This window comes from Mesorhizobium sp. LNHC252B00, assembly GCF_000502955.1.
Classification (GTDB): Bacteria; Pseudomonadota; Alphaproteobacteria; order Rhizobiales; family Rhizobiaceae; genus Mesorhizobium.
On sequence record NZ_AYWO01000009.1, the window covers coordinates 1 to 57,492 of the forward strand.

Genomic DNA, 57,492 nt, shown 5'->3' on the forward strand with positions numbered 1-57,492 from the left:
CCCCAGCACCGCGGTGCTCAGGTGCTCATGGCCGCCGGATACGCACGTCTGCGGTCTTCACCGGATGCGTACGCAGCTTTGGTTCTGTTTAAGGATCAGATTTTGCGATGGGTACGGGACTTCTTGTTTGATGTCGGAGACTTTTTTTCCCTTGGGACGCTAACGCGGGGCTACATCGCTCGACACTTTCTGATCGGACCAATGAGGGTTCTTGACGACATCGATGGATTAAAGCTGCACTTAGTTAGCAGCCGCCCCCTGATATCGGGGCCGTATCTGGACGAGACCGAGGCATTCCAAAACATGGTGGCGCGACAGATTGACGTATGGCCATATCTGCAGACTGCGATTGATGGCTTTTGGAGAGAGTTCCCAACGAATACGCACTACTGGCGTAACCTGAGAGGCAGATGCTAGAACCGTCGACCAAGGCGGGTTGACTGCCTTCAGAGCGCAGAAGCTGCTCGACTGGTCCGAGAGGACGGCAAGTCATCTAGTCGGTTTTGAGTCAACTATTTCACCGTTAAAAATCCCGCTTTTTGGTGTGTGCCCATTAGTGAATCATTTGGGTTCAAAATCAAAGGCATAGAGGGCCGAAAAATAGCCGGCCTCGTGGCATTGAGTTGCAAAACCGAGGCTACTTCTGTGGGACTTGAGGGACGAAGGTGCGCACCGTTTGAACGATATCGGTGACCAATATCGCTACTCGAAGAGCACCGACTATTCGACAATGTATTGCCGCTACACCCGGGCATGAAATTGCTGCTCCCGATCAGTGGAACGGACGCCGCCGAGATCGAGCACCGGAAAGCTAAATTGGACGCCATTATGGCAGATGTCGAGCAGGTCAGCCGCCGTTTGGCCTGGGATGCTCTTTTGAGGAGATCCTGCCATTGGCCTTCTGGCCCCGAATTGTGTTGATGATTGGGGCATTGATCCTGGGGTGGGTCGGAGCCGGCTTTCGCAAGCAGTAGCCCGCCACCAGAGGCAGCGGGCCAGTTCCGGCAAATTTGCCTGATATCAGTTCGCCTTCTCGCGAACCAGCCGGGAGATGTAGGAACGAAAATCCGCGCCCAAATCAGGCGAGCGGCGGAACGAATCGCCCGCCGCTGGCGTCTTCGGTCCGATACACCAAGATCAAATCCCCGTTCGCCGGGTCGACCGTCGGGATAATGTAGACGAGACGTTCTGCATGCCATTTTGTCTTTCATTGCCCGACGCGATGATCGTCAACTGGTCGGGATCGCGGCCCGTACGGCATCAACCATTGTGGCGAAGTCACGATAAAAGCTAGCAGTGGGACTTAGTATGATCTGAGAGGATCGGCGGTAATATGGACCGCCATAGAACCATCCGCATCAGTCGGATGAACGGAAGCCCGTGCCTCTTGCGGAAGCACGGGCCTCATAGGAGTTTAAATGTGCTCGCGCACCCCCAAGAAACTTTCAATCAATTAGGGTAAGAAAGCAGTCTGCATTGTATTGATTCCACGACAGAAGACCGAAACCCGGATCTCCGTCTCCTTTGTCAGCCCATGCCTCGAATTTTCCATCAGTGAAATAGCACGACCATGACTGGTTTACATGATGGGTAACATTGTCAGTATCAGTTCCCGCAGTATCTCCTAACGACGCGCGCCAAACATGATTTCGGGTGTTGTAGAAAAATAAGAATTCCCTTGACGCAACGCGGCCGGTGTCGTCCCAGTTGTGCATTCCAATTCGCACACTACAGCCGTCCATATCTCCGCATAGCTTCGCTACATCCTCGACAGGAATCTTTGTAGTTGTTCCGCGCTGGGTTTTTAAAGCGTAGTAGGTAGATCTGCCCGGCTTTGTTGGATGCGGATAGTCATCAATGCTATTGGCGGACGCGTCCTTCGTTTTATCCGCCGGCGTTGTCTGGAACATGGCGCTGTCGTTGGGATTAGTGTCGGAAGCTGCTACTGGCCCCAAAGTCGACAAGAGAACAATTGACACAGCAAGAGGCTTCATTTTATTCCTCCCCATTTTCGTAAGAAAATTCTTACTGTGGAAATTTGACCCTACCGCCTCTTTATGTAAAGTTGCAACGGATTTGCAAGTTGATACAGATACTTAGCCTTTGTCATATTTCGAGTTTTTCTTGGATTTCGCTCTATGGGGGGAGCGGCTGTGCAATCTGGTTTCGCAAGGGCCACCAGGAGCGGCGACTTCGTGCCTCGCGCGCTGCCTGCGCTTTGCAGGACGCGTCGTGGCAAAGTTGCGCCGGATCGGCTAGAATTTACCAACAGGTTGGGCGGGGTGAATAATGAAGGCCTTTTCAATAGTCATAGTCGGTTTCTTTTTTTTGGCTTTCACGTTCGGCTGTTTGGCGAATGAGTTGACAATTGATGGGACGACCAAGGAAACGTTTGCAGCAAGCACAAAGGCAATTGCAGACAGCTTATCACCAGAGGAAAAGCCAATATTCCAAGCTGGGCTCCTGAACCTCATCGTTACGCGATATCCGCCCGCGTCCGGCGCTACTGGATTGGCTCTCCTGGCTTTCATGCCACAGGCAGCCGAAGTCGCGCACATCACGATGAATGGAGTGACGAAATCCGAAATATTGGCGCGAGGGCAAGAGGTGCAATTTGCCCGAGCCCCCCCGTCCCCGAAAGCAAATTTTTCCGCCTTGCGATCGTGCTTGCAGCAACACGTTTTGATCACCAACGCTCGCACTGAACGTGATGGTATCGGCGTGTTGATTAAGGTCGAAGTGACCAATAATCTGGTCTGGCCAATTTCATTCGTCCAAATTGGCTACAAGGTCACGACGCAAGGGAGAAGCGTGCCTTGGGCCAATGATAACTTCGGCATGAATATCAGCGGCGGAATTGAACCCGGTGAAATGCGGGAAATCAGCACTAACGTTTTTGGTATTCCGAGGATTGCCAACGATTTAACGACGAAAGCCGAAATTCTCGACGTGGCAGATGCGGAAGAGCGTCATCTGGTTGGCGAGGTCCATTTTCTTGGAAATTCGGATCAGCCATCGCCACACAGATGTGAATGAACCTATTCAAGATAGAAAACTGCACGTCAATTCCGTGGCAGCTTGTGTATCTCCCGCCTGACTGGCCCTCCCCTGTCAAAAACGGTGCAAAACAACGCACGCTCAACGTTGCTGAAAATCGCTGTCTGGCTTGTTCCTCGGAGCCCTTCCTCACGCGCCAAGGTCAAGCGCCAAAGGCTTAGACAGCAGATCGATTACTTGGCGACCTGGTGAAGGTGTTGCGTTTGTCCTCGGTCAAGGGGGCGCCATAGCCCATGAATCGATACCATCGGGCCACCTCTGGATGCGTGGAGTAGGTAAACGACATCAATGATACCCCAGGCAGCTTATCCATTTTTCGGTCGAGGTATCGCCTGAGATAGAGGGTGGGTTTCCAGTTCGAGCCGAAGAACGCTTCTGTCGCCATGAACGACGTGCTGAGAATTTTGTCAGGAACAGGTGTAAAGATCAGAACCGCAATCGGCTCTGCACGGTCAAGGATCGCCGTGCCGCCGCTTCGATGCCAAAGCGTTATCATAGCATCGGTTACATCATCGAGTGCGTAGCCTCCAGCAGCAACTTCATCGAGTGACACCTTTGACAGGCCCTTCATCACTCGCTTTATGTCCGCCTTCGTGGCGGGTCTGGCTCTCAGCATATCGCGTCCGTTACAACAGGCGGCCTAAGGCAAATCATCGTCATTACGGCAACTTTACTTCCGACGCCTAACCAGCGTTCGCATTGCCGTCTGTGCCCTTTGCTATCTCGTTTTGCATGCGCTGCGCAAACTCTTCTGTCGGCTCGTTTGTCGATTCGTGCCAATCCGCCGGATAGAATTTGAACTTAATAAAAACTATTCCGCCTATCAGAACCGCCCAAAATGCAACCGCCAAAGATAAAGTCGCAATTGCCTTGGCGATCCATCTTGTATCGGACACGATCACATCAACGAAAACGCGTACAATCATAAATGTGGGATAAAGCCACAACGCACCGGCGATGACGAATATCACGACGGAGAGAAAGGCAAATGCTATTGACTGTCCCCGGCCAGACTTCTGGCCAAAAATACGTGGGGTGACGGCGTCTCCCCATAAATTGTGCGCCATCTTGTCGACAAGCAAAAGCGGGAAATTCTGGATATTTATGTGACTGCCGAGTTTGATAAGTATGCGGAATATGATTTGCTCGTCGATCATCGCGAACGTCGTGTTCAGCAATGACCCTGCCGTTAACAGTGCAATGATTGGCGTAAGGTCCCTTGTGATTTGGACGGTTAGCCCGCCATAAGAAAAGCCTCCTGAGATCAGGTCGAAGAAGGCAAGAAGGGTTGCGAAAAGGAAGGTTTGACCGGCGCTCTTACCGACGCGTGCGACGATCTCTAGGCGCCGCGTCGATATTCCGTCTAAGAACTCAGGTTGGTAAAACCGCGCTCCAAAATCTCTACGTAAGAATGATTCAAACGTAAGCGCGGTACGCTCGATGAGTGACATTTTGGAATACAGCTTGTCAGCCATTTGAAGGCGTCCCCGGATTAGTGCGTTTGCATGTCGATAACAGCTTTTTCACGGGCGATTTGACAGGCGCCCGATAATAGGCCCGCAAGTTTGCGGTCGGCCGGCGGAATCGGTTGGTTGCTCTTTGTTCGACATAGAAGGCGAAATCAGACATATGGTCGTGGTTAAAGACAGTGCAGTAAAGCACTTGACCAGTAACCAGAAGCACTTCATTCTCTAAGAATGAACCACTTACGAATTCGCGGATTAACAGCTCGTTCTTAGCGTTTAGTATAACGGTGAGTTCTTCGCCCGCGCCGATGGCAGTCCAGAGTTTCCAGGGCTGGGATATGAGGCTGTCGACGTCGATCGATTTCTCGATTGATCCTCGAACACATTTTGTCAAGCTTCCTCGCACGCCAAAGTGGGTGGCAGGTGTCTGACCAGTATTCTTGCAGGATATTATTAGCTGTTCCTTGCCGAATTCAGCCTTGCTAGCGTGAATATAGGCTTGTGTCTGATGCTCACCGAGTTCACGGCTATCTCGAATAGCTCGCCTTGTTTGAGATAGCGACCAAAACAGCCCAAGGAGGCCCGCGACACTGAGCGCTGCGCTGGCAAAGGCCGCCCAAGTCGTCATCCTCGTCCAATAGACCATATCCTGCTGGGCCTGCAGGTCGAGAAGGTCTTTCGTTGCTGGCAGATTTTCTGTAAACTTTTGCAGCGCTTGAAGAAGCCTATCCATCGCTTGCGATCTCCCCAACCTCGAAATAACTTGTGCGATGTTGCCGGCACACGCAAGCGCCGCTCCCGTGTACGGCTTGGGGATTCGACCTCACAAGCCCTCACGCTGCAAAAATTGTCGAGACAAAGCCTTCAGCGCCCAGCTCGGCGGACGAATGAAAAGGGATCTCGAAAGTGCTTTTTGCGGACATGATGGATGCTCACGACAGGCGGGTCGAGAAGCTAATCGCGAAATTGGATGACCCCAACGGATATCCCGATGTGGCGCATGAGCTACGAACCGTTCCACTGGTTGCGAACTACAACCTTGTAGGTATTAGACGACGTCTGAATAATATCGAGGTCGGGGTCTGGGCAATCGTCGGACTGCTTGCCCTAAACACATATCATCATTGGTGAAAGACTCTTGCCTAGCCGACTCTGCGGAGACTTGGCTAATCTGACTTTGCGCGTCCCCTTCGACTGCGCAATCAATCTGACTGGAGGTGGCATATCTATCACGTGCCCAGACAGAAATATTATTCACAGACGATCATCCGGCCGGAATTTGGCGAGCGCTGGTTTTGCTCTGAGGCAGAAGCTCTGGCGGCAGGTTGGCGTCGAGCAAGGCGATAAAGTCCTCTAGCACTGGAAATCCAAATGACAGGAAAATGGATCGATGGATTCAGGGGGCTCGGCAAGTTCGCTCTTCCTACACAGATAGATGTCTATGGGGAATTGGCGTTGAATGGTTATGATTCAAAACTAACTCTTCATGACGTTGAGTACCCATCATACCAATATTCAATCAACCCGACTATCCATGGCACTATGGATCGCACAGTAAAAATTTCCCTTTTTGATTGCATATTGTTGAGCAGTGATCCCAGTGCGGATGACAAAAGCAACGTGTCGGACTGCCGTGTTGAGATATTTCCTCATCATATTCTCTTCGGAGGCATGCACGTCGCCGACGAACACGCGATATTTAATAGCATACTGTTCACGCTTACAGACGCTAAAAGTCTGTTCTACGATTTCGACACTTTTGGGATTGCTTTTGAACCTGCGTTAGTCGAGCCAATTCTGGCCGCCAAATCAGAGCGACGCGGCCGTAAGATCGGCCTAGGTGAGCATCCGGCAATCGCATACTTCACAGGCAAACACTCGATCATTCAGGTGCCAACCGATCTTGGAACAATCTCTGCGCAAAACCTCCCGAGGATATCTTTGGGAGGACCACAGGGCAGCGGGTTCGTTAACACAATATGGGTCGAAATCGAGTTTAAGTCGGCGCGAACTTTCAACGATGCCCTTGAAGCCGCTCTAACTCTTGAGCCCTTCTTTTCCATGGTCGCCGGAAGGCCGCAACGGCTTGAAGAAATGCGGCTAGTGGCGTGCTCAACCGATGAGCCTCAGCCCAGCAGCCCTAAGACGTTTGAGGTGTATAGCAGTATGAAAGGGCATCTCAGGTTCCCCCTTGGCAGAGCGCCGCAACCGCCCGATTTGCCGATTGATCCGGTGAGAAGGCCATATGAATATTCAAACGTCTTGGCAGATTGGGTGAGACGTAGCCATGAGTGGCGCGATGCCCGCGAGCGATTTTCGGGTTGCCTCCGCAAGCAGGACCTGTTCGACATCGACCGGCTAGTTGGGGCGGCAAACATGTTTGATATCCTCCCAAGCTCGGCTGTGCCGAAAGACACAGAGTTGTCTCAGGAACTGATAGTCGCCCGCGATCAGAGCAGGGAACTCTTTTATGATCTGCCCAATAGTCCGGAACGCAGTAGTATTCTCAACGCACTTGGACGCCTAGGAAAGAGCGCCCTAAAAAACAAAGTACGCTGGCGTGCTGCGCCGATAGTCGCGGCAGTCGGGGATAAATTTCCGGACCTGATCTGGGTCCTGGACGAAGCTGTAAACTGTCGAAACCATTATGTTCATGGGACGACGCCAGCCAAAGTCGACTATGCTGCCAATTTTCGTGATCTGGCGGGGTTCTTTACAAAGTCGCTAGAATTCGTGTTTGCGGCCTCTGATCTGGTCGAAGCCGGATGGGACATCAAAGCATGGGCATCACGCAGCTCGACGCTGTCGCACCCGTTTTACGAATACAAGGATAGCTATCAACCCCATCTTGCAGCAGCCAAGGCGCTATTCGGCAAGTCATGAATTCTGCACTGATAAGGTAGAGGGGGCGGAGAGGGCAAAAGGGCCCAGCCGTCAACTAAACGGCAAGGCGCGTTTAAACGAGCAATAACAATCATATACATCGCTACTTGAATTTATGTTTTCATCTAATTATTTGCGCGAAATCGTCCTCTTGATATGAATTGCCCTGGCAAAAGAAGCCGGCCGGCAAAAGTCGCGCGACGATGCAAGGAGATCTCTTATGAAAATCGTTCTTGATGGGGTACAGCTGCCTGCTATTGTGCAGCGCACCATTCTTGGCTGATGGCCCTCCAAGCGGGTAACGCCCGCACGCCAAAAATTGAAACTTCCGGCAACCATTTCTTGACTGCGCCTATGGTGGCAGAGCGCTACTCTGTGAGCGACATGACGCTTTGGCGCTGGCTTCGCAGTGACATCGGTTTTCCCCAACCAATGTACATCGGGAGAAACCGCTACTGGAGCATTGTCGAACTCACAGAATGGGAAAATTCACGGCCGCGCGGAAGGAGGATCCAATGAGATCGCCTTTCGAAAATCACGGGCGCCGCGAAGTGCCCGACTGGGCTGGACTCAGGCTGGAACAGGCCCTCTCGCGACGCCCCGAATATCAGGACTTTGCCGATGACGTCGAAGAAGCGTTGCGCAAACGTTTTGGCGAATTTGGTCATGCCCCCTCCCCAGAGCATTGGGAGGGACTTCGGGCTATCATTCAGACAATTGAGGCAATGGCGCTCGGGGTAGCACGACAAAAATATCTTCTATCCTCGCTCCCGACAGGGATGGGCAAAACATCAACTTTAGTCGAGGCCACAAGGGAACTAGTTCGACTTGGTGAGCGAACCGGCGAACCAGTTGGCATCATCATCCTGACCAACACACTTGACCAAATACCCATACTGATCCGCGAGATGAAATTAGAGGATCACCAATATGCCGTCCGAGTTGGCAAAAATAACGCGGAACTCAATGCGATGGGCGTGGGGGAGAATGTGGGCCGGCATCAAGACGCTCAGGTCCTCTTCACCACCCAACAGAAGCTCATGGCGCTTACGAGCAAGGGGTTAAACCTTCGAACAATGAAAGGGCTGACCTTTCGCAATAAACCTCGCCCAGTGCGGATTTGGGACGAAGCGATCATGCCAGCGGACGCGATTGTGCTATCTGCTGATGATATTGACCGATTGAAATCTCCCTTGGCCAAAGCCGGCTACAAAGCGCAACGAGATGCCATCGAAGAGTTCGTAGCCAAGATGAAGGTGCGACAAGCCGACACTCAAATTACAGTTCCCGATCTACATCTTCCGGACCCGGAAGAGAACTCCGCCCTATACGATGACAAAGACGAGGGAATTGCCATTTCGCTCATGCGCATGGCGGAGGCGCGGGCACATATACGACACGATCGCAGCGTCGGGGCTGTAGCGCTCCATTACGTGGAAATCCTCCCACGAGACTTTCCGCCGCTGCTTATCCTAGATGCCAGCGGCTCGCTGAGACTAAGCTATTCGATGTGGCGCGAAGGTCGGGGCAATCTTGAACGGCTTCCATCGCCCAGCAAGACCTACAAGAACCTCACCATTAGACACTGGGATCATGCCGCTGGAAAGACAGCGAATGTTCGAAACCGGGTACGAGCGGAGTTGGCTGATGGGGTGGCTGAAGCCGTGGCCGAGGCTGACCCTAATCAACCAATATTGATTATCGTGCGAAAGCCCAGCAAGCCGTACCAAAACATGGAGAACGAAATAAGGTCGGCAGTTGCACAGCGCTTTGTCGGCGAAAAACGCGCCCCGCCCGAACTCCACTTTCTAACGTGGGGAAGACATGTGGCCACGAATGCATATGCGAACGTCCGACATGTCATTGTCGTAGGGTTGTTTCAATACCCCACGTCTGTGGCTGCCGCCATGGCGCGTGGCTCTGCCGGCTTGGGCCCTGGCGAATATCTTAGCGAGATCGCAATCGATGATTTTCACAAGAGCGAGATAGCCCATCATGTCTTCCAGGCCGTGGGGCGTGGGGCGGTGCGGAAAGCGATTGGCGGAGACGTTCCCGAAGGCTGCCGACTTGATGTCGTTTTCTCAACTAGAGGAAACGGTGCTTCCGTTCCAATAGGTCGGGATATTTTACGCAAAGCTTTCCCAAAAGCTCAGATACTCGATTGGCATCCCCTGCCGATTGTTCTGAGCAGCAACGAACTCGCGCTGGTAAAGGAGCTGCGAAAAATTGCTGCGAGTCCGCTTGGCGGAAAGGCGCCCTACAAGGAGCTTGCAAGAGCCGTGGGCATAGCGGCCGTCAACATTTGGAAAACCTTAGAACGTCCGCATGTCAGGTTGGAACTTGCCAAAGCCGGAATTGCGATCAGCCAGCGGCAGGGCCGACCGATGTGGGTTTCAAGGATCGCCCAGCCTCACGCCAGGCCGAAGGCTAGGCGCAGCTCCCCGAGCGGAGAAGGAAAGGTCAAACTACCTAATGGCCTACGCTGTGCACGAGTGAGGAAATCAGGAACGCCTAAACGATAGGGCCATTGCAGCACCTACTACGGCGTCATGTATTGCCTCTAATATGAGGTCGTAGCAGGTTGTTCGCTTCGATCTCCTAGTGGGGAGGGATTCAACACCGGCATCATTGTCTCCGCAAATGTGGCACTCTCTGTCGGACAATTTGTCATTCTTGCATCCTTGGTTTTCTACCCCTTAAATGCCATATGTCGACTCTCCCTTAAGCCTTTGATATCATTATAATAAGGCAAGAATGACAAAAGGACGATTAGAAGAGCAGGTTTTTGTAAGAATGACAGAATGACAGAATGCCGGTGTGTCAGGCTTTGTTGTTCTCGCTAAAGTTAAGCCCACCCAAGGCGGCGATGCCTCTGGGGTGCGTTTTTCAAATTGTAAAATCTGGGCAACATTATCCTGGTGCCCATAACCCCTACCCTAGCACCACCCACAGTTGCCGGGGGGTCGGCGGCGCGGCATGGGGGAAAGGCCCCCGGCGGGGTAGTGTCGTCATCAAGATCAGGCTTTGTAGTCAGTGGAGCGCGGGTACTCCCGACCCATAAATGTTCCCCAGTTAGTTCCCCCGCCTTGGCGCTCTCGGTGCAAATAACTGTTAACATACGGTATTTTCTGCACCAACCACTGATTGGTAGTCAGATGCTCGCGTGTGGCCTTCTGAATTAGACTGTTGTACCGAAATCGGGCAACGCGAATGGATACCCCGCATTGACCGACCTCAACACGCGATTTCTTACACCAGCTGGCATGCAATCTGCCTACGACTTCCTGACAAGGAAGCACTCCTGGTATCTGCACGCCAGCGATCCCGCAAACTTCGAAGATATCAAAGCCGGTGGGCTTGAAACCAGATTCCCAGGCGGAAGCGTGCCTGACATCGTTAAAGATCGATTTGGCACGACGGCAAAACAGGTGTTGTGCCTGCGACCAATCGGAACCGAAGACCCGACTGGTTCGCGCTCAAGTGAGAGATTTCTCCTGGCAGTCGAAAGGAATTTCCTGCCGCTGTCGATCGGCCTAGACTGGTCTTTTGTCGGAACTTGGACACTTCCGGACATCCTCAGAGCGGATGACCCGAAAATGACTGACGATGAGATATTCTATGAGGTGGTAAGACGAAGAGGCTCCGTGCTGAGCTACGACGGAATACCGGCTTCCAATATTCGCGTCTGGTGCAAGGGATCTGGGTGCGACGCTCCCTCAACGTGGCCCAGACTAGTCGCCTCGACCATTTCAGATATCGTGCGAATATAACGCATCCCTCGCGTGAACCTCCGTGAAAGAGGGTGCATGCTTGAGAAAGGCGGACAATCGAGAATGCCAAATGGCATTCTGGCATTCTTACGATAGAGGAGCCGGTGAACCCGTCTCTGCTTGGAAGGTGCAAAGCATGACGAAACCTAGCGAGGCTGAGTGGGGATTTTGTGAAATCGCGCGCGACGATCCAAACCGAGCCAGAGCATTGGCATCCTACAGTCCAGCCGAGGCATTGATTGAGACACTCGGCAACGCGCTAGGTGCCGCACTTGTCCAAGACGTACGGATCGGTTTCGACGGTATCAACAATGACTTTGACGCGCCTCGCGTCATGTTTCAGTTTCCGGTTTCTCCGGCGCTCTACGATTGGTTTTTCAACTCACGCACAGGCTACCGTGCTCAGTATTGGGCAAGTCCCAAGATCGGGAACGCTTACAACAGCCGGTTGCTTGCCCATCTGAAATCCATAGTCGGAACTTGGGCTCCTGCTTCTGGAGTTGCGGGCAGGGCTTTGTCTGTTCAGCACCACAACGGACATCGTCAGGACATCGATCTAGGCCGCCGGACAGAAAGCCGGGCCACTGTCTTGGCCTCGCTCGATCCGCTATTGTCCAAGATCTGGATTTGCGAACGCCTTTTAAAGGATGACGGCAATTCGCCAGCGTGGATCGCGGCATTGAGCACCAGCGGTCCAAAATTGCACGTCCCTCAATGGATAGAGCATGGCGCAGAGTATGGTTTGGTTCCGCAGTTCCCAGACAAGAGAAGCGCCTGGCTTGACATCAAAGGAGGGTATGTTCTTCCAAACGGCAATGTCGTCCAGCCCAACAAGCGCCCAAAACTCAGAGCTAGGCAAATCCACGATACTGGGTGGAGCTGACCTCGGCTAAGCGCGAAGCGGCACCACGTTGGATTGTTTGTTAGAAACCAAGCCTGTCACGAACCGTCCCCACCCCTGCAAAGCCGCCGCCTTCTCCTCGGCATAGTCGTGGACCTGATAAACGCCAACGATACCGGCAAAGCTGCCGGACGTGTGGTTGAGCACCTTCTCGGTCACGGGCAGGCTGATGCCCAACCGTTGCAAGCCCGCTGCAACTGTGCGCCTCAGATCGTGGAGCCGCCAATCGGCAATGGAAACTGGCTCATCGCGGCTTTCCTGGGCCGCCTCAAGCAAGAGCCGGTCAAGCCGCAGTTTCATGCGGCTGTATCCGCTGACAGGGGTCTTGCCGCTTGTCGTGAACACGTACCCTGCTTTGCCTTCAATGCGAGGTAACTTCTCGATGATCGAAAGCGCCGCATCGGACAGCGGGACCATATGCGGCTTCCCGTTCTTCGTGCGCGGACCCGGAATGGTCCACTGGCGTTTATCCAAATCGATCTCGTTCCAAGTCATATCGCCCACCTCAGAGCGCCGTTGACCGGTGAGAACAAGCAACTGGGTCAACGGTCCAAACGGGTAGCCCTCGACTTCGCAGGCCCGCCATAGCCACCGCAATTCGTCGTCAGCAGAGTCAGGCACGGTTGCTACGCGCATCAGGGTGCGATCGCGGCGCCGGGCTGCTTCGTCCTGCATGTCGGTCGGCGGCGCCATGCCCGCCACGGGGGATGTAGTGAGGATGTCCTTGCTGACAGCCCAATTGAAGAACTTGCGGAGTTCAGCGAATTTCCTGTTAGCGCCAAACTTCGCGTTTGGAACCATCCTGTCCAAATGCTCCTTAATGTCACGCCGGCCCACGTCCTGGATAAGGCGATCTTTCCACGCCTCGGCAGGCCCACCCTTAATGAGTTCCCAGTTAGCGCCACTAACACGGTCGGGTTTCATGCCAAGCAGTCGAGCCTTTTCCAGGAAGCCTTTCCTCTTCGATGCGTACTCCCGCAAATACCGCTCAGCCACCAAACGAAACAGGTCGGGGTCTTGGGCGCCGGCACGCTGCGCCTTGCGTCTGGTCTCCTTCTGCAGCGCTCTTGGGTCCTGGGGAGACACACCTCCAAGCATCCGAAAAGCTTTGCCCGCTTCTTCGCGGGCTTGCTTCAAAGAGAATGTTGGATAGGCGCCGATTGTCAGCTTAAGAAGCCTCCCACCAAACCGATACCGGACAGCCCAAGACTTCTTTCCGTTGGTCTGGACGATCAGATAGAGACCCCTCACCTTCGCGTCCGCAACCTCTTGGCGCTTGTCAGTTGGGGTCCAATTTTTGACCGACAAATCCGTGAGTTCTGTTGCCATCGTTCCCTCCCAAGGGTATTATCAGGGGAACACAATGAGCTGATACCCTTCGTTTCCCCACGTTATGGAAAGTGAACTTATATCACCATAACATATGGAAATAAATTGGTTTTTCTAGCGTCGATGTTCGGATTTGTGCTCTCGTGAAGGCGACTGATAGCGGTTTTGTAAACCGAAGGTCGGCGGTTCGATTCCGTCCGGGGGCACCATCCCACACGAGCCTCGACGACGTTCGGGAACAGTTCGGTCGGTTACCGCTAACCGCAATTCGATCGGTAAGCTCTGCTCACTGCTCAAGCGCTTCGATATTCGCGAGGACGCGCTGGAGCAGCGACACGAGTGTGTCAACCTCCTCCGGCGACAGACCTTTCATGATATCGGCATTGCCCTGCCGCAGTATCGCGCGGCCAGCCGGCAATCGCGCAAGCGCTTCGTCCGTCAGCGATATCAGGCTCGAGCGCCCGTCGCGCGGATCGGGCTCACGCTTGACGATGCCATCGCGCTCCATCCGGGCGAGCATCTGAGCCATGGTCGGCTGCTCCACCTTCGCCCAACGCGCGAGTTCCGTCTGTGACAGTCGTTCTCCATCCTTGAGTGCCACCAGTACGGGCAACTGCGCCGTGGCGAAGCCGAGGTCGCGCAGCCGCGCGTCGCCGATACGGCTCAGTTCGCGTGCGATACGGCTGAAGTAATGGCCAGGATGGCGAAGCGGCTCCCAATCATCATCGGTATTGGGCATTGCATAGGCTCCTATGTTCATTTACATAGGCTCCTATGTACATGGAGGTTGATGATATGGCAATGGATCGGATCGCGATCATCGGCGGCGGCCCCGGCGGGCTGTTGCTGGCGAGACTGCTGCAATTGGGCGGTCTCTCCCCCGTCGTGTTCGAGCGGGATGCGCATGCCGGGGAGCGGCCGCAAGGCGGATCGCTCGACCTGCATGACGAAACTGGCCAACGCGCGATGCGGCTGGCGGGCCTAGAATCCGAGTTCACCACTGCGGCCCGCCCCGAGGATCAGGGGGACCGGCTTTATGACGTTGACGGCACCCTGCTGTTCGACCGCAACGGGCCCGCTGACGATCGGCCCGAAATCGATCGGACGATCCTGCGTCAGATCCTTCTGGATGCGCTCACGCCCGGCACGGTGCGCTGGGGACATCGCGTCCTCGAAATCACGCCTGCCGACGATGGCCATGCGCTGATCGGCGATAGGTGGTGCGAGCGCTTCGATGTGGTGGTCGGCGCAGATGGCGCATGGTCGCGCGTTCGACCGCTGCTCAGCCATGCCGTGCCAGCCTATGAAGGCGTGACATTGGTCGAACTGGGCTTCGACGTGGAACGGCATCCCGCCATCGACGCACTGACAGGCAGTGGCAAGATGTTTGCGGTCGGCAACAATCGCGTCCTGATCACCCAGCGAAACGGGCTCGGCCATATTCGCGGATATGCCGGCCTGCGCCTGGACGAGGCGACCGCGCGGAACTGGCAGGCGGTGTCGCCCGAAAGGGTGCGCGCAGAGTTGCGTGAGCCCTTCGCCGAATGGGCTCCCGCGTTGAAGGAAATCATCGAGACCGGGGATTTCATCGCGGTCCGTCCACTCTATGCGCTGCCTGTCGGGCATCGCTGGACCAGTCGTTCGGGGCTGACTCTCCTGGGCGATGCGGCGCACCTGATGTCTCCCTTCTCGGGTGAAGGGGTGAATCTCGCGCTCGCCGATGCGGTTGATCTCGCCGAGGCATTGACCTCGGGCCACGGCTGGCAGGCCGTCAACGGATATGAAGAGGCAATGGCGGGACGGGCTGCCATCGCGGCGGAAGGGGCTGCTCAGGGCCTGAGCGGCGCCTTCTCGTCCGAGGGAGCTAGTCCGGTTCTGCAACATTACTTGTCACGGGTGAATGAACATTGACAGCCGACAAGGTGGTTGGACCCCGGTGGCACCCAGTTCACTGGCGGTAACTTGGTTACTGGCAGTCACAAGAGGCACCGATAACTTTGCAGCTTGATGAGCTTTCGTGCCCTTCTTCACCGGGCACTCGAGGTCGACTTTATGGATGTCGCGCTGTCCTACGTCGCCTTGTTCTATCTCGGCTGGATCGCGAGCGCCGGTCCAACATAAACGATGCAGCTAGCTTAGTAGGTCCGCCATTTCAAACCCCAATCGCCGCCACCAATATCCGGTTCTGCCTCCGTATCGCCGCGCGCAGTTCCGGTATCTTCGCCGCGTCGCGCCTCGCAAACTCAATGAACATCATGTTCATGTTGTTGAAGACCAGTTCGCCGAGCGCTGTCCCGTCGATGCCGCACCAGGCCGAGCGCCTGCAGCCGGGCGATGAGCGCGCGGATCTGCTTGGTGAGCGCGCGGTCGAGCGCGGCGTAGGCTTGGCCGAACGGGCCCGGTTCCATCTAGCTCTGCGAAAACAGGACGGGTATCCTGTTATTAGGCGACATCATCTCTGTCGGCCCGCTGATCGATCGACTTCTATCACTCGGACATCCCCGACTTCATGGCGACGCTCACGCGCCTGCGCGACCTTGGTGTCCGTCCGCCCCGATATCTTTATGAGGCGCTCGCAATTTGGGCAGACGCGTTCGCCCTCGTGAACGTATTCCTCACCCTCACTGACTTATAGACATAAGCGGTCCAGATGCCGGTCCCTACAAACGACGCTATGGCTGCCAGCAACGCATCACCTGCGAGCACCTTGTTCACCGGAACGCCCAGAATTGACGCGATCCAGATGGTGTCCAGGATGAATACGACCGGAATTGCAAGCCACTGGAACAGAAACAACCGCGGGAAGCGGTGGCTTCGCCGCAGCATCGAAACGAGCACGACCAGCTGAAGCGCCAGAAATGCCAGATTGAGAGCAAGCTCGCCATAGGCCGCCATGACCCCGTTCGGGAGAGCCATGAGTTGCTGGTAGCCTTCGGCCGAAATAGCCAAGTTGGCGAGTGTGCGCAGCGGTGACAATGCCTGGCCGATCGCCAGCAGCATCAGCCAGCCGCCGATGCCTACAAGAGCCGCAGGATTCTGTGACGGCTTCGTGGCTGATCGAACAGCAAAGAAAACAGGCACGCCGATCAACAGCAGCATGATCGCCCAATGCCAGATGGAAAACGCCCCCATTTACCCCTCCCCTATTTATGCCCCTATAAGTTGTACCAGATTTCAAATTCAACTCAAGAGTCGAGCCTCGTCTGAAACCAAGTCTTATGCCGAGCGGCGATTTCTCCTGTCTGCTCCTGACTCCTCACACCCCGATCGCCGCTACCAATAGCCGGTTCTGCCTGTGTATCGCGGCGCGTACCTCCGTGGTCCTTGCCTCGTCGCGCTTCGCGATGAACATCGTGTCATGTTGCCGTAATCAGTTCGCGGAATGCTGCCCCGTCGGTATCCCAGCCGCATAAGGCCAAGCGCCTACGGCCGGGCGACCAGAGGGCAAATCCGCGCGGTGAGCGAGCGATCGGGCCCGGTACAGGCCTGGCCGAACGGGCTGTCGGGCAGTTGTGTCGAGATCGCCATCGCCTGCCGCCACATCTCCTTGCTCGGATAGCGTAGCGAGGTGTTCGACAGGGATGTCGATCATCCTCCGATTTCTTGACACATTTTGTGATTTGCACGCTACCGCTAACGGGGCTCTGGTAGGCATAGGCCTTTCCGGCTTCAGGCACTTGGCGGAAAGGGCGGGGCGGGTGTGAAAGGTGGCCAACCATGGCCGAGGCAAGCACCATTGTCTTAAGCGGCGACTATGGGTACACCCAGTATAAGGTATCCGGCCTGGCCGCCGACACCACCATCGATGCCACCGACGCCTCGTGGATCGTCGCCAATCAGGGAAGCCCCACCAACCTCTATCCCTTCGCGGTCGTCAACCCCGGCGCCAACCTCCTGGCATTTGGCGGCACGATCAACGGCACGGTCTCACAAACCGGCGACTGGGAGGACATTTACGTCAACTCCGCCGCAGTCCGTATAAATTCAGCCCACAACTTTGTCATCGACGATTGGACGGTTACCCAGCCCTGGGACGGCATCCGTGTCGGCGGCACGGGCACCTTCGTCATCGAAGATAGCTATGTCGGCTACTCCCGCGACGACGCGGTCGAGGACGATGACGTCATCGGCGGCACGATCAAGGATTCCCTGTTCGACCACGTGTTTTCCGGAGTGAGCCTTGGCGACGGTGACGTTGATGGGTCTGACAACACAGTCATCATGGATGGCATGCTTCTGGGCATGGGAGAGTACCTTCGCAAAGGCGAGATGACCCACGGTTCGCCGTTTAAACTCGACAAGGGGACAGGCTCTAACGATATCGTGCCCAGCCTGCACTTTATCGATTGTGTGGTGGCGATCACCGACGTGAACCACAACGGCATGGAGCGGCTGCAGCGGGCCTGGGACAAGACGGTCGAGTCGCACGGCAACTACTATCTCAACCTCTCTGACACGCCGCTGCCGTCCAGTTATCCAATGCCGCCCGACGGTTGGACGGTCCTTCAAGGCCAGGCGGCGCGCGACTACTGGGCCAACGCCAAGGCGGTCTGGCATGCAGCCCATGACGGGACTGACCAGCCACCGTCACCGCCGACCCCGCCTACCGACCCGACCACGGGAACTACCGGGGACGACACTTTTTTCGGCACTGCCGCGGCCGATACCTATGATGCTTTGGCTGGCAACGACATACTGTGGGGCCGGGGTGGCAACGACGTGCTCAACGGTGGCGCCGGCAAGGACACCTTCGTGTTTGACACGGCCTTTGGCCCGGACAATGTCGCTACGCTCCCCGACTTCCACGCAGCGGACGACGCGCTCTATCTCGACAACGCCGTCTTCACCAGCCTCGGCCCCGGATCGTTGTCCAGCCCGACGCAGGTGAACTCGTCCTATTTCGAGTTGCGCCAGCACGCCACCAGCCATAACGATTACCTGCTCTACAACCAGACCACAGGCATTCTGTACTATGACCCCGATGGCTCGAAATCGGCCGCTCAGGTGGAAATCGCCCACCTACAGGCCGGGGCGGTCCTGACCTTCCACGACGTGTACGTCATTTGATCGCCGATGCGATCGCACACGGCACTACGAAGCGCGGGCGTGAGGTCCGACGAGCTACGCCGGATTCTGTGAAGGCTTATTGGCGGATCGGACTGCAAAGATCCCTCCCCTAGAGATGCCGCTATGGGTTGCACTTCAGGTTCGACTCAAGAGGGCTGGGCACCGTCGCCTTCCAACGATCGATACTGCCGCCCGTTCTTGACAATCACACCCCGATCGCCGCCACCAGTATCCGGTTCTGCCTGCGTATCGCCGCGCGCAGTTCCGGGATCTTCGCCTTGTCGCGTTTAACGAACTCGATGAACATCATGTTCATGTTGTTGAAGATCAATTCGCCGAGCGCCGCCCCGTCGATGTCCTGCCGCACAAGGCCGAGCGCCTGCAGCCGGGCGATCAGCGCGCGGATCTGTTCGGTCAGCGCGCGGTCAAGCGCGGTGTAGGCCTGGCCGAACGGGCTGTCGGGCAGTTGCGTCGAGATCGCCATCGCCTGCCGCCACATCTCCTTGCTGAGATAGTGCAGCGAGTGCTCGATATAGATGCCGACCAGCGTGTCCAGCGCATCGCCGACATTGGCCGGCGGCCTGGCGACGACGCCCTGCCCGGCATTGAGCACCTCGTTGACCTCCAGCGAGACGATGGCGCCGAGGATGTCGCCCTTGTTCTGATAGTAATTGTAGATGGTGCCGATCGAGACTTCGGCCTGGGCAGCGATAGCCTCGATCTTGGCACCCTCATAACCGGCGTCGCGGAAAAGCTCCGCGGCCGCCTCGATGATGCGGCGGTGCCGATCCGCCTTTTGCCTTGCCCGCAATCCGCTCATCTTAGCCTCTTGCCATAAAAACAGAATTGACTCAATTTTAGAATTGGTTCAATTTTTTGCAAGAAGCCACAAAGGCAAGGGAGAACACTCGATGTCCGATAAACCTGCATCCAGGAATCCGCTTTCTGTTCTGAGGAGCCGTCTGCATGCGGCGTGTGCCGCCACCGCGCTGCTGCTTGGAGCAGGCAGCGCTGCCCAGGCCGCCGACCTCAATGCGCTGATCTGGTGCGATCATGCCGATCCGGCGCTGCTGCAGCCGTTCGAGGAGGCCAATGGCGTCAAGGTCAACGTCAAGGAATTCGAGGGCACCGGCGCTGGGCTCGCCATCGTCGAGCAGTCGCAGCCGGGCGACTGGGACGTGATGGTGATCGACAGCATCGACGTGCCGCGCGGTGTCGAGAAGGGCCTGTTCGAGCCGCTGCCGGAAGACAGACTGCCACTGGCTGACCTGTTCCCGCAGGTGAAGATGGACGGCTCCACCGTGGTCGGCGGCAAGCGCTACGGCATCACTGAAAAGTTCGGCTACAACACGATCGGCTACAACAAGACCAAGGTCGACCCGGCCGACATGCAGTCGATGGCTGCGCTGACCGGCGACAAGTACAAGGGCAAGGTCGCCATCTACGACTACTATCTGCCGGTCATCGGCATGGCCGCGCTGGCCATCGGCAAGAAGACGGCCGAGCTGACCGAAGCCGACCTGCCCGCCCTCAAGGATGAGCTTCTCAAGATGAAGGCGAACGCCAAGCTGGTCGGCGAAGTGACCGCCAGCCAGACGGCGCTGGCGACCGGCGAGGTCGACATACTTGTTGGTGGCGGCGAATGGGTGACGGCGGGGCTGGCCAAGGAAAACCCGGCGCTGGACTTCTCTATTCCCAGAGAAGGTGCAGTTCTGTGGTCGCAGTCGCTGGCCATGTTCAAGGATTCCAAAAATAAGGACATGGCGCTGAAATTCATCCAGTACATCATGAGCCCGGAAGGCCAGGCGCGGCTTGCCACCTCGTCCTGCTACTGGGGCATGCCGGCGAACACCAAGGCGACGCTGACCGACGAGCAGAAAAAGATCCTGCGTTTCGACGAGCAGCCGGGCTTCCTCGCCCGCGCCCAGTCCTATCCGGCGCCGAACGCCGATCTCGACAAGAAGATGCAGGATATGTGGACCGAAATACTGCAGGCAAAATGAGCGATTGCGGCTGATGAAGTCAATTGGAAGCAACGGGCGTGCCTTGCCCTGGGCGCTGGTGACGCCAGCGCTCAGCTGGACGCTTTTGTTCTTCGTGCTGCCCTTCATCGCCATGGGGCTGTCCAGCCTGACGGCGCATGAGGGCGGCGGCTTCACGGCGTCCAACTACAGCCAGTTCTTCACCAACCCCTCCTACTGGCAAGCGATGGTGAACTCGCTTGAGGTGACGGCGATCGTCACCGTCGTCTCCGTGCTGCTCGCCTACCCGTTTGCCTGGATCCTGGCGGAACAGGTGCCGGAACGCTGGCAACGGCTGGCGCTGATGCTGGCCGTGCTGCCGTTCTGGACCTCCTATGTCGTGCGCTCCTATTCCTGGCTGCTGGTGCTGGCACAGAACGGCGTGGTCAACCGGGCGCTGACCGGCACCGGCCTGTTCAGCGAGCCGCTGCAACTCGCCAATACACGGTTCGCCACCGTCACCGGCTTCGTGCATTTCTTCATCATGCTTTTGACGCTGACGATCTTCGCCAACCTCAAGCAGCTCAGCCCGAGCTACCGCAAGGCCGCCGCCGATCTCGGCGCCGGGCCGGTGCGCACCTTCCTGCATGTCGTCCTGCCGCTGACTTTGCCCGGCATCATGGTCGGCGCCTTCCTCACTTTCGTGCTGTGTATCGGCGACTACATCACGCCGCAGATCCTGGGCGGCAACAACGAACTCCTGATGCCGCAGCTGGTGATGATGCAGATCGGCCGGCGCGGTGACTTTCCGCTGGCCTCGGCGCTGTCGATCATCCTGATGGCGGTGGTCACCATTGCCTATCTCGGCTGCGCGCGCTGGCTGAAGATCGAGCGAGCCTGAGATGGCCAGGATCGTCCGCATCGCCTCGTGGCTCTACGCCGTCCTGATCTACGGCTTCATCTTCCTGCCGGTGATCGTGCTGGTGCTGTTTTCGTTGCAGGCGACGTCGTTTCCGATCCCGCCCTTCACCGGCCCGTCGCTGCGCTGGTACGATGCGGTTCTCTCCGACCCGCGGCTGACCTCGGCGCTGGTCAATTCGCTGCTGGTGGCGTCCATCTCGTCGTTTGCGGCCGTCACGCTCGGCTTCCTCTCCGCCTGGGGCTTTGCCCGTTTCGTCCTGCCCGGCTCCGGTCTGCTGCGCGGGCTGATCACGCTGCCACTGACCGTCAGCTACCTCATCATCGGCATGGGACTGCTGGTGCTGTTCAACTGGGCCGGGGTGCCGAAATCGCTGCTCGCCGCCGGCATCGGCCATGTCGTGATCAACCTGCCGCTGTGCTTTGCCATCATCTACAGCCAGATGGGCGACCACCAGATCAACATCGAACGCGCCGCGCGCGATCTCGGCGCGCCGGAATGGAAAGTGCTGCTGTTGATCACCGTGCCGGTCATGGCGCCGGCAATCTTCGCCGGCTTCTTCCTGTCGATGACCTTCTCGTGGGACGAGTTCGTCATCTCTTTCCTTTTGACCCGTTTCGACACGACCTTGCCGGTGGAAATCTGGAACCTGCTGCGCTCCGGCCTCAACCCGAAAACCAATGCCGTCGGCTCGCTGGTCTTCGCCGTCTCGATCGTGCTGGTCGTGCTGTTCGAACTGACATTGCTGCGCAGGAGAAGAGCATGACTGCACCCCTGGTCGACATAAGTTCCGTATCGCATCGCTTTGGCCAGCAAATCGTGCTGAAGAATGTCTCGCTCAAGATCGAGCCGGGCAGCTACACGATCCTGCTCGGACCCTCAGGCTCCGGCAAGACGACGCTGCTGTCCATTCTGGGCGGCTTCGTCACGCCCAGCGAAGGCAAAGTGTTCATCCGCGGCGAGGACTGCACCTCGGTGCCGCCGGCCAAGCGCCCGACGACGACGGTGTTCCAGGACTACGCGCTGTTCCCGCATATGAGCGTCGGCGGCAATGTCGGTTTTGGGCTGCGCATGCAGGGCGTCGACGGCGCGACCCGGGCTGCAAAGGCACGCGAGGCGCTGGCGCTGGTTGGGCTGGCCTCCGCTTTCGACAAGAAGCCGCATCAGCTCTCCGGCGGCCAGCGGCAGCGCGTGGCTCTGGCGCGGGCGCTGGTGATCGAACCGGCGGTGCTTTTGCTCGACGAGCCGCTCGGCGCGCTCGACCTCAAACTGCGCCGGCAAATGCAGGACGAGTTGAAGGCAATCCAGAAGCGCGTCGGCACAGCCTTCATCCATGTCACCCACGACCAGGAAGAAGCGATGGCGCTGGCCGACCATTGCGTGGTGATGAATGACGGGCGCATCGAGGACGAAGGCCCGCCCGAGCGCGTCTATGCGCGGCCGGCGACGCGCTTCTCCGCGACCTTCATGGGCGAAAGCACGATCCTCGCCGGCAAGGTTGCGGAGGCCAAGGACAGGACCAGCACGGTCGCGACGCCCGTCGGGCCGATTTCACTGCCCGGCGCGTTGCCGGTCGGCTCGGCCGTCGGGCTCGCCATACGGCCGGAGCATCTCGTCTTCGGCGTGGCCAGCGGCGATGTCGGGCTTGGCACGGCCGAGGTGAGCGACATCGTCTTCCAGGGCAGCTTCAAGCGCGTGCTCGCCGTTTCCGTCGAAGATCCGTCGCTACACTTCATCGCCAGGCTGCCGCCTACCTCCACCGTCCAGCCTGGCGACACGGTCGCGATTTCGTGCGATATCGGCGCGATCATCCTTTTGACGGATTGAACATGGGCACGCTTCCGCTCATCGACGCTCCAGACTGGTACGAGACCATCCGCATGGGCGATGGCGTGACGCTGATCCACGAGCCGTGGATCAAGCCATTCTTCCGCTGCAACATGTGGCATGTGCGCGGCCGCGACCGCGATCTCCTGTTCGATACCGGGCTTGGCCATTTCAGCCTCAGGCGTCATGTGCCGCTCGTGAGCGAGCGACAACTGACCTGCGTCGCCAGCCACACGCATTTCGATCACATCGGCTGCCACCATGAATTTCCCGATCGCTGGGTGCATGCAGCCGAGGCTCAAATCCTCGCCGATCCGCGCAACGAATGGACCGCCGCCAGCACCTACGCGACGGACGAGATGTTCGAGGGCATGCCGCAAGGCTGGGACACGGCACGCTACGGCATTCTACCCGCACCCGCCGGTCGTCTGCTCGCACATGGCGATGTCGTCGATCTCGGCGACCGCGCCTTCGAGGTGATCCATACGCCCGGCCACTCGCCCGGCGGCATCGCGCTCTACGAAAACAGGACGGGCATCCTGTTATCCGGAGACATCATCTATGACGGCCCGCTGATCGACGATGTCTACCACTCCGTGGTCGATGACTATGTCGCCACCTTGCTGCGCCTGCGCGACCTCGACGTCTCGGTCGTGCATGGCGGCCATTTCCCGAGCTTCGGAAAAGTGCGCTATCGCCAGCTTGTCGACGAGTACTTGGCGCAGAAGCGGCAAGCCGGCTGCCATCTGCGGCAGCGTTCATAGCTGAGTTGAGCGTGATTTCGGCGATCAGCGCCGGCTGACGATCCGTTGGCGAAACCACTCGAACACCACTCAATACCTTCTTGGTAGCCGGTTTGCGCAGCAGCTTTGGCGCACGCTATCGACGCGGCGGCCGACCGGATCTGCTGAGGAGAACTTCGTGACTACAGCGCCCTTTGTGGGCATGGCGCCCCGGCGGCATCACCACAGCGCGACGCCGTGGGTTGAGGCCGGAAGCTCGTCTCTTCGGACTGGCGCACCAGTTCGGCAAAGAGCAGCGCGAAGCTTCCCAGCATCAGAAAGACGATGATCAGGCGTGTTACCGGCAATATGACGGCCTCGACTGGCTAGCCCCACGCCACCCATCCGATGCCCGGCTAACATGACGGGTCCGGCTTTACGAGAGCTTAAGCCCGGTCTTAACCATCACATTCGCGCAGCCTCTGACATGACGCGCGAACGGCACGTCCGCAACCCGCCGTTCTGCCGTCGCCTTGCCATCCGGGATAGCCACGGCATCCGGGATAGCCATGGCATCCAGGATAGCCACGGCATCCGGGATAATGCCTCTCTTTGCAGACCTGGCCCGCCCATGCTACCCCGGCGCTGGCGCGGCCCAGCAACAGCGTGCTGCCAACCGGTCGTCGTCGGGGAACCATGAGCAAAACCGCCAGCCGCATCGCCTTCGTCTCGTCCGACACCGCCGACGCCAAGACGGCGCTGGAAGGCCTGTCGGCGCGCTATGGCCAGTCCTCCGTCGAGGATGCCGAGATCGTCGTCGCGCTTGGCGGTGACGGCTTCCTGCTGCAGACGCTGCGCGAGACGATGGGGACCGGCAAGAAGGTCTACGGCATGAACCGTGGCACCATCGGTTTCCTGATGAACGAGTACCGGTCCGGCGGGCTCACCGAGCGGATCGCGGCCGCGGTCGCAGAAACGATCCGCCCGCTGGAGATGCTGGCCGAGACCTCGGCAGGCGAAACGCTTTCGGCGCTGGCGATCAACGAAGTCGCGCTGTGGCGGCAATCCTATCAGACGGCCAAAATCCGCATCACCGTCGACGAGCAAATACGGCTCGAGGAACTGAGCTGCGACGGTGTGATGATCGCGACGCCGGCCGGGTCCACCGCCTACAATCTTTCCGCGCACGGGCCGATCCTGCCGCTCGACGCGCCCCTGCTGGCGCTGACCCCGGTCAGCCCGTTTCGCCCGCGCCGCTGGCGCGGCGCGCTGCTCTCCAACAAGGCGACCGTGCGCTTCGACATTCTCGAGCCGGAAAAGCGGCCTGTGAACGCCGCCGCCGACCATACGGAAGTCAAGGCGGTGACCTCGGTCACGGTCAGGGAATCGCCCACTGCGACGGCGACGTTGCTGTTTGATCCCAACCATTCCTGGAACGAACGCATTCTCGCCGAACAGTTCCGCTATTGAGCCGGCGCCGCGACCGACACCTCGATTAAGCATCCCGATTAAGGTTACAACTTCACAATCGCGCCAATCACGGCCGTTTCTGTTGACAAATCGAGGGCTTGCTCCTAATTGCAATACCAATCTTGCAGGCGCGTGGCGCTTGCCGCGATAGACGCCGTTAGACGCCGTTGCGCTTCCCCGAACCAGCCAAAGACAGCAACAATTGTCCTCAGACACCACGACCGCTCCAGAAGCGTTGACCTTTTCAGACCTAGGCCTGTCGCCGAAGGTTCTTTCCGCAGTCACCGACGCCGGCTACACGCAGCCGACGCCGATACAGTCTGGTGCCATTCCGCACGCGCTTCTCGGCAAGGACGTGCTGGGCATTGCCCAGACCGGCACCGGCAAGACGGCATCCTTCGTGCTGCCGATGCTCACAAGACTGGAAAAGGGCCGCGCCCGTGCCCGCATGCCGCGCACGCTCATTCTCGAGCCGACACGTGAGCTTGCCGCGCAGGTCGAGGAAAACTTCGTCAAATACGGCAAGAACCACAAGCTCAACATTGCGCTCTTGATTGGCGGCGTGTCGTTCGACGAACAGGACAAGAAGCTGGAGCGCGGCGCCGACGTGCTGATCGCGACGCCCGGCCGCCTGCTCGATCACCGTGAGCGTGGCAAGCTGTTGCTCAATGGCGTCGAGATCCTTGTTATCGACGAAGCGGACCGCATGCTCGACATGGGCTTCATCCCCGACATCGAGCGCATTTGCGAGATGATCCCGTTCACCAGGCAGACGCTGTTCTTCTCGGCGACGATGCCGCCGGAGATCACCAAACTCACCGAAAAATTCCTGCACGCGCCGGTGCGCGTCGAGGTTTCGAAGGCCGCGTCCGCAGCGACCAACATCATCCAGCGCCTGGTCAAGTCCGGCTCCAAGCCATGGGACAAGCGCGAGACCTTGCGCAATTTGATCAAGGCAGAGGATGCGGAACTGAAGAACGCCATCATCTTTTGCAACCGCAAGGTGGAAGTGTCGGAACTGTTCCGCTCGCTGCTGAAGTATGATTTCGACGCCGGCGCGCTGCATGGCGACATGGACCAGCGCGCGCGCATGCAGATGCTGGCTAATTTCCGCGATGGCAAGCTGCGCTACCTGGTCGCCTCCGACGTCGCCGCGCGCGGTCTCGACATCCCCGATGTCAGCCACGTCTTCAATTACGACGTGCCGATCCATGCCGAGGACTACGTTCACCGCATCGGCCGCACCGGACGCGCCGGGCGCTCTGGAAAATCCTTCACCATCGCGACCAAGTCGGACACCAAGTACATCGACGCCATCGAGCGGCTGATCGGCAACAAGATCGAGTGGCATGATGGCGACCTGTCGACAGTGGTCGCCAGCGAAGGCGAGGACGATGCTCCGCGCCGCGGCAAAGGCGCGCCGCGCCGTGCCGGCCGCAAGGACGACGAACGCAAGGACAGGGGCGACCGCAAACCACGCGAACGCCACGCCAGGCACAGTGAAGAACCGGCACCGGAAACGGTCCGCGAGGATCAGCCCGATGTGGCCGAGGGCGCGGTCGCCGACATCGGCGAACGCCGCTCGCGCAAGGACGCGATCCGGTCGGAAAACACCGAGCGCAAATCATCCGATCGCAACGAGCAGCGCGCACCGGAACGCGGCGACACCAGGCCGCAGCGCGACAGCAACCGCCCTGCCCGCCAACGCCACCAGGAAGACAACGACTCCACCGTCGGCTTCGGCGATGACATGCCAGCCTTCATGAAGATCGTCGCCAAGGTCTGATACGACAGCGCTGCGCGTCCTCTTGGACGCGCAAAAGCAGCCGTTTGCGCTGGAATCGGCAATTTGCCGATTCGTATCGCCAGATCGGCACCGAGATCGACAAATCCATCGGAAAGCTGGAGGTCAACCTCGACCCGAGGATAGGTCCGCATGTAATCCGCGATGACCCGTACGAGGAAATCCGGACCGAACAGAACTGGTGCGCTCACGCGCAGGATGCCTGACGGCTCCGATCGCTGGTTGCGGATTGCAGTGCTCGCCAGACAGCAGCAATCAATTGTCGGGAAGCGGCAGCGGTGTGTCACTCAAGGTCCGCAGGTAAGCGATGAGGTCAGCTCGCTGCTTCTCGTCCTGCAGACCCGGGAAAATCATATCTGTTCCGGGCAAAGCGAATGCCGGATTTGAGATAAAAGAATTGAGGTCCTCAAAGGTCCAAGTGCCGCCGGCTTCCTTTATAGCTGACGAATACGGGACATCGCTTTGTGAGGCCTTCGGCCGCCCTACGACGCCCCACAGATTAACCCGTTTGGGAATCTTAAGGTTCGGCGATGCAAGATGACAAGCCCCGCACGTTCCGTCGAAAATTTCCTTGCCTGATTCAGCGCTTGCCGATGCAAGTCGAGCCGAAATCGGCGCAACGGCCGGTCGTCCGGCGCCATGACTGCGCAAGTAGGCCACGATGTCATCGTGACCCCTGAGCTTAGCCAAATGTATGGGCGGATTTCCATTCGATGTCAGTGCGTTGACCTCTGCCCCGGCGTCCACAAGATGAATGACGCATTGAAGGCAGCCATTTTCGGCAGCCACGTGCAGCGGCGTCTGCGCTTTCGCCACCTGATTTGGATCGGCCCCATTGTCGAGCAACAGCTTCACGATCTCGGCGTGCCCAGCCTTGTTGGCGGCGTAGAGTGGCGTTCTTTGCCAGCTGACGGGCAGGTTGACGTCCGCGCCACGATTGATCAGAAGTTTGGCTAACTCGACATTTCCGCCTTCGCAGGCGATGTAGAGCGCCGTAACGCCGTCAATTTCGTTGACAGCGGCGCCTTTGTCCAAGGCGGAAGCCACCGCCGCGACGTCGCCATTCCTGACAAGATCACCTAAGTTGCTCGCGTGGGCGGGCAGTGTAAAAAGGCAAAGGACGCATGAAGCTCTTGTCACCCACATGCGTCCTCGCTTGATCATTGTATCCTCCCTGAAGAGAGTTCCATGACGGGTTGATCTAGAACAAGAGCTTGCTGGTGGTGACACGGCTAGCCGAGAATGGCCGCTTTCGCCTCGGAAGCAGACATGTTGATCCAACCATGCCCGTTTATGAATTCACGCCCTAAAGCGTGTCGCGTCCGAACGGATCCAGGCGACCCGCTTTAGGTCTTTGTGTCATGCATGTCGTTGTCCCATAACCGAGGTTTGGGCGACATGCTCTAGCCAGCCTGGCTCGCCCGTTACATCGGTCCAGGCATCATCTTGGTCGGCTTCTCCAGCATCGGAAATTCGGCCTTACTGCATTTCACGTTCGGGTTCGTCGGACTGAACATCCCGTTCGGGTTGTCCGTCAGCCAGGCGTGAAGATCATAGTGCACAAACTCCCGCGGGATGAGCGGATAGTGCCCCTCCATCGGTCCCATGAAGGTTTGGCCGAAAAGCTTCGGAGGTTCCTTGATGTCTGGCGTCAGAGGCACCAGCCATTCCGCACCCACCAGGCGCAAACCCTTCTTGGTCGGTTCGTAAATGAGCACATTGGGGTGCATCGGGTCGAGTTTTTGGCCGACACTCGGGACGTTGACGAAATGGATACCCATGGCGCCTTTCGGGTAATCCATCGCACCCGCTATCTTTTCGCCGCTGTAGTAGACGCAGCCGACTGTCGACAGATAAAGGTCGCGGACGGCTGCGGTGTAGTCTTCATATTTGGCGAGCGACTTTTTCAAGGCATCGATGTCGGCCTTGTTGGCGTCCTCGGCCCGCGCCGTAGCGACGCCCAACCATGCGCTCATCAGGCCTGTTAAAGCAAGGACGCCGCAGCGCCCAAGACTGGCTGTTCTTGGCATGCATTCCTCCCAGATTTTCTCATCTGGCCGTGCAAGACCCGAGGCGGAAAAAAATGCTGAGTGCGCGGCCAGTTGCACCGCCTCATCCCCTACGGAACGGCAATTACGCTATTCCTTTCCGTGGTTGCGGGAAAGTTTTTATTTAGCATAAACTAATGTTCTGGCGCTGATCCGAAGAGCGCCCTTAACAGCCCAAACAAAAACGGCCCCAACGCGGGGCCGCTTCGCATTCCTCGCCGAACAGATCAGGTAAGCGGCGACAGCTGGATTTCGACGCGGCGGTTCTGAGCGCGCCCTTCGGCCGTAGCGTTCGATGCGACCGGACGCGTCTTGCCGAAACCGGTGACGGCGAAGCGGCGCTGATCGACGCCCTGGCCGTACAAATAGTTGGCGACCGCCAGGGCGCGGCGCTGGGACAGGTCGAAATTGTGCTGATCCCCACCAGTCGAATCGGTGTGGCCGAACACATCGACCGTGGTCTGCTTGAACTTCTTCAGCACCAGCGCGACCGAATTCAGCACCTGGTAGAAGCCGGGCTTCACTGCGTCCTGATCCGTATTGAAGGTGATATCGGAGGGCATGTTGAGGATGATCTGGTCGCCGCTACGGGTGACGCTGACGCCGGTACCCTCGAGTTGCCGGCGCAGTTCGGCTTCGTTCTGGTCCATTGTGGCGCCGATGGCACCACCGGCAAGCGCACCGATGCCCGCGCCGATCAGCGCGTTGCGGCGGTCATTGCCGCCGGCAAGCAGGCCAAGGCTGGCACCCGCCAGGGCGCCAAGGCCAGCACCGGCAGCGGTGTTGGAAATCTTCTGGTCGCCTGTATACGGATCAGTGGTGGTGCAGGCACTCATGAGCACAGCCGTCGCCACGACGACGAGCACAGTCTTTTTCATAGGATGGTCCCTCTCCAAGTCACGCCTTGCGGTGGCGCCAAATCAGCCCTTCCGGCGACTTGTACCATGAATTGCGGCGAAAAACGGAACGGCAAAAACGCCGCCCACGGCTTTTCCGGGGATCACACCCCGGCGACGGCGCCGCATCGCCACGCCGGGGTGGCCTGAATTAGGCTACCAGAGATTCTTGCCATCGATGACCACCACTTCGACCTTGTCCAGATCGAAATCATCGAACAACCGCGAATTGACGCTGATCTTGGGATTCTCGAAATTAGGCTCGCCCGTCGACCAGTCCGGCGTTTCCGTGAAGGTGCCGCAGCCGCAGGTAGCGCAAAACCCATGATTTACCGTTTTCGACCCCCATCGGTAGAAAGAAACGTTCTCCATCGGGCTGGTGAGCTTGAATTGCGATGGAATGTAGTAGGCCCAGAGCGAGCCGCGTTTCGAGCAGAACGAACAGGTGCATTGCGTCACAGTCTGCGGTGCCTGCGAAACCTCAAACGTCGTCGCCTTGCAATGACAGCTTCCCTTGATGGTCATCGACGAATTCCTCTCCATTGCCCGCCACCTATGGGGCAAAGGCAGCATAAAGAAGTGCTCCTGACAACCGTCTGTCATCATGCGTCCACCGAACCACGAATGCCCGGGCTGCCCAGGCATAGACAAGCTCCGGCAAGTCAGTAGCCTGCCCCATTACACGCGGCCGCGGATGTCGTGTCGTCAATAAGAGCGAGGCGGCACGAACAGGCAGATTGTCTTGCCGGCGTCGAGACCGGCCTGATGCGCGCACCAGTGGAACTCACCGTCAGGGCTGTCCTTGACGCGCTTGTCGCTCATGGGAACAACCTCACCCGTGCCGGCGATGACATAGCCCTCGGGTTTTTCCAACACTTCGCCAGTATGAGCCGTACGACAATCATAGTTGGCGCAGCATGCGAATGGGTAACTCCAGCCTAGTGGCTTTGCCGCTGTCGGTGTGGCGTCATGCGCAAAGGCAGGTGCCGTCAGCATTGCGATTGCGGCAATTGCGAACAGGGAAAACAAGAGTCGGCCGGCCGGTTCAGCGGCATGGGCCGATCTGGAAGTGGCAGCAGACATGGAAGCGTTCCTTTCAAACGAGCATCAAGCAGTTCGCTTGCCCGTTCCCGGAACGTGTCTTCCCAGCGGCCAGATCGTCAGCTTGCAGATATGCCGCGCCCGGCCATAAATGCTTTTTGTCTCCCCTCAATGCCGTGATGGTGAGCGCAAATGTGAGTCGGCGCAAGAAATTGCTGCGTTCACGAGTACCGCGGCGCATGCCAACCAATCATCCGCTACCGACCGCTGAAATCAACTTCCCGGCAAACAGGTGTCGAATAAACGGGATCGGTGCCGTGTGGTTCCAGCCTATGGCTGGTTGGCGATCACATGCTCTTGATATTGAGGCAGGCCGTCGGCATTCTCTCCTCGTCCTGGGGCGCAGGGTTCGGGTCCATCAGCACCGGCAGCGCATGAGCCGCCGTTTGCAGGCCGGCCTCACCTGAATATGAGCATACCCTTAGTCCAGGTCCGCCACTGCTTCGCCGGCACCGCCTTCGATGCGCTGCGACAATGAGGCCTCCATGAAATCGTCGAGGTCGCCATCGAGCACGCTCGACGGGCTGGTGCTCTCGACGCCGGTGCGAAGATCCTTCACCAACTGATAGGGCTGCAGCACATAGGAGCGTATCTGGTGACCCCAGCCAATATCACTCTTCGAGGCTTCGGTGGCGTTTGCAACCGCCTCGCGCTTCTTCAGCTCCTCCTCATAGAGACGCGAGCGCAGCATTTCCCAGGCCTTGGCCTTGTTCTTATGTTGCGAACGTTCGGCCTGGCAGGCGACAGCGATGCCGGTCGCAAGGTGGGTGATGCGCACCGCGGAGTCGGTGGTGTTGACGTGCTGGCCGCCGGAGCCGGACGAGCGATAGGTATCAATGCGAACATCGGATTCGGAAACGTCGATCTCGATCGTGTCGTCGATGACCGGATAGACCCAGACGCTGGCGAAGGACGTATGCCGACGTGCGTTGCTGTCATAGGGCGAAATACGCACTAACCGATGCACACCGGATTCGGTCTTCATCCAGCCATAGGCGTTGTGGCCCTTGATCATCAACGTGGCGGACTTGATGCCGGCCTCTTCGCCGTCATGCACCTCCAGGACCTCGACCTTGAAGCGGCGCCGCTCGGCCCAGCGCGTGTACATGCGCAGCAGCATCGACGCCCAATCCTGGCTTTCGGTGCCGCCGGCGCCGGCATGGATTTCGAGATAAGTGTCGTTGGCGTCGGCTTCACCCGACAGCAGCGTCTCAACCTGGCGGGCCTTCGCTTCGCCCTGCATCGAACGGAGCGCGGCTTCGGCTTCGGCGATCACGCCCTCGTCGCCCTCTTCCTCGCCGAGTTCGATCAGGCCGATATTGTCTTCCAGCGCCTGCGTCAGCCCTCTCACCGAGGCGATGCCTTCTTCGAGGCTCTGACGTTCGCGCATCAGTTTCTGCGCTTCCAGCGGTTCGTTCCAGAGACTGGCGTCCTCGGCGCGCACATTGAGGTATTCAAGCCGTTTTATGGCCTGATCCCAGTCAAAGATGCCTCCTCAGCAGGGTGATCGCCTGCCTGATCTCGTCGACAATATTCTGCGTTTCCGCGCGCATGGCTGGCTGTTCTGTCCTGTGTTTGCTGAAATCGGTCGGCGCGATACATAGGGAGGCCGCCGCCGGCTGTAAAGCAAAATGGGCTGGCGCAAGGCCAGCCCACCCGCCCATGAAAGTCGTCAGTAGAGGCCGCCGCCGCCGGACTGGATGGCTTGATTGGCCTGTGGCGACAGCGCGCCACCTGTGGCATTTGAGCCGTCGGCGCCCATGCCGATCACCCAATAGCTGTCAGCAGGACCGGTACCCGGCTTGAAGGCTTCCGTGATGGTGCCGGGATCACCCGCTGCGGCGCGCATGCCGGTCTTGCGATTGATGGCGACCAGACTCATGCCGTCCGGAACCTTGAAGTCGACATTGGGCGTGCCATCCAGCGCCACCCGCATGAAGTCCTTGAAGATAGGTGCTGCAAGACCACCGCCGGTGGCGCCATGACCAAGGCCGCGCGGCGTGTCGTAGCCCATGTAGAGACCGACGACGAGATTGGGCGTGTAACCGATGAACCAGGCGTCCTTCTCGTCGTTGGTCGTTCCGGTCTTGCCGGCGATGTGGCGGCCGAGTTCGCCGATGGTGGCGCCGGTGCCACGCTGCACGACGCCTTCCATCATCGAGGTGATCTGGTAGGCGGTCATCGGATCGAGCACCTGCTCGGAGTTGTCGACCAGTTCCGGCTCGGGCTGGTTCTGCCATTCGGTCGCATTGCACCCCTGGCAGCCACGTTCGTCCTGCTTGAACACCGTCTTGCCGTAGCGGTCCTGGATGCGGTCGATGAGCGACGGTTTGATCGACTTGCCGCCATTGGCCATGATCGAATAGGCCGACACCATACGCATCACGGTCGTTTCGCCGGAGCCTAGCGCCATCGGCAGATAGGGGGCCAGATGGTCGTAGACACCAAAGCGCTCGGCATATTCGACGACCAGCTTCATGCCCATGTCATTGGCAAGCCGCACCGTCATGAGGTTGCGCGACTTCTCGATGCCGGAGCGCAGGGTCGCCGGGCCCGCGACGGTGCCGTCGTAGTTCTTCGGCGTCCAGGTCGTGTTGCCGCTCTGGATGGTGATCGGTCCGTCCATGATCACCGAGGCCGGCGTATAGCCATTGTCGAGAGCCGCCGAATAGACGATCGGCTTGAAGGAGGAGCCCGGCTGGCGCATGGCTTGCGTCGCGCGGTTGAATTCGGACTGAGCGTAGGAGAAGCCGCCGACCATGGCCAGCACCCGGCCGGTATGCGGATCCATGGCGATCAGGCCGCCTTCCACTTCGGGGACCTGGCGCAGGCTGTAGGCGCTATCGGAGCCATCGTTCTTCTGCACGAAGATGACGTCGCCCGGTTTCAACACCTCTGCCGGCGACTTGGCCTTGACGGTCTTGCCGTCGACCACATGGCGCATGGCAAAACCCATGTCCTCCTTGCTGACGGTGCCTTCGACGCGTTCCTTGGCGATCTCGCCCGACGCCTGGCGCGCTGGCTGAAGGCCGATCGACAGACCGGTCGCCGAACTGTCGAGCACGACGGCGAGCGACCATTCCGGAACATCCTCCAGCCCCTTGACGCTGCCCAGCGGCACGCCCCAGTCGCCGGACACGTCGATTGACGTCACCGGCCCGCGATAACCGCGCAGGGTGTCATATTTCATCAACCCGTTCTGCATCGACTTGCGGGCAATGAGCTGGATCTTCGGATCAAGGGTGGTGCGGACGGAAAGGCCGCCCTCGTAGAGCGCATTCTCGCCGTAACGGGCAATGATCTGGCGGCGCACCTCTTCGGTGAAGTACTCGCCGGCAAACAGATAGTTGCCGTTCCGGCGCGGCGTCACGCCCAGCGGCTCGGCCTTGGCCTTGGCACCTTCCTCACGCGTGACATAGCCATTCTCGACCATCTGGTCGATGACCCAGTTGCGGCGCTCCAGCGCGCGATCGGTATGCTTGAAGGGGTGATAATTGTTCGGACCCTTCGGCAGGGATGCCAGATAGGCGGCCTCGGCCACGCTGAGCTCGTTGACCGACTTGTCGAAATAGGTCAGCGCCGCACCGGCGACGCCGTAGGCGCCGAAGCCGAAGAAGATTTCGTTCAGGTAGAGTTCGAGAATACGGTCCTTGGGATAGGCCTGCTCGATGCGGAAGGCGAGGATCATCTCCTTGATCTTGCGCTCGTAGGTCTGGTCCGAGGACAACAGGAAGTTCTTCGCCACCTGCTGGGTGATCGTCGAGGCGCCGACCTGGCGCCTGCCGGAGCCGAAATTCTGCAGGTTGACGATGATGGCCCGGCCGAGACCGGTCACGTCGATGCCGGGATGATTGTAGAAGTTCTTGTCTTCCGCGGACAGGAAGGCCGCCTTGACGCGATCCGGTATGGCCTGGATGGGCAGATACAGGCGCCGTTCGCGGGCATATTCGGCCATCAGCGCACCATCCGACGAATGGATGCGGGTGGTCACCGGCGGCTCGTATTTGGCCAGCACCTCGTAGTCGGGCAGATCCTTCGACAAATGGCCAATGTAGATCGCAACGCCCGCCGCGACCAGAAGGGCCAGCGTCGTGCCGATGCCGAAAAAATAGCCAATAAGACGAATCATACCCGCTCCAGTCCTTGGTTCGGGAATTTCCTAAACGAAGCCGCCTTTCGCGCAAGCATTCGAGCCGGTCCCAATCCGTAATCGAAAACCCTTGTCGCCACCATGTGGGCAAAATACGGCAATGCCGGATTTCGCGGCCCCGAGCCGGAAATAAAAGCACTGGTGTTGTCGTCGCGCCACGCCGGCTCTGGTTGCAGAGCCGCCGGACATGTCAGCCTCCGGCCCTTGCTCCGGCTTTGGCTGAAGCGAAAAGCGCAACGGCGTTGGTTATGCTCTGGGCCGCCTTGCCGCGCCAGTCGGGGTTGAGCAGCTGGGCCTCGTCCTTGGCGTTCGAGAGGTAACCGAGTTCAACCAGCACGGACGGCACATCGGGTGCCTTCAGCACCTTGAAGCCCGCCGAACGCTGCGGATTGTTTATGAGCCCGACGCTGGTCGACAGCTGGCCGACCAGCGTGTGAGCGAAACTCATCGAGAAATTGTGCGTTTCGCGGCGGATCAGGTCGATCAGAATGTCGGTGACTTCCTTGCTGTCGTTCTTGATCTCCATGCCGGCGAACTGGTCGGAGAGGTTCTCACGGTCGGCAAGCGCCTGCGCCTCGGGATCGGAAGCCTTGTCGGAGACGGTGTAGACAGTGGCGCCGCGGATACCCTTGACGCTGATTGTGTCGGCATGGATGGAAATGAGCAGGTCGGCCTCGTGCTGGCGGGCAATGCGCACGCGATCGTCCAGACGCAGGAATTCGTCGGTGTCGCGCGTCATGAACACATCGTAATTGCCGACGGCGGCGAGTTTGTCGCGCAACTCCGTGGCAAAGGCCAGCGTTACGTTTTTCTCGATGGTGCCGTTCAGGCCCTCGGCGCCGCCGTCGATGCCGCCATGACCTGGGTCGATGACGACGGTGAAGCGATGGCCCGGATTGGAGACCGGTCCAGTGCCGACCCGCTCGCCCTTGTCGGTCGAAACCGTCGATCCGGTGGTCAGCGCCTGATTGGCAAGTGCGGCATCGAATTCGCGCTCGGAAGCCGCCGACATGTCGATGGCAATGCGGTAGCCGGTTCCGTCCTCGTTCTTGAGCACATCGAGCTTGTCGACGGCGAAGGGCCCCTTGCCGGTGAGGATCAGCCGCGAAACGCCCTCGCCGAGATCGCCCAGGCGTACGCCCTTGACCAGGCCGCGTGCCTTCAAATCCTTGGCGTCAATGGCGAACCTCGTATTCGCTAGGTCGATGACAAGGCGGTTGGGGCCGCGCAGCAGGAACCATTTGATATCGGGCTCACGGTCGAAATCCATGACGATCCGCATCTTGGTGGCGTTGCCCGCCATCTTGTAGCCTTTTGCCACGGCCGGAGCGTCGTCGGCTTGGGCAATCGAGGAAAAGGCAGACGAGATCGTCAGCAACAACAAGAAGCAGAAAGTGGCCAGAATCCGACTGCCGACACGACATCCCTTGTCTGTGAAGTCTGCCGGTCCCATCTTTCGTCCAGTCGCTCCCGGTTTGGCGCCAGGCGCCTGGTCGATTCGTCGAAGTGCCGGTTAGGCCGCGAACTCGATTAACGATTGGTATCCAGAGAAGGTTAACCAAGCCTTTTCATGCAAGGGTCGAACCAGACTTACGCAACGGAACTGCTTTTTGCCGGCATCGGAAATCGGGGTTGCCTTCCACCCCGCCAAATCATAAAAGCGATGGTGGATCACTGCAATCCTGGAACCGCCCTCCTCCGCAGCTTCCTGCTACAGGGTCAGATGAAAAAGGCGGCTCCTTTCGCTTCACGCGAAAAGGCTCCAGGTGATCGCGACGAATTTCGCAGGTGTGCGCCCGTGGCGGGGGAATCGCCTGCGTGAGGAAAACGGCCGGGTTTGTTCCCGTGCCGGCTCTGTATGAGCAAACAAGCTGGTCCGGTTCGTCCGGGCTTTGGTTCAAAAGGTTCTGCTGGTGACGATGGCTTCAAGCGCAATCATGGAAAGGTCCGCATCAAACCGCGCCAGTATGGCTGCGGGCGGCACCGCCATGGCGCTCAAGCGGCGGCCGGCGGACGTTAAGATATCCGGCACCCACACTCCAGAAACGCAGCAGCAGGCATTGCCTCGCAAGCTGCGGCTGACGGCTGCCGGGGGGAAACGAAATAATGCCCAACAAAATGCTGATAGACGCCTCCCACCCGGAGGAAACACGCGTTGTCGTCGTTCGCGGTAACCGTATTGAAGAATTCGACTTTGAATCCCAGGACAAGAAGCAGCTTAAAGGAAACATCTACCTAGCCCGCGTAACGCGCGTAGAGCCCTCCCTTCAGGCAGCCTTTGTCGAATATGGCGGGAACCGTCACGGTTTTCTCGCCTTTAGTGAAATTCACCCCGATTACTACCAGATTCCGGTCGCCGATCGTCAGGCACTGCTGCGCGCGGAAGCGCAGGAGGCCGAGGACGAGGAGAATGAGGACGGCGATGGCGAAGATCGCCAGAGCCGCGATCGTGGACGGCGCGGCCGTCGGCGCGGCGGCAAGACACGCGACCGTGGTGAGCACAAGCGCGATGCAGCCGAATCCGGCGAGGCAAGCGAAGCTGCCGGGGCAAGCGAAGATAACGACAATGGCGCCGACGCTGTTGTCGAGGACATCTCCCACACCTCCGAGATCATCGAACATGCGGCCGATACGTCGGAACATGCCGATGCGTCCGGACATGAAGAAGCTGAGCAGGACGAAGGCGAAACCCGCGAAGGCGGTCCGACATCGATCGCAGCCTCCGTCGAAGCCGATGTGATTTCCGAATCCGTCCCGCAGGCCGAACAAAACAGCGAAGCTACGTCAGGCGACAGTGATCGCGGCATGCTGGAAGAAGTGCAGTCCTCGCATCCGGATGATCATGAGATCGAATCGGTCGGTGCCGAGGATGCGCTGGAAGAAGTGCGCAACCGGCGCAAGCCGGTGCGCCGCCAGTACAAGATCCAGGAAGTGATCAAGCGCCGGCAGATCCTGCTGGTGCAAGTCGTCAAGGAAGAGCGCGGCAACAAGGGCGCGGCGCTGACCACCTATCTTTCGCTTGCCGGCCGCTATTCGGTGCTGATGCCGAACACGGCGCGCGGCGGCGGCATTTCGCGCAAGATCACCAGCGCGGTCGACCGCAAGCGCCTCAAGGAGGTCGTTGCCGATCTCGAAGTGCCGCAGGGCATGGGCGTCATCCTGCGCACCGCCGGCGAGAGCCGCACCAAGGCGGAGATCAAGCGCGATTACGAATATCTGATGCGGCTTTGGGAAAATGTCCGCAGCCTCACCTTGCAGTCAACGGCGCCTGCCCTGGTCTATGAGGAAGGCAGTCTGATCAAGCGTTCGGTGCGCGACCTCTACAACAAGGATATCGACGAGATTCTTGTCTCCGGCGAGGAAGGCTATCGCGAGGCCAAGGACTTCATGCGCATGCTGATGCCGAGCCACGCCAAGGTGGTTCAGCCTTTCCGCGACACGACGCCGATCTTCGTGCGCAACGGCATCGAGGCGCAACTCGACCGCATGCTGCAGCCGCAGGTGACGCTGAAGAGCGGCGGCTACATCATCATCAACCAGACCGAGGCGCTGGTTGCCATCGACGTCAATTCGGGCCGCTCCACCAAGGAGCACTCGATCGAGGACACCGCGCTCCACACCAATCTGGAGGCCGCCGAGGAAGTCGCACGCCAGCTCAGGCTGCGCGATCTCGCCGGCCTGATCGTCATCGACTTCATCGACATGGAGGAGAACCGCAACAACCGCTCCGTCGAGAAGCGGCTGAAGGATCACCTCAAGAACGATCGCGCGCGCATCCAGGTCGGCCGTATCTCGCATTTCGGTCTGATGGAGATGTCACGCCAGCGCATCCGCGCCAGCGTGCTGGAATCGACCATGAAGCCCTGCCCGCATTGCGGCGGCACCGGCCATGTGCGGTCCGATTCGTCGGTAGCGCTGATGGTGGTGCGGGCAATCGAGGAGTTCCTGCTCAAGGATTCGCGCAGCCACATCACCGTGCGGACACCGGCGGCGACCGCGCTCTACGTGCTCAACCACAAGCGCGGCACGCTTGTGGAACTCGAGAGCCGCTTTGGGCTGACGATCACCATTGAGGCTGACGATTCAGTCGGTGCGCAGCACTATGCGATCTTCCGCGGCGCGCTGGCCGAGAAGCCGGAAGGCTTTGTCGAGGCCCGCAGCTTCCCGGCCTATGTCGAGCCGGAAGAGCCCGAGGACGAGATTGTCGTCGTCGAGGAAGACGATGAGGCGCCGGTGCAGGCCGAACAGCCACGCCCGCAGCCGCAGCAACAACCCCGACCCGCTGCCGGCGGTGAGGAAGGCGAAGGCCGTGACCGCAAGCGTCGCAAGCGCCGCAGACGTCGCGGCGGCAAGGATCGCGACCGCGAACATGGCGCGCCAACGGACGGCGCTGTCATTTCCGCTCCAGCCGGCGAGTTCACAGAATCCGCCGCCAGTGACAGTGACGCGGAAGCGGGCGACAACGCCCCTCTCGGTGTTGCCGAAACGGCTGAAACTTCGGATGAAGGCCAAGGCAAGAAGCGGCGGCGCGGCAAGCGCGGCGGCAAACGCAACCGCCGCGAAGACGGCGAAGGCGAGGCCGAGGCAAGCACTGGCGAAACTGCCGACGCGTCTGAAGGCGAAGTCTCGGTAACCGAGGCCAGCGAACCTCTGGTCGCCGCACCGGTCGAAGAGCCGGCGGCGCTTGCTCCGGCCAATGACGACGCGCCCAGCACCGAGAAGCCGAAGAAGCCACGCCGTGCCGCCAAGCCGAAGAAGGCCGCGGCCGAGGTCGTCGCGGAGGAGCCGGCTGCCGAGGCGGAAGCACCGGTCGAGACGCCGGCCACTGCGTCAGACGAGGCCATTGCCGTCGAGCAGGCACCGAAGGCCCGCCCGTCGCGGCGCAAGCCGGCCGCCGTCAATGCGCCGGTTGTGCCGGTGGTGTCCTCGACCGTAGCCGAAGAAGCGGCGGCGAAAACCGAGGACAAGCCGAAGCGTGCAGGCTGGTGGCAGCGAAAAGGGTTTTTCTAAGCCTTTCAGTCGCTTGAAGTGATTTTCTGACAAATAAATCCCGCGCTGTTTCGAAAGACGGCGCGGGATTTTTGGTAGCGAGGGGCGGCGCCCCTGGTTCCTCGTTGACCTATCTGTTCTTGCCCGGCAGGTCCGACGTGGTCGTCGTTGAGCAGTTATTACAGTCGGTCTCGCCCTGTTTCACCTGACCATGTGGTCCTGAAGTCGTGGTTGTCGTTGTCGTCGTGCCACTGTTGTCCGGGTTGGCGCTGTCATTTGTTTTTCCGCCATTTCCCTGTCCGGATGTGGTTGACGTATCGCTGTCAAATCCATTCTTCACGGCAGACGCGGGAGCGGACGCTGCGAGCGCGAGTGCCAAAGCCGCCGCGAAAGTAAGGAGCGCTTTCATCTCTTCCTCCACTGAGAAGCCTAAAGGCGACGCATCTTTTTTGAGAGGCCGCATTTTTTTCTGAGGCAGAGGCACGTGAGAGGCAGAGGCACGGCCTGATGCCGCAAAGAACTATATGAGACCCTTCCAGCGAAGGGGGCCATTCTCCGTTCGATAGTATTATGGTCAATGGCCCGGAACTGATCGAACGATATATGTCGTTCGGGTTAGACGGTGCCGCGGCAGGCGCTGTGGGCACTCGCCGGCAAATCCAAGATTCTGAACTGACCCACTACCGAATTTTTCACATCTGGCGTTCCGACCCGCCGCGAAATGCTAAAGCGCTTCTTTGATTCTACGTTCTACGCATGCCGTTGTCCCAAAATCGCTGCGCACTTTTGGACGACACGCATCAAGGCGCGAAGATCGACCAGTTCATCATCCTGGCCAACTTTTCCAGCGCGATCGATCCCAGCTTGGAATTGCCGTTGGCGTTGAGGCCGGGCGACCAGACGGCAAGCGACGCCACGCCCGGGACGATGCCCAATATGCCGCCGCCGACGCCGCTCTTGCCGGGGATGCCGACGCGGAAGGCAAAGTCACCGGAGCCGTCATAGTGGCCACAGGTTAGCATCATGGCGCCGATGCGTCGCGCCCGCTCGGCCGACACCACGGAATGCCCGGTCGCCGGATTCTTGCCGCCATTGGCCAGGAAGCGGCCGGCCAGCGCCAGTTGCCGGCAGCTCATGGCGATGGCACAATGATGGAAATAGACGCCCAGCGCCAGCTCCGGCGCATGGTGCAGATTGCCGAAGGATTTCATGTAGTTGGCGAGCGCGAAGTTACGATAGCCGGTGGCGCGCTCGGACGCGGCGACCTCGCGGTCGATGATGATCGTTTCGTCATCGGCGAGGAACTGGACGAAGCGCAGGATTTCGCCGATCGCTTCGCGCGGCTCGTGGCCGGCGAGCAGGATGTCGGAAATGACGATGGCGCCGGCATTGATGAACGGATTGCGCGGAATGCCGTTCTCGTGCTCGAGTTGGACGATCGAGTTGAATGGATTGCCCGAAGGCTCGCGCCCAACCCGCTGCCACAGCGCGTCGCCGACATTGCCGAGCGCCAATGTCAGGGTGAACACTTTCGAGATGCTCTGGATCGAAAAGGCCTGTTCGGCATCGCCCGCCATCAGCATGCGGCCGTCATTGGTGACAGCCGCGATGCCGAACTTCTTCGGATCGACCTTGCCCAGTTGCGGAATATAGGACGCGACGTCGCCACGATCGGTGCGTTCCGCCATTTCAGCGGCGACTTCGGCCAATGCCTGATCAAGTTTCGTAGCCTGTCCGAGCTCCGGCATGGCGCTACCTCAACCAGCGTTCAATGCGCGCCATCGCTTCGACCATGTCGTCGTGGCTGCCGGCATAGGAAAAGCGCATGGTTCGATGTCCCGCCTGGGTATCGAAGTCGCGGCCGGGGGTTGCCGCGACATGCGCCTCAGCCAGCATCTTTCGCGCGAAGGCCATGCTGTCATTGGTATGCCGGGTGACATCGCAAAAGGCATAGAAGGCGCCGTCCATGGGTGCCGCCAGCGGAAAGCCGAGCTCCGGCAGGCGTTTCATCAACAGCTCGCGATTCCAGGCGTAGCGGGCTTTCACCGCTTCCAGCTCCTCGATCGCCTTGAACGCTTCGATCGCTGCTATCTGCGAAAGTTCCGGCGGCGAGATGTAGAGGCTCTGGGCGACACGCTCGACCGGTCGCACCAGATCTTCGGGCAGCACCATCCAACCGATGCGCCAGCCGGTCATGCAGTAGTATTTGGAGAAGGAATTGATCACCGTCACGCTATCCCCATAGGCGAGCGCCGTGGTGTCGGGGGCGGCGTAGGCCAGCCGGTGGTAGATCTCGTCCGAGATCACGGCGATGCCAAGTTCCTCGGCGGTCCGTACCAGCGCCGCCAGGTCATCGGCCGGTATGACCGCGCCGGTCGGATTGGCCGGACTGGCGAAGAGCACGCCTTTCAGCGGCTTTTCATGATGCGCCGTTTCCAGGTGGTCGGCATGCAGGTAGGCGGCGTCGCCGAGTTCGATCTCGATCACCTCGATGCCGAGTGCTGCCATGATGTTGCGATAGGCAGGATAGCCGGGAGCCGCGATGGCGACGCGATCGCCTGGATCGAACATCGCCAGGAAAGCGAGGTTGAAAGCGGCCGACGATCCCGTGGTCACGGCGATCCGGCCGGGCTCGATATCGAGCCCGTAGTGATCGGCATAGTGTTCGGCAATCGCCTTGCGCAAACCTGCCAGTCCCAGCGCGTCGGTGTAGCCGATGCGTCCGTCCTGCAAGGCCTTGGCCGCGGCCGCGCGAACCAGAACCGGTGCGGGATCGGAAGGCTGGCCGACGGCCATCGAAACAACCGGCACGCCTGCTGCCTTCAGCCGGTTTGCCTCGGCCAGAATGTCCATGGCATGGAAGGGCTCGACATTGCCACGGCGTGAGAGCGAAACGACCATTTTATCCCTGTTCCCGACCAAGCGCGCCAAGCCCCTGACGCATACGCCGCACAAATGCCCGATTGATGTGAGGATCACAAGTTGAGGAAGTTTCCGGCGCCGACTTTTCATCTTTCGCCCGCTCGTCTACCAGTGGAGCCATCATGTTGAGCCGACCCAGATCGACGATTGCCCGGACAGCGCGCGTCTTCGCGACGCTTTCGCTTGGCGTTGCGGTCGCAGCGGCAAGTTCGGTCAGCGCCTTCGCCCAGAACGTGCCGGTCGTACGCGACGCCGAGATCGAAGCGCTGGTGCGCGACTACGCGCGGCCGATCTTCAGGGCGGCGGGTCTGGCAAATGACGGCATCGACATCGTGCTGGTCAACGACCAGAGCTTCAACGCCTTCGTCACCGGGCGCCGGCTGTTCATCAACACCGGTGCGCTGATGACGGCCGAGACGCCCAACGAGATCATCGGCGTCATTGCCCACGAAGCCGGCCATATCGCCGGCGGTCACCAGCAGAAACTGCGCGACCAGCTCGAACGCGCCAAGACGATGGCCATCATCGCGACGTTGCTTGGCGCCGGCGCCATGGTCGCCGGTGCGACCACCAACAGCCGCGGCCTTGCCGGCGCCGGCATGGGCGTGGCGGCCGGTGGCGGCGAGATGGCACAGCGCAGCATCCTCGCCTATCAGCGCACCGAGGAGATGACGGCCGATCGCTCGGCGATCACTTATCTCAACGCCACCGGCCAGTCCGGCATGGGCATGCTGAAGACCTTCCGCCGCTTCCAGACGGCGCTGTCGCTTTCGGGAGCGCAGGTCGATCCCTACCGGATCAGCCATCCGATGCCGCAGGACCGCATCTCCAATCTGGACGTGCTGGTGAAACAGAGCCCCAATGTCGATAGGCTGGACCCTCCCGCCCTGCAGCAGCGTCATGACATGATGCGGGTGAAGATCGCCGTCTACATGGATGGCCAGGCGGCTGCGTCGCGGCTGATGCGAAAGATGCAGGGAACACTGGCCGCACAGTATGGCGACGCTCAGTCGACCTACCTGTTCGGCAACATTGCCGCTGCCCTCGCCAAGACCAATGCATTGATCAAGGCGCAGCCGAAGAACGCCTATTTCCAGGAACTGCGCGGCGATATCCTGATGAAGGCGAACAAGCCCAAGGATGCGGCCGAGGCCTATGCGAAGGCAGTCAGCCTCGATCCGGCGCGGTCCGGATTGCTGCCTGTCTCCCTTGGCCAGGCGCTGATGGCCGTCGGCACGCCCGACTCGCTGAAAAAAGCCGTGGTGCAGATCAACAATGGCCTCGAGCGCGACAAGGAAAATTCGGCCGGCTATCGTTATCTGGCGCAAGCCTATGGCGAGCTGGGTGATATTCCGGGCGCCGAACTCGCCACCGCCGAAGGTCACTTCTATTCCGGCAACTACAAGGATGCGAAGATTTTCGCCATGCGGGCGCAGCAAGAGATGAAGCGCGGCGAGCCGCGCTGGCTTCGCGCCCAGGATATCATAAACTACAAGCCATCAACCAAGATCAAGTGAACCTTCCGGCCACGAGCTGCGACACAGCCAGGCCGGGAAACAGGTAGAAGGAACGGAACGATGAAAAAGGCACTGCTGCTGGGCACCACGGGGGTTGCGGTCGCGTTGGCCATGCTGGCTTTCGGATTCGTGGCCGGAAGCCCGCAGATTGCCAAGGCCGGTACGACGCAGCCCGTCGAGACGGTAGCGGCCGACACCAAGATCGACCGCAGCGAGGTGGAAGGCATCATCCGCGACTATCTGCTCAAGAACCCGGAAGTCCTTCTGGAGGTCCAGGACGCACTCGAGGCCAAGCAGAAGGAAGAGCAGCGCATCGCTCATCTCGGCGTGATCAAGAACGCCAAGGACCAGATATTCAACTCCGCTTTCGATGGCGTCGTCGGCAATCCGAACGGCAAGGTCACCATCGTCGAGTTCTACGATTACAATTGCGGCTTCTGCAGACGCGCCATCGAAGACATGAGGGCGCTGACCAAGTCCGATCCGGACCTGCGCTTCGTGCTCAAGGAATTCCCGATCCTCGGACCGGATTCGCAGAAGGCGAGCGTCGTCTCGATGGCCTTTCACCTGATGCACCCGGAAAAATACGGCGAGTTCCACAATGCGCTGCTAGGCGGCCAGGGACGTGCCACCGAGGCGGCGGCCATCAAGGTCGCGCTGTCGCTCGGTGCCGACGAAGCAACGCTGAGCGAGAAAATGAAGGACCCAAGAATCACCGAGGCCTTCTCCAAGACCTACGATCTTGCCAGCAAGCTGGCGATCACCGGAACGCCGTCCTATGTCGTCGGCAACGAGGTGGTATTCGGGGCGCTTGGGCAGGAAGTGCTGGCCGAAAAGATCGAGGCGGCGAAAGCCGCCCTCTGATCTTGCTACCAACCTATTTTTCTCACGGGCACATTTCCGCCTGTTGTGGACAGTGAAAGAACGCACTTGCGCTCTTTCCGCGGGCGGGTATGCCCATTATAGAAGGCCCAGCGCGTCGACTTGATGTCAGCGCCGGAAAAGGTCGGCTTTTTTGAAAACGGTTTTCGTTCTGAACGGTCCCAATCTCAACGCGCTCGGCAAACGCGAGCCTGGCATCTATGGCGGCAAGACGCTTGCCGCCATCGCCGAAGACTGCAAACAGGCCGGCACGGCACTTGGACTCGAAATCGATTTCCGCCAGTCGAATCACGAGGGCGACCTTGTCGACTGGATTCAGGAAGCCGGCGACAAGGCTGTCGGAATCGTCATCAATCCTGGCGCTTACAGCCATACCTCGATCGCCATCCACGACGCCATCCGCGCTATCGCGCCGTTGCCGGTGGCAGAAGTCCATCTTTCCAACATCCATGCGCGGGAACCATTCCGCCACGTCTCCATGGTCGCGCCGGTTGCCGTCGGCATGATCTGTGGCTTTGGGCCGCTCGGCTATACGCTGGCGCTGCAGGCGCTGGCCGCACGCCTATGACCGGCCAACAAACAGAAGGCTCGAAAATGTCGATAAAGAAGAACGGTGTTGACCAGCAGCTGATCCGCGATCTGGCGGGCATACTGAACGACACCAATCTCACGGAGATCGAGGTCGAGCTGGGCGACCTGAAGGTGCGCGTCTCACGCCAGGCGCCCGCCGTTCACGCGATCGCAGCACCGCAGCCGGCCTATGCGCCGGCAACAGCTCAGCCAGCCGCTATGGCCGCCGCCCCGGCGGTGGCCGACGTGTCGAAGAACGCGGTCACCTCGCCCATGGTCGGCACCGCCTATCTGGCACCGTCGCCCGACGCCAAGGCGTTCATCGAAGTCGGCCAGAAGGTCAAGGAAGGCCAGACGCTGCTGATCATCGAGGCGATGAAGACGATGAACCAGATCCCCTCGCCGCGCGCCGGCACGGTGACGGCGATCCTTTTCGAGGATGCGACGCCGGTCGAATACGGCATGCCGCTCGTCGTGATCGAGTAGAGCGGACTGATGTTTCAGAAGATTCTCATCGCCAATCGCGGCGAAATCGCTCTTCGGGTCCTGCGCGCCTGCAAGGAACTCGGCATCCAGACGGTGGTGGTGCATTCGACTGCCGATGCCGACGCCATGCATGTGCGGCTCGCCGACGAGAGCGTCTGCATTGGCCCGCCGCCATCGCGCGACAGCTATCTCAACATCCATCAGATCGTCGCGGCTTGCGAAATCACCGGTGCCGACGCAGTGCATCCGGGCTACGGCTTCCTGTCGGAGAACGCCAAGTTCGCTGACATCCTGGCTGCGCACAACATCACATTCATCGGCCCGACCGGCGACCACATTCGCATCATGGGTGACAAGATCGAGGCCAAGCGAACTGCAAAACGCCTCGGCATTCCGGTGGTGCCCGGTTCGGACGGCGCGGTCACCGATCAAAAGGAGGCCAGGCGCATTGCCGCCGAGATCGGCTATCCCGTGATCATCAAGGCATCCGCAGGCGGTGGTGGGCGCGGAATGAAGGTCGCCCTTACCGAGGCTGAACTTGAGATCGCCTTGCAGACAGCGAGCAGCGAAGCTGGAGCGGCCTTCGGCGACGATGCCGTCTACATCGAAAAGTACCTGGAAAAACCACGCCATATCGAGGTGCAGGTGTTTGGCGACGGCTTTGGCCGCGGCGTGCATTTCGGCGAGCGCGACTGCTCGCTGCAGCGTCGCCACCAGAAGGTCTGGGAGGAGGCTCCCTCACCGGCCCTCAACGCCGAAGAACGGGCTCGTATTGGCGGTATCTGTGCCAAAGCCATCGCTGATCTCGGCTATTCCGGCGCCGGCACGATCGAATTCCTTTATGAGGATGGCGAGTTTTATTTCATAGAGATGAACACGCGCCTGCAGGTCGAGCATCCGGTGACGGAAGCGATCACCGGCATCGATCTCGTGCATGAACAGATCCGCGTTGCGTCCGGCGGCGGCCTCTCGGTGAGGCAGGAGGACATCAAGTTCAACGGCCATGCCATCGAATGCCGCATCAATGCCGAGGACCCGCGTACCTTCACGCCGTCTCCCGGCACGATCACGCACTTCCACACACCGGGCGGCCTGGGCATACGCGTCGATTCCGGCGTCTATTCGGGCTATAAGATCCCGCCCTATTACGATAGCCTGATCGGCAAGCTGATCGTGCATGGGCGCAACCGCGTCGAGTGCATGATGCGCCTGCGCCGCGCGTTGGACGAATTCGTCGTCGACGGTATCAAGACGACGTTGCCGCTGTTTCGCGATCTCGTCGGCAATGCCGACATCGCCAATGGCGAGTATGATATCCATTGGCTGGAAAAATATCTGGCCGAGGAAGAGTAACGCGGAGACGCGATGACCCGTCCCTACGCGCCCGGCTATCGCATTCCCACCGACCTTCTGCTCAAGGCCTATGCGTCGGGCGTGTTCCCGATGGCCGAAAGTGCCGGCGACCCGGAAGTGTTCTGGGTACGGCCGGAGACGCGTGGCATCATACCGCTCGACCATTTCCACACACCGAAAAGCCTTAGGAAAGCGATCAAGAAGAGCCCTTTCGACATCCGTTTCGATTTCGACTTCGAAGCGACGATCGACGGTTGCGCCGAGAAGCGCGCCGAGCGCCGGTCGACCTGGATCAATGCGCCGATCCGCGAAGCCTATGTCGAACTGCATCGGATAGGGCATTGTCATTCGGTCGAGGCGTGGCGCGACGAGCGGCTGGTCGGTGGCCTCTATGGTGTGTCGCTCGGCCGGGTGTTCTTTGGCGAGAGCATGTTCGCCAGGGAGACCGACGCTTCCAAGATCTGCCTTTATTATCTCGTCGAGCGCCTGAAGGCGCGGGGCTTCGCGCTACTTGATACGCAGTTCACCACCGAGCACCTCAAGCGCTTCGGCGCGGTCGACGTGCCGCGCGGCAAATACGAGAAGATGCTGGCCGATGCGCTCAAGGGCGAGGCCGTATTCTACCCCTGACGATTAGCCCCGACTTCGATCGGCGTCTGCGCATGGAACATCATCTTCCAGCCATTGGCGCGATGGACGTAGCCAGTGCTGACCAGCGCCGCGTAAGGCTCCCCGTTCTCACGTGTCGCGTGCGCCTCGTAAGTCAGCATGACGATGTCGCTGCCCGGCTCGATAATTCCCTTGAGGTCGATGTTCAGATCGCGCCAGCGATTGGGTTTGGTTGCGGTCTTGGCGAGATCGGCATTGTCCATCGCCTTTGCCATCTGCGGAAATGCTACGAGGCATTCGGTGTCGGCATTGGCGGCATAGTAGGCCGCGTCGCCCGTCCAGAACCCCTTTTCGAGTTCAAGCAATTCTGCCTTGCTGGCCGTGATGCGCTTGCTGTCTGACATCGGAAGATCCTCCTTACGCATAGATGCGCAGTCTTCCGTGGCCCAACGCTTGGTGACCGAGACGGTTCCGGAGGATCAGTTGGCGTCGGTCGAATCGGGATCCGAAGCGTCCGGCTCAGTCACATCCGGTTCTGTCACATCTGGCGTTGTCAGGTCCTGCTCGGTCGCGTCCGGGGTTGCCGCAGGTTTCGGTTTGGCTGCGGCGGGCTTCGAAGCGTCGGCTTTGGTGGCGTCAGCCTTGGCGCCGTCGGGCGCCGGGACATCCGACTTCTGTTTGCATTCCTTCAGCCAGACGTCGTAGACGGCATGCTCGACGGCGTTGAGGCCGGGGCTTTCGGCAAACATCCAACCGGTGAAGATGCGGCGGATCTTGCGGTCGAGCGTGATCTCGTCGACCTCGACGAAGGAATCTGTCCTCGGCTCTTCGTTCTGCGGCCGCGAATAGCAAACGCGTGGCGTCACCTGCAAGGCACCGAATTGCACTGTCTCGTCGATATAGACATCGAAGGTGATGATGCGGCCGGTGATCTTGTCGATGCCGGCGAACTCGGCGACGGGATTGGTGACCCGCTCCGATGCCGCGGGCGGTGCCGGCGCCGGTGCGGCGGGTTCAGGCGAGGCAGCAAACGCCACCGTGCCAACGCCAAGACCGGCGGCTAGTATCATACCGCCCATCGATGTCAGGTTGAAAAAGCTCATGCAATGGTACCGGTGGTTCGCGCCCGGGCGACATTATCGATCGCCAAGGCTAGTCGCCGTTTTCTGATCAGCAAGCAGCTAAACACCAATTGTGGCGATAAAGGACCGTCCTGCACCCTATAGCTACGATCCAGGTGTCCAGGCGTCGTAGTCGCCAGTAACCTGCGGGCGATGCTGATTGGTCAGCACCGAGCCCTTCGGGCGATAGGCAGCCGGGCTGCCGGTCAGGTTGGGCTGATGAGGCTTCTGCCAGTCGCGCGGCTTGTAGTCTTCGCTTGCCGGCGCGACATCGACGCGGTGATGGATCCAGCCGTGCCAGCCGGGCGGTATGGCTGAGGCCTCCGAATAGTTGCGATAGATGACCCAGCGGCGCGTGCGGCCTTCCGAATCGATACCGCCTTCGTAATAGACATTGCCTGCTTCGTCCTGGCCGACCTTCTTGCCATGCCGCCAGGTGTGCAGGCGCGTCCCCAGCGTCTGGCTGTTCCACCAGGTGAAAAACTGCGTCAGGAAAGTCTTCATCTTTAGAACCCTCGCGCCGGCAGGCCGTTTCCTGCTTATGGCGTCAGCCCTTGGCGAAGGCAAGGCTTTTGCCACGGGGAACGCCCAATTGGCTTGCCAAAACGCGACACAAGCCGGTGATCTCCTCCGTCGCGGGATCCGCGCTTGCCAAGCCGTTGCGGTCTTTCTAAAGCTCTGCGCGCGCCTTGCGGGTATCCAAGCCGGCAGCAGGCCAAAGGAGGTGAAGATTGGCCACGGAATTGCCGACCACCGACATCCGCATCAGCGCCGAGCTGATTCGCCGCCGCAAGGGCGGCACGCCGATCGTCTGCCTGACCGCCTACACCTACCCCATCGCCCGTCTGCTCGACGACCATGTCGATCTGCTTCTGGTTGGCGACAGCGTCGCCATGGTGCTGTACGGGCACAAGACGACGCTGGGAGCCTCGCTCGAGATGATGATCGCGCATGGGCAAGCGGTCATGCGCGGTTCGGTCAAGGCCTGCGTCGTCGTCGACCTGCCGGCTGGCAGCTATGAGGATTCTACGGTGCAAGCCGTCGCTTCGGCGCGACGCGTTATTGACGAGACCGGCTGCCAAGCGGTGAAACTCGAAGGTGGCGTCGACATGTTCGGGCAGATCGCGGCCATCGTCGCCGCCGGCATTCCGGTCATGGGACATATCGGCCTGCAGCCACAATCCGTCGAAAAGGACGGCGGCTACAAGATCAAGGGCCGCACCGAGGAGGCTGTTGCGGCTTTGCTTCGCGATGCGCTTGCCGTCGAAAGCGCCGGCGCCTTCTCTGTCGTCATCGAAGGCACGGTCGAGACGGTCGCCGCCGATATCACCGGCCGCATCGCCATTCCCACCATCGGCATTGGCGCCAGCGGCGACTGCGACGGCCAGATCCTGGTCATCGACGACATGGTCGGGCTCACCGTCGACCGGGTGCCGAAATTCGTCAAGGAATACGCCGATCTGCGCAGCGTGATCTCGCATGCGGCTGAAGTCTATGCGGCGGAGGTGCGAAGCCGGGCATTCCCCGGCCCCGGACATGTCTTTTCGGCGACAAACAGCAGGGACGACACATGAGCCGGCCACTCGTTGTCGACAGCGTCGCCGCACTTCGCGCGCAAATCCGCGACTGGCGGCACGACGGTCTTCGCGTCGCCATGGTGCCGACCATGGGCGCACTGCATGACGGGCACATCTCGCTGGTCAAGATCGCGCTCGATAGAGCCGAGCGCTGCGTCGTGTCGATCTTCGTCAACCCGACACAGTTCGCGCCGACCGAAGACCTCGACAAGTACCCGCGCCAGCTCGCCCGCGACGTCGACCGGCTCGGAATGGCGAGAGCCGACCTTGCCTTCACGCCGACGGTTGGCGAGATGTATCCCTCCGGCTTCGCCACGAGAATCTCGGTCGGCGGCCCCTCGGCCGGGCTCGAAGCGGACTTTCGGCCGACCTTTTTCGACGGCGTCGCCACCGTGGTGGCAAAGCTCTTGCTGCAGGCAACGCCCGACTGTGCGATCTTCGGCGAGAAGGACTACCAGCAGCTTTGCGTCGTCAGGCAGCTCTGCCGCGACCTCGACTTGCCCGTCGAAATCATCGGCGCACCGACGATCCGCGACGCGCATGGTCTCGCCATGTCGTCACGCAATGCCTATCTCGACGAGACCGAACTGAGGATCGCCCGCCAGTTCAACGTGATATTGCGCGACACTGCAGCGGCCTTGGCGGCAGGCGCCGGCCAGAGCCACGCAACCGAAGAGGCCAGCCGTGCCCTGATCGCGGCCGGTTTCCAGAAGGTCGACTATGTCGAGGCACGCGAAAGCCTGACGCTCGCGCCATGGCATCGAAACGGCGAAGGGCGCCTGCTCGCGGCCGCCTGGCTCGGCAAGACCAGGCTGATCGACAATGTGGAGATCCCCTCTACATAGCTCGATACGAAGTCTTGCTGCTTCGGCGCAGCGGTTTTCTGCCCGCGCCTACCGCTCTCCTAATCGTCTGCTGCCTCTGGCGAACAATTGCCCTACGAGGATTCCGACAATACCAGCACAGGCTTTCACGACTGCGTCGGCAAGCTCCGCGTGGCGACCGGGGTCGACGATCTGAAGCAGTTCCAACATGCCGGCGGTCACAATCACGAAGATCACCACGTGATAAAGTCGGTTGGGGAAGCCGAGCCCCAGGGCGAAGCCCAACAGTGCGTAAGCCAAGGCGCGCTCGACATTTGCCTCAGCGAAGTGCGGCCGCATCTGGATCGGCGACAAAGTTGCGAAAACGATGATGGCGAGCAGCGTCAGCGCGGCAATGCGGGACAGTTTGGTCATGTCACTGCATATCCGTCGTAAGCCGGCACAGCAAACGCCGGGATGACGCAGGGCCGGATCGTTGCCGCCATGCTCGAACTACTCTTCGCTTGGCATATGCAGATACATCGACTGGATGCCGACCCGGCCCGGTCCGGTGAAGCGGTTGACGACAAAGTTCATATTGGCACCGAAGAAGCCACTCGACAGGCGATCGATCTTGGTTTCCATCGTGACCGAAACATCCTTGAACAGCCAGCCACCAGGCTCGATGTCGATGGTCTCGCCGGCGGCGAGCGTCTTTTCGAAGACATTGCCATAGCCGTGCAGCCAGACGATGCCGTCCCCGGAATCACCGCGAAACCGGTCGATGAAAAAGCCGCTCTGTCCGAACAGCATCGTCGCCAGGCCACGCACACGCTCGAAAGAGTAGTCGACATTGCCGGTCGCGGCGAGAAACTGGTGCTCGCGCACCTGTATCTCGTCACCACGCTGGAGATGGATCGGTACGATGTGGCCCGGCCCATCGCGGCTGAAGGCGATAATGCCCGCCCCTGACGCCTCGGTGACGAATATCTGCATTCCGGCCATCATGCGCTTCAGCGCACCCTTCAGCGATTTAAGGCCGATGGTGATTGTGGAATTCTTCCACAAAAGGATGTGGTGCTCGAAATAGACTGGCATCCGTGTCACGTCGACCGAGAGCACCGCACCAGTTCGCCGGCTATATGATAGGTGACGCCACCAAAGGTCTCGTCCGACACCTGTGTCGGCATCAGTTCCGGCAAGCTCGGCATGAAAGTCCCCCTCGCCGTCGCGCCGTTGGATGCGGACGCTGGCCCAAGCAGCGTTGATACGGCTGCGGGGGCAGGTCAAATCAAAAACGCGAGACAATTGGCGACCGGACACGCCGATCTAGCCGAGCGGCTTCTCAAAACTCAGCATCGTCGGCCTTGAGCTGTCGCGGGATTCCGTCGCGGCGCCGACGGGCAGAAACCCTTTCGATCGGTAGAAGGCGATGGCGCCGCTATTGGCCTCCTCGACCTCGACGCGCAGCACTTGCGCTTCCGGGAAACTGTCCTCGATCTCGTCGAGCAGCGATTGCCCGATGCCGCGCCTTTGGCAGTCCGGATGGACGTAAAGCTGGTTCAACAGGATGACCTTCGCATCCGCGGTGGCGGCGGCGAAAGCCATGCCGCCGATGCGCTTGCCGTCATCGGCCACCAGGAACTCCGAATTCGGCCGTGTCAGCCGCGAACGAAGCGAGGCAATCGAGTGCCATTCATCGGTGATCTCGGTCACTTTGGCAGCGCCATAAAGGGCGTCATAGGTCGCATGCCAAGTCTCGACCAGCAGCGTCCGCACAGCGGCAAGGTCGCGCTCCCCGGCGGTGCGGACGAACACAGCCCTACTCGATGCCCAGCTTGACCTTGACGAGATCGTTGACCGCTTGTGGGTTGGCCTTGCCACCGGTCGCCTTCATCACCTGGCCAACGAACCAGCCCGCCATGCTCGGCTTGGCGCGCGCCTGTTCGACCTTGTCGGGGTTGGCAGCGATGACCTCGTCCACGGCCCTCTCGATGGCGCCGGTGTCGGTAACCTGCTTCATGCCACGGCTCTCGACCAGCTGGCGCGGATCGCCGCCCTCGGTCCAGACGATCTCGAAGAGGTCCTTGGCGATTTTGCCGGAGATGGTCCCATCCTTGATGAGATCGATGACCGCGCCCAGCTGATCAGGCGAAATCGGAGCGTTTTCAATGCCTTTTCCTGCCTTGTTCAATTGTCCGAGCAGATCGTTGATGACCCAGTTGGCGGCGAGCTTGCCGTCGCGGCCGGCGGCGACCTTCTCGAAATAATCGGCGATCGGCTTTTCCGAAACCAGGATCGAGGCGTCATAGGTCGAAAGGCCGAGCGACGAGATCAGCCGCGCCTTCTTGTCGTCCGGCAGTTCCGGCAACTCCCTCGCCAGCGCATCGACATACGCCTGGTCGAATTCCAGCGGCAGAAGATCCGGATCGGGGAAATAGCGGTAATCGTGCGCCTCTTCCTTCGAGCGCATCGAACGCGTCTCGCCCTTGACGGCATCGAACAGCCGCGTTTCCTGGTCGATCTTGCCGCCATCCTCGAGGATGGCAATCTGCCGGCGTGCCTCGTAGTCGATGGCCTGGCCGATGAAGCGGATCGAATTGACGTTCTTGACCTCGCAGCGCGTGCCGAACTCACCGCCCGGCTTGCGTACCGAGACGTTGACGTCGGCACGCATCGAGCCTTCGTCCATGTTGCCGTCGCAGGTGCCGAGATAGCGCACGATGGTGCGCAGCTTGGTGACATAGGCCTTGGCTTCGTCGGCCGAGCGCATATCCGGCTTCGAGACGATCTCCATTAGCGCCACGCCCGACCGGTTGAGGTCGACATAGGACATGGTCGGATGCTGGTCGTGCATCGACTTGCCCGCATCCTGCTCCAGATGCAGCCGCTCGATGCCGACCTCGATGTCCTCGAATTCGCCCTGGCGGTCGGGACCGACCGAGACGATCACCGTGCCCTCGCCGACGATCGGCTGCTTGAACTGCGAGATTTGGTAACCCTGCGGCAGGTCGGGATAAAAGTAGTTTTTCCGGTCGAAGACCGACTTGTGGTTGATCTGCGCCTTCAGCCCAAGGCCAGTGCGGATCGCCTGCTTGACGCATTCCTCGTTGATGACGGGCAACATGCCCGGCATCGCCGCGTCGACCAGGCTGACATTGGCGTTGGGTGCCGCTCCAAAGGCGGTCGAGGCGCCGGAAAACAGCTTTGCTTCCGAGGTGACCTGCGCGTGGACCTCGAGACCGATGATGATCTCCCAGTCGCCGGTGGCACCAGAAACAAGGCGCTTGGCGTCGGGCGTGCGGGTGTCGATGAGGGACATTGTGGCCTGCGTATTGGAACTACGGATTATGCGTTTACGCATATTTTGGTGTGCAACTTCGCTAGTGCAAACCGTTCAACGAGACAAGCGCAAAGCCACGGACTGGCCTTTTCAGCCGCTTTCGCCTATAGGACGCCCATCCCAATGGAGAGTGGATGTCCACTTACGCTCAGTCCCGGTAAGGCCCTGACCTCCTAGCGAGGCAGGGCAGAAAACCTGAAACCCCGTGCCGTGAAGTTTCGCGGCGGCGGCATTTTCTGTTTTCCCGGAAACTCTCCCATGGATATTTCGCGCATTGAACAGCGCATCCTGCACCTGCTCGCGCAGGGCGGACGCATTGAAATCGAAAAGAACGAGAAAAAGCGGATCGCCTCCGTCAAATGCCTGACCCGTGACGGCTGGCATTATCCGGGCGTCGATCTCGACATGTTTCGAAAGCTGAAGCGGAAGAAGGCCGTTTCTTCGTCGGGCGGTGGACCCTACCGCATCACCCGGCGTGGGCTGGAACTCGTCCGTTCCGAACTCGACAACAGGTAGACACGGCTCCGCCGGTCGGTGCTCCGGCCGGCGGTTCCCTCCACCGCTCAGGCGGTGGCGATATAGGCCCTGATCTCTTCGGCCTCGCGCTCGACATCCTCGATGCGGCGCTTGACCACGTCGCCGATAGACACGATGCCATCGAGCATGCCGTCCTTTTCCACCGGCAGATGGCGGAAACGGCCTCGGGTCATGATTTCCATCACCTCGTTGACGGTGTGGTTCTCGTTGCAGATCTTCACCTTGGGCGTCATCGCCGAACGCACGGCTATATCGAGCGCGGCACCGCCTTCCTTGGCCAGAACCCGCACAATGTCGCGCTCGGAAAGAATGCCGACGATCTTGTGGTCACCATTGGTGATGACCAGCGCGCCGATCCTGTGTTCGGACAGGATGCGAATGGCTTCGCTCAGCTTTTCGTTCGGCCCGAGCGTCAACACATCATGGCCTTTTTTCTCGAGAATTGCCTTCACCGTCATGGCTTCCTCCTCTGCTTTTTGCCCGCCGGTTCCAGCCTGACCGGCTTTCACATAAGAGTGAATATCGTGCGCCGTGATCGGTTGCATTTCAAGTGCGGTGGTCGGTGTTCTCCCATTCCGGCGCCTGCCACCGCCTGTCGAACCAGCGCAGGCCGAAGAAGCCGGCAACGAAGCCGCCAATATGGGCTTCCCACGCGATCTGGCCCTCTACACCCGGGGCAAAGCCAAGAAGACCGGTGGCAAGATTGATGATCATCCACACGGCGAGGAAGATCACGACGCCGCGCAAGCGCAATACCAATGCGATCGGCAGCACCGGGCCGGCGAAGGCAGCCTTGCCGGCCGAGCGATCGGTACGGAAACCGAACCGCGCCGCAGCTCCCATCATGCCTGATATGGCTCCCGAGGCACCGACCAGCGGCGCTTCTCCATAAGGATGCATCGCCCAGAAAAGCGCGACCGAAGCCAGCCCGGTTACGGCAAAGAACAGCGCGAACCAGAGCGTGCCCAAACGATTTGCCAATGGCGAGCCAAAGGCTGCAAGCCAGACCATGTTGATGGCAATATGGGCAAAGCCGCCATGCATGAAGGCATAGGTGAACGGCCGGGAAAACAGGAACCAGTCGAAGCCATATTGTCCGGTGTAGAGAACCGGGATGAAAGCCCCGTCGTACAGCAATAACATCTGCTGTGCTTCGTTCAGCACATATTGCTGCAGCAGATAGACGGCGACGCAAATGCCGATCACCGCCAGCACCACCGGGGGCAGGTTGAACACCGGCTCACGCCGCCGTGGCGGCGCGTCGTCCACCTGTTGTGTTTCCGAAGGGTCTGCCGGTTCGCTCATGCGCATCTGATCCAGGATTCCTGCGCGTCCTTTAGAGCAAGGATGCTCGCGTTGGAACAATTCTGTTTCCCGGACAGCGAATGCCCCGCACCAGGTCGCCTTCATTT

Annotated in this window: 53 protein-coding genes, 1 tRNA gene and 1 pseudogene; 25 read left to right on the top strand and 30 right to left on the bottom strand. The window is 59.7% G+C overall.

Annotated features, from left to right (window positions below; all coding sequences use genetic code 11):
- Window positions 1-1,445: 1,445 nt before the first annotated feature.
- Window positions 1,446-1,994: a hypothetical protein gene (locus X744_RS1000000173670; protein WP_156938540.1), complete on the bottom strand. Its 549-nt coding sequence runs from the start codon at window positions 1,992-1,994 to the stop codon at window positions 1,446-1,448.
- A gap of 295 nt (window positions 1,995-2,289) precedes the next feature.
- Here X744_RS1000000173670 and X744_RS156475 point away from each other — a divergent pair, with 295 nt between their 5' ends.
- A complete protein-coding gene (locus X744_RS156475) occupies window positions 2,290-3,036 on the top strand; it encodes a hypothetical protein (protein ID WP_023759346.1) in 747 nt (248 codons plus the stop codon).
- A 178-nt stretch (window positions 3,037-3,214) separates the two neighbouring features.
- On the opposite strand, the gene X744_RS156470 is transcribed toward X744_RS156475, so the two are convergent.
- From X744_RS156470 to X744_RS156460, 3 genes are all read right to left on the bottom strand, one after another.
- Window positions 3,215-3,631, bottom strand: coding sequence for a hypothetical protein (locus X744_RS156470; protein WP_156938541.1), 417 nt, complete (start codon window positions 3,629-3,631; stop codon window positions 3,215-3,217).
- A 109-nt stretch (window positions 3,632-3,740) separates the two neighbouring features.
- A complete protein-coding gene (locus X744_RS156465) occupies window positions 3,741-4,532 on the bottom strand; it encodes a hypothetical protein (protein WP_023759348.1) in 792 nt (263 codons plus the stop codon).
- A complete protein-coding gene (locus tag X744_RS156460) occupies window positions 4,525-5,256 on the bottom strand; it encodes a heme exporter protein CcmD (protein WP_023759349.1) in 732 nt (243 codons plus the stop codon). Before X744_RS156460 ends, X744_RS156465 begins: the two co-directional genes overlap by 8 nt.
- Window positions 5,257-5,894: 638 nt before the next feature.
- On the opposite strand from X744_RS156460, the gene X744_RS0136835 reads away from it, so the two are divergent.
- The 4 genes from X744_RS0136835 (at window position 5,895) to X744_RS0136840 (ending at window position 12,059) form a co-directional block, all read left to right on the top strand.
- The gene (locus X744_RS0136835; protein ID WP_031260213.1) at window positions 5,895-7,406 is read left to right on the top strand and encodes a HEPN domain-containing protein; all 1,512 of its coding nucleotides are present in this window, start codon (window positions 5,895-5,897) and stop codon (window positions 7,404-7,406) included.
- A gap of 515 nt (window positions 7,407-7,921) precedes the next feature.
- Window positions 7,922-9,928 (top strand): DEAD/DEAH box helicase family protein, encoded by a 2,007-nt coding sequence (locus tag X744_RS156450; RefSeq protein WP_198032226.1) that lies wholly within the window; start codon window positions 7,922-7,924, stop codon window positions 9,926-9,928.
- Window positions 9,929-10,630: 702 nt separating this feature from the next.
- Window positions 10,631-11,176 (top strand): hypothetical protein, encoded by a 546-nt coding sequence (locus X744_RS1000000173675; protein WP_156938542.1) that lies wholly within the window; start codon window positions 10,631-10,633, stop codon window positions 11,174-11,176.
- Between the two features lie 136 nt (window positions 11,177-11,312).
- Window positions 11,313-12,059, top strand: coding sequence for a hypothetical protein (locus X744_RS0136840; protein ID WP_156938543.1), 747 nt, complete (start codon window positions 11,313-11,315; stop codon window positions 12,057-12,059).
- A gap of 6 nt (window positions 12,060-12,065) precedes the next feature.
- Here the strand turns inward: X744_RS0136840 and X744_RS156445 are convergent, their stop codons facing one another.
- On the bottom strand, window positions 12,066-13,406 hold the full coding sequence (locus X744_RS156445) for a site-specific integrase (protein ID WP_023759356.1): 1,341 nt from the start codon (window positions 13,404-13,406) through the stop codon (window positions 12,066-12,068).
- A 137-nt stretch (window positions 13,407-13,543) separates the two neighbouring features.
- Here X744_RS156445 and X744_RS156440 point away from each other — a divergent pair.
- Window positions 13,544-13,615: transfer RNA gene (locus X744_RS156440), tRNA-OTHER, on the top strand.
- 77 nt (window positions 13,616-13,692) lie between these two features.
- Here X744_RS156440 and X744_RS156435 read toward each other — a convergent pair.
- Window positions 13,693-14,145: a MarR family transcriptional regulator gene (locus tag X744_RS156435; protein ID WP_023759357.1), complete on the bottom strand. Its 453-nt coding sequence runs from the start codon at window positions 14,143-14,145 to the stop codon at window positions 13,693-13,695.
- Between the two features lie 62 nt (window positions 14,146-14,207).
- Between X744_RS156435 and X744_RS156430 the strand changes: the two genes are divergently transcribed.
- Window positions 14,208-15,317, top strand: coding sequence for an FAD-dependent monooxygenase (locus X744_RS156430; RefSeq protein ID WP_245266611.1), 1,110 nt, complete (start codon window positions 14,208-14,210; stop codon window positions 15,315-15,317).
- Between the two features lie 332 nt (window positions 15,318-15,649).
- Here X744_RS156430 and X744_RS1000000175115 read toward each other — a convergent pair whose 3' ends face one another.
- Window positions 15,650-15,814, bottom strand: a complete 165-nt coding sequence (locus X744_RS1000000175115; RefSeq protein ID WP_023759360.1) for a hypothetical protein — start codon at window positions 15,812-15,814, stop codon at window positions 15,650-15,652.
- Window positions 15,815-15,968: 154 nt separating this feature from the next.
- A complete protein-coding gene (locus X744_RS156425) occupies window positions 15,969-16,538 on the bottom strand; it encodes a DUF2569 family protein (RefSeq protein WP_023759361.1) in 570 nt (189 codons plus the stop codon).
- Window positions 16,539-17,123: 585 nt separating this feature from the next.
- Here X744_RS156425 and X744_RS1000000170985 point away from each other — a divergent pair.
- Window positions 17,124-18,473: a calcium-binding protein gene (locus X744_RS1000000170985; protein ID WP_023759363.1), complete on the top strand. Its 1,350-nt coding sequence runs from the start codon at window positions 17,124-17,126 to the stop codon at window positions 18,471-18,473.
- A 205-nt stretch (window positions 18,474-18,678) separates the two neighbouring features.
- Here X744_RS1000000170985 and X744_RS156420 read toward each other — a convergent pair whose 3' ends face one another.
- Window positions 18,679-19,293, bottom strand: a complete 615-nt coding sequence (locus X744_RS156420) for a TetR/AcrR family transcriptional regulator (protein ID WP_023759364.1) — start codon at window positions 19,291-19,293, stop codon at window positions 18,679-18,681.
- 91 nt (window positions 19,294-19,384) lie between these two features.
- On the opposite strand from X744_RS156420, the gene X744_RS156415 reads away from it, so the two are divergent.
- The 7 genes from X744_RS156415 (at window position 19,385) to X744_RS156385 (ending at window position 27,158) form a co-directional block, all read left to right on the top strand.
- Window positions 19,385-20,476: a spermidine/putrescine ABC transporter substrate-binding protein gene (locus X744_RS156415; RefSeq protein WP_023759365.1), complete on the top strand. Its 1,092-nt coding sequence runs from the start codon at window positions 19,385-19,387 to the stop codon at window positions 20,474-20,476.
- A gap of 13 nt (window positions 20,477-20,489) precedes the next feature.
- Window positions 20,490-21,335, top strand: a complete 846-nt coding sequence (locus tag X744_RS156410; RefSeq protein ID WP_023759366.1) for an ABC transporter permease — start codon at window positions 20,490-20,492, stop codon at window positions 21,333-21,335.
- Between the two features lies 1 nt (window position 21,336).
- Window positions 21,337-22,119, top strand: coding sequence for an ABC transporter permease (locus X744_RS156405; protein ID WP_023759367.1), 783 nt, complete (start codon window positions 21,337-21,339; stop codon window positions 22,117-22,119).
- Window positions 22,116-23,180 carry an ABC transporter ATP-binding protein gene (locus X744_RS156400; protein ID WP_023759368.1) on the top strand — a complete coding sequence of 355 codons (1,065 nt, stop codon included), beginning with the start codon at window positions 22,116-22,118 and terminating at the stop codon, window positions 23,178-23,180. Before X744_RS156405 ends, X744_RS156400 begins: the two co-directional genes overlap by 4 nt.
- 2 nt (window positions 23,181-23,182) lie before the next feature.
- The gene (locus X744_RS156395) at window positions 23,183-23,944 is read left to right on the top strand and encodes an MBL fold metallo-hydrolase (RefSeq protein WP_023759369.1); all 762 of its coding nucleotides are present in this window, start codon (window positions 23,183-23,185) and stop codon (window positions 23,942-23,944) included.
- Window positions 23,945-24,598: 654 nt separating this feature from the next.
- Window positions 24,599-25,372 (top strand): NAD kinase, encoded by a 774-nt coding sequence (locus X744_RS156390; protein WP_023759371.1) that lies wholly within the window; start codon window positions 24,599-24,601, stop codon window positions 25,370-25,372.
- A gap of 202 nt (window positions 25,373-25,574) precedes the next feature.
- Window positions 25,575-27,158, top strand: coding sequence for a DEAD/DEAH box helicase (locus X744_RS156385; RefSeq protein WP_031260221.1), 1,584 nt, complete (start codon window positions 25,575-25,577; stop codon window positions 27,156-27,158).
- Between the two features lie 62 nt (window positions 27,159-27,220).
- Here the strand turns inward: X744_RS156385 and X744_RS1000000175995 are convergent.
- The 9 genes and pseudogenes from X744_RS1000000175995 to X744_RS156335 all read right to left on the bottom strand — a co-directional run.
- Window positions 27,221-27,463: pseudogene (locus X744_RS1000000175995) on the bottom strand (LysR substrate-binding domain-containing protein); the annotation flags it as partial.
- Window positions 27,432-28,340: an ankyrin repeat domain-containing protein gene (locus X744_RS156375; protein ID WP_031260222.1), complete on the bottom strand. Its 909-nt coding sequence runs from the start codon at window positions 28,338-28,340 to the stop codon at window positions 27,432-27,434. The pseudogene X744_RS1000000175995 and the gene X744_RS156375, both read right to left, overlap by 32 nt.
- 260 nt (window positions 28,341-28,600) lie before the next feature.
- The gene (locus X744_RS156370; protein WP_023759375.1) at window positions 28,601-29,206 is read right to left on the bottom strand and encodes a hypothetical protein; all 606 of its coding nucleotides are present in this window, start codon (window positions 29,204-29,206) and stop codon (window positions 28,601-28,603) included.
- Window positions 29,207-29,451: 245 nt separating this feature from the next.
- Window positions 29,452-30,102: an OmpA family protein gene (locus X744_RS156365; RefSeq protein ID WP_023759376.1), complete on the bottom strand. Its 651-nt coding sequence runs from the start codon at window positions 30,100-30,102 to the stop codon at window positions 29,452-29,454.
- Window positions 30,103-30,276: 174 nt separating this feature from the next.
- Complete coding sequence (locus tag X744_RS156360) at window positions 30,277-30,645, bottom strand: GFA family protein (RefSeq protein WP_023759377.1); 369 nt, start codon at window positions 30,643-30,645, stop codon at window positions 30,277-30,279.
- 180 nt (window positions 30,646-30,825) lie between these two features.
- Window positions 30,826-31,203 (bottom strand): hypothetical protein, encoded by a 378-nt coding sequence (locus X744_RS156355; protein WP_023759378.1) that lies wholly within the window; start codon window positions 31,201-31,203, stop codon window positions 30,826-30,828.
- A 439-nt stretch (window positions 31,204-31,642) separates the two neighbouring features.
- Window positions 31,643-32,774 (bottom strand): peptide chain release factor 2 gene (gene prfB / locus X744_RS156350; RefSeq protein ID WP_156938544.1). Its coding sequence is split into 2 segments (ribosomal slippage): window positions 31,643-32,707 and window positions 32,709-32,774, totalling 1,131 coding nucleotides; the frame shifts between segments, so codons are not numbered across the junction.
- Window positions 32,775-32,893: 119 nt separating this feature from the next.
- Window positions 32,894-35,350 carry a penicillin-binding protein 1A gene (locus X744_RS156340; protein WP_023759381.1) on the bottom strand — a complete coding sequence of 819 codons (2,457 nt, stop codon included), beginning with the start codon at window positions 35,348-35,350 and terminating at the stop codon, window positions 32,894-32,896.
- Window positions 35,351-35,561: 211 nt separating this feature from the next.
- Window positions 35,562-36,824: an N-acetylmuramoyl-L-alanine amidase gene (locus tag X744_RS156335; RefSeq protein ID WP_023759382.1), complete on the bottom strand. Its 1,263-nt coding sequence runs from the start codon at window positions 36,822-36,824 to the stop codon at window positions 35,562-35,564.
- Between the two features lie 653 nt (window positions 36,825-37,477).
- Between X744_RS156335 and X744_RS156330 the strand changes: the two genes are divergently transcribed.
- Window positions 37,478-40,381, top strand: a complete 2,904-nt coding sequence (locus tag X744_RS156330) for a ribonuclease E/G (RefSeq protein WP_023759384.1) — start codon at window positions 37,478-37,480, stop codon at window positions 40,379-40,381.
- 109 nt (window positions 40,382-40,490) lie between these two features.
- On the opposite strand, the gene X744_RS1000000173680 is transcribed toward X744_RS156330, so the two are convergent.
- The 3 genes from X744_RS1000000173680 to X744_RS156320 all read right to left on the bottom strand — a co-directional run bounded on the left by X744_RS1000000173680 (window position 40,491) and on the right by X744_RS156320 (window position 43,261).
- Window positions 40,491-40,769, bottom strand: coding sequence for a hypothetical protein (locus X744_RS1000000173680; RefSeq protein ID WP_156938545.1), 279 nt, complete (start codon window positions 40,767-40,769; stop codon window positions 40,491-40,493).
- A 391-nt stretch (window positions 40,770-41,160) separates the two neighbouring features.
- On the bottom strand, window positions 41,161-42,108 hold the full coding sequence (locus X744_RS156325; RefSeq protein WP_023759385.1) for a glutaminase: 948 nt from the start codon (window positions 42,106-42,108) through the stop codon (window positions 41,161-41,163).
- A 4-nt stretch (window positions 42,109-42,112) separates the two neighbouring features.
- On the bottom strand, window positions 42,113-43,261 hold the full coding sequence (locus X744_RS156320) for an aminotransferase class I/II-fold pyridoxal phosphate-dependent enzyme (RefSeq protein ID WP_023759386.1): 1,149 nt from the start codon (window positions 43,259-43,261) through the stop codon (window positions 42,113-42,115).
- Window positions 43,262-43,404: 143 nt separating this feature from the next.
- Here X744_RS156320 and X744_RS156315 point away from each other — a divergent pair, with 143 nt between their 5' ends.
- The 6 genes from X744_RS156315 to aat all read left to right on the top strand — a co-directional run bounded on the left by X744_RS156315 (window position 43,405) and on the right by aat (window position 48,720).
- Entirely contained in the window at window positions 43,405-44,799 is a 1,395-nt protein-coding gene (locus X744_RS156315; RefSeq protein ID WP_023759387.1) for a M48 family metalloprotease, read from the top strand.
- A gap of 60 nt (window positions 44,800-44,859) precedes the next feature.
- A complete protein-coding gene (locus X744_RS156310; RefSeq protein ID WP_023759388.1) occupies window positions 44,860-45,663 on the top strand; it encodes a DsbA family protein in 804 nt (267 codons plus the stop codon).
- A 151-nt stretch (window positions 45,664-45,814) separates the two neighbouring features.
- Window positions 45,815-46,249, top strand: a complete 435-nt coding sequence (gene aroQ, locus X744_RS156305; protein ID WP_023759389.1) for a type II 3-dehydroquinate dehydratase — start codon at window positions 45,815-45,817, stop codon at window positions 46,247-46,249.
- Window positions 46,250-46,275: 26 nt separating this feature from the next.
- On the top strand, window positions 46,276-46,737 hold the full coding sequence (gene accB / locus X744_RS156300; RefSeq protein WP_023759390.1) for an acetyl-CoA carboxylase biotin carboxyl carrier protein: 462 nt from the start codon (window positions 46,276-46,278) through the stop codon (window positions 46,735-46,737).
- Between the two features lie 9 nt (window positions 46,738-46,746).
- On the top strand, window positions 46,747-48,090 hold the full coding sequence (gene accC / locus X744_RS156295) for an acetyl-CoA carboxylase biotin carboxylase subunit (RefSeq protein WP_023759391.1): 1,344 nt from the start codon (window positions 46,747-46,749) through the stop codon (window positions 48,088-48,090).
- 12 nt (window positions 48,091-48,102) lie between these two features.
- A complete protein-coding gene (gene aat, locus X744_RS156290; RefSeq protein ID WP_023759392.1) occupies window positions 48,103-48,720 on the top strand; it encodes a leucyl/phenylalanyl-tRNA--protein transferase in 618 nt (205 codons plus the stop codon).
- Here the strand turns inward: aat and X744_RS156285 are convergent.
- The 3 genes from X744_RS156285 to X744_RS156275 form a co-directional block, all read right to left on the bottom strand.
- The gene (locus tag X744_RS156285) at window positions 48,711-49,103 is read right to left on the bottom strand and encodes a hypothetical protein (protein WP_023759393.1); all 393 of its coding nucleotides are present in this window, start codon (window positions 49,101-49,103) and stop codon (window positions 48,711-48,713) included. The genes aat and X744_RS156285 overlap by 10 nt on opposite strands.
- Window positions 49,104-49,178: 75 nt before the next feature.
- Window positions 49,179-49,802, bottom strand: a complete 624-nt coding sequence (locus tag X744_RS156280; RefSeq protein WP_023759394.1) for a DUF2155 domain-containing protein — start codon at window positions 49,800-49,802, stop codon at window positions 49,179-49,181.
- A 123-nt stretch (window positions 49,803-49,925) separates the two neighbouring features.
- Window positions 49,926-50,324, bottom strand: a complete 399-nt coding sequence (locus tag X744_RS156275; RefSeq protein WP_023759395.1) for an NADH:ubiquinone oxidoreductase subunit NDUFA12 — start codon at window positions 50,322-50,324, stop codon at window positions 49,926-49,928.
- A gap of 227 nt (window positions 50,325-50,551) precedes the next feature.
- On the opposite strand from X744_RS156275, the gene panB reads away from it, so the two are divergent.
- Together panB and panC are read left to right on the top strand one after the other, a co-directional pair.
- Window positions 50,552-51,394 carry a 3-methyl-2-oxobutanoate hydroxymethyltransferase gene (gene panB, locus X744_RS156270; RefSeq protein ID WP_023759396.1) on the top strand — a complete coding sequence of 281 codons (843 nt, stop codon included), beginning with the start codon at window positions 50,552-50,554 and terminating at the stop codon, window positions 51,392-51,394.
- Window positions 51,391-52,242, top strand: a complete 852-nt coding sequence (gene panC / locus X744_RS156265) for a pantoate--beta-alanine ligase (RefSeq protein ID WP_023759397.1) — start codon at window positions 51,391-51,393, stop codon at window positions 52,240-52,242. Before panB ends, panC begins: the two co-directional genes overlap by 4 nt.
- 48 nt (window positions 52,243-52,290) lie before the next feature.
- On the opposite strand, the gene X744_RS156260 is transcribed toward panC, so the two are convergent.
- The 4 genes from X744_RS156260 to gatB form a co-directional block, all read right to left on the bottom strand.
- Complete coding sequence (locus X744_RS156260; protein ID WP_023759398.1) at window positions 52,291-52,635, bottom strand: hypothetical protein; 345 nt, start codon at window positions 52,633-52,635, stop codon at window positions 52,291-52,293.
- Between the two features lie 78 nt (window positions 52,636-52,713).
- Window positions 52,714-53,298 carry an AIM24 family protein gene (locus tag X744_RS16985; protein WP_023759399.1) on the bottom strand — a complete coding sequence of 195 codons (585 nt, stop codon included), beginning with the start codon at window positions 53,296-53,298 and terminating at the stop codon, window positions 52,714-52,716.
- A gap of 231 nt (window positions 53,299-53,529) precedes the next feature.
- Window positions 53,530-54,018, bottom strand: a complete 489-nt coding sequence (locus X744_RS156255) for a GNAT family N-acetyltransferase (protein WP_023759400.1) — start codon at window positions 54,016-54,018, stop codon at window positions 53,530-53,532.
- Between the two features lie 4 nt (window positions 54,019-54,022).
- Complete coding sequence (gene gatB / locus X744_RS156250; protein ID WP_023759401.1) at window positions 54,023-55,522, bottom strand: Asp-tRNA(Asn)/Glu-tRNA(Gln) amidotransferase subunit GatB; 1,500 nt, start codon at window positions 55,520-55,522, stop codon at window positions 54,023-54,025.
- Window positions 55,523-55,801: 279 nt separating this feature from the next.
- Here gatB and X744_RS156245 point away from each other — a divergent pair, with 279 nt between their 5' ends.
- On the top strand, window positions 55,802-56,059 hold the full coding sequence (locus X744_RS156245) for a YjhX family toxin (RefSeq protein WP_023759402.1): 258 nt from the start codon (window positions 55,802-55,804) through the stop codon (window positions 56,057-56,059).
- A gap of 47 nt (window positions 56,060-56,106) precedes the next feature.
- On the opposite strand, the gene X744_RS156240 is transcribed toward X744_RS156245, so the two are convergent.
- The gene (locus X744_RS156240) at window positions 56,107-56,538 is read right to left on the bottom strand and encodes a CBS domain-containing protein (protein ID WP_023759403.1); all 432 of its coding nucleotides are present in this window, start codon (window positions 56,536-56,538) and stop codon (window positions 56,107-56,109) included.
- 88 nt (window positions 56,539-56,626) lie between these two features.
- Complete coding sequence (locus tag X744_RS156235; RefSeq protein WP_023759404.1) at window positions 56,627-57,385, bottom strand: rhomboid family intramembrane serine protease; 759 nt, start codon at window positions 57,383-57,385, stop codon at window positions 56,627-56,629.
- Window positions 57,386-57,492 lie beyond the last annotated feature (107 nt).

Coding starts and splice junctions, on each gene's coding strand:
- X744_RS156340 (WP_023759381.1), bottom strand. CDS start 35,350: ATGATTCGTCTTATTGGCTATTTTTTCGGCATCGGCACGACGCTGGCC.
- X744_RS156365 (WP_023759376.1), bottom strand. CDS start 30,102: ATGAAAAAGACTGTGCTCGTCGTCGTGGCGACGGCTGTGCTCATGAGT.
- X744_RS0136840 (WP_156938543.1), top strand. CDS start 11,313: ATGACGAAACCTAGCGAGGCTGAGTGGGGATTTTGTGAAATCGCGCGC.
- X744_RS156410 (WP_023759366.1), top strand. CDS start 20,490: ATGAAGTCAATTGGAAGCAACGGGCGTGCCTTGCCCTGGGCGCTGGTG.
- X744_RS156370 (WP_023759375.1), bottom strand. CDS start 29,206: ATGCCAAGAACAGCCAGTCTTGGGCGCTGCGGCGTCCTTGCTTTAACA.
- panC (WP_023759397.1), top strand. CDS start 51,391: ATGAGCCGGCCACTCGTTGTCGACAGCGTCGCCGCACTTCGCGCGCAA.
- X744_RS1000000173670 (WP_156938540.1), bottom strand. CDS start 1,994: ATGAAGCCTCTTGCTGTGTCAATTGTTCTCTTGTCGACTTTGGGGCCA.
- X744_RS156430 (WP_245266611.1), top strand. CDS start 14,208: ATGGATCGGATCGCGATCATCGGCGGCGGCCCCGGCGGGCTGTTGCTG.
- accC (WP_023759391.1), top strand. CDS start 46,747: ATGTTTCAGAAGATTCTCATCGCCAATCGCGGCGAAATCGCTCTTCGG.
- X744_RS156450 (WP_198032226.1), top strand. CDS start 7,922: ATGAGATCGCCTTTCGAAAATCACGGGCGCCGCGAAGTGCCCGACTGG.
- X744_RS156425 (WP_023759361.1), bottom strand. CDS start 16,538: ATGGGGGCGTTTTCCATCTGGCATTGGGCGATCATGCTGCTGTTGATC.
- X744_RS156320 (WP_023759386.1), bottom strand. CDS start 43,261: ATGGTCGTTTCGCTCTCACGCCGTGGCAATGTCGAGCCCTTCCATGCC.
- X744_RS156375 (WP_031260222.1), bottom strand. CDS start 28,340: ATGATCAAGCGAGGACGCATGTGGGTGACAAGAGCTTCATGCGTCCTT.
- X744_RS156315 (WP_023759387.1), top strand. CDS start 43,405: ATGTTGAGCCGACCCAGATCGACGATTGCCCGGACAGCGCGCGTCTTC.
- X744_RS156395 (WP_023759369.1), top strand. CDS start 23,183: ATGGGCACGCTTCCGCTCATCGACGCTCCAGACTGGTACGAGACCATC.
- X744_RS156460 (WP_023759349.1), bottom strand. CDS start 5,256: ATGGATAGGCTTCTTCAAGCGCTGCAAAAGTTTACAGAAAATCTGCCA.
- X744_RS156390 (WP_023759371.1), top strand. CDS start 24,599: ATGAGCAAAACCGCCAGCCGCATCGCCTTCGTCTCGTCCGACACCGCC.
- X744_RS156415 (WP_023759365.1), top strand. CDS start 19,385: ATGTCCGATAAACCTGCATCCAGGAATCCGCTTTCTGTTCTGAGGAGC.
- X744_RS156420 (WP_023759364.1), bottom strand. CDS start 19,293: ATGAGCGGATTGCGGGCAAGGCAAAAGGCGGATCGGCACCGCCGCATC.
- X744_RS156360 (WP_023759377.1), bottom strand. CDS start 30,645: ATGACCATCAAGGGAAGCTGTCATTGCAAGGCGACGACGTTTGAGGTT.
- X744_RS156400 (WP_023759368.1), top strand. CDS start 22,116: ATGACTGCACCCCTGGTCGACATAAGTTCCGTATCGCATCGCTTTGGC.
- X744_RS156405 (WP_023759367.1), top strand. CDS start 21,337: ATGGCCAGGATCGTCCGCATCGCCTCGTGGCTCTACGCCGTCCTGATC.
- X744_RS156235 (WP_023759404.1), bottom strand. CDS start 57,385: ATGAGCGAACCGGCAGACCCTTCGGAAACACAACAGGTGGACGACGCG.
- X744_RS0136835 (WP_031260213.1), top strand. CDS start 5,895: ATGACAGGAAAATGGATCGATGGATTCAGGGGGCTCGGCAAGTTCGCT.
- X744_RS156280 (WP_023759394.1), bottom strand. CDS start 49,802: ATGAGCTTTTTCAACCTGACATCGATGGGCGGTATGATACTAGCCGCC.
- X744_RS156355 (WP_023759378.1), bottom strand. CDS start 31,203: ATGTCTGCTGCCACTTCCAGATCGGCCCATGCCGCTGAACCGGCCGGC.
- X744_RS156475 (WP_023759346.1), top strand. CDS start 2,290: ATGAAGGCCTTTTCAATAGTCATAGTCGGTTTCTTTTTTTTGGCTTTC.
- X744_RS1000000173680 (WP_156938545.1), bottom strand. CDS start 40,769: ATGAAAGCGCTCCTTACTTTCGCGGCGGCTTTGGCACTCGCGCTCGCA.
- X744_RS156275 (WP_023759395.1), bottom strand. CDS start 50,324: ATGAAGACTTTCCTGACGCAGTTTTTCACCTGGTGGAACAGCCAGACG.
- X744_RS156465 (WP_023759348.1), bottom strand. CDS start 4,532: ATGGCTGACAAGCTGTATTCCAAAATGTCACTCATCGAGCGTACCGCG.
- X744_RS16985 (WP_023759399.1), bottom strand. CDS start 53,298: ATGCCAGTCTATTTCGAGCACCACATCCTTTTGTGGAAGAATTCCACA.
- X744_RS1000000175115 (WP_023759360.1), bottom strand. CDS start 15,814: ATGGAACCGGGCCCGTTCGGCCAAGCCTACGCCGCGCTCGACCGCGCG.
- X744_RS156445 (WP_023759356.1), bottom strand. CDS start 13,406: ATGGCAACAGAACTCACGGATTTGTCGGTCAAAAATTGGACCCCAACT.
- X744_RS156240 (WP_023759403.1), bottom strand. CDS start 56,538: ATGACGGTGAAGGCAATTCTCGAGAAAAAAGGCCATGATGTGTTGACG.
- X744_RS156245 (WP_023759402.1), top strand. CDS start 55,802: ATGGATATTTCGCGCATTGAACAGCGCATCCTGCACCTGCTCGCGCAG.
- X744_RS156435 (WP_023759357.1), bottom strand. CDS start 14,145: ATGCCCAATACCGATGATGATTGGGAGCCGCTTCGCCATCCTGGCCAT.
- X744_RS156335 (WP_023759382.1), bottom strand. CDS start 36,824: ATGGGACCGGCAGACTTCACAGACAAGGGATGTCGTGTCGGCAGTCGG.
- accB (WP_023759390.1), top strand. CDS start 46,276: ATGTCGATAAAGAAGAACGGTGTTGACCAGCAGCTGATCCGCGATCTG.
- X744_RS156260 (WP_023759398.1), bottom strand. CDS start 52,635: ATGACCAAACTGTCCCGCATTGCCGCGCTGACGCTGCTCGCCATCATC.
- X744_RS156330 (WP_023759384.1), top strand. CDS start 37,478: ATGCCCAACAAAATGCTGATAGACGCCTCCCACCCGGAGGAAACACGC.
- X744_RS156325 (WP_023759385.1), bottom strand. CDS start 42,108: ATGCCGGAGCTCGGACAGGCTACGAAACTTGATCAGGCATTGGCCGAA.
- X744_RS156310 (WP_023759388.1), top strand. CDS start 44,860: ATGAAAAAGGCACTGCTGCTGGGCACCACGGGGGTTGCGGTCGCGTTG.
- gatB (WP_023759401.1), bottom strand. CDS start 55,522: ATGTCCCTCATCGACACCCGCACGCCCGACGCCAAGCGCCTTGTTTCT.
- X744_RS156285 (WP_023759393.1), bottom strand. CDS start 49,103: ATGTCAGACAGCAAGCGCATCACGGCCAGCAAGGCAGAATTGCTTGAA.
- X744_RS1000000170985 (WP_023759363.1), top strand. CDS start 17,124: ATGGCCGAGGCAAGCACCATTGTCTTAAGCGGCGACTATGGGTACACC.
- aat (WP_023759392.1), top strand. CDS start 48,103: ATGACCCGTCCCTACGCGCCCGGCTATCGCATTCCCACCGACCTTCTG.